This window comes from Arthrobacter globiformis (genome assembly GCF_046536215.2).
Lineage (GTDB): Bacteria > Actinomycetota > Actinomycetes > Actinomycetales > Micrococcaceae > Arthrobacter > Arthrobacter globiformis_E.
The window spans coordinates 3,199,516-3,255,569 of the sequence record NZ_CM143421.1 but is presented as its reverse complement, the minus strand read 5'-3'; the positions used below and the strand labels follow the sequence as shown (position 1 = coordinate 3,255,569).

Here is a 56,054-nt window from a genome sequence, read left to right as displayed (position 1 = left end):
CCACCGCTTCCGCAAGGGCCTGATCCTCTTCACGTACCTGCACCTGGCCGCCGAGCCCGAACTGACCCGGGAGCTCATCAACTCCGGCGTCACCGCCATTGCCTACGAGACCGTGCAGGAAGGCCGCACCCTGCCCCTGCTCGCCCCCATGTCCGAGGTGGCCGGCCGGCTGTCCGTCCAGGTCGGTGCCACGTCCCTGATGGCGCCCGCCGGCGGCAAGGGCGTGCTCCTCGGCGGCGTCCCGGGCGTCCGCCCCGCGAAGGTCGTGGTCCTCGGCGCCGGCGTCGCGGGCACCAACGCCGCCGCCATGGCCCTGGGCCTCGGCGCCGACGTCACCATCCTGGACATCAACATCAACCGGCTGCGCGAACTCGACGCCCAGTACCAGGGCCGGCTCAAGACCGTGGCGTCCAACAAGTACGAGATCGAAAAGTCCGTGGTGGACGCCGACCTCGTGATCGGCTCCGTCCTGATCCCCGGCGCCAAGGCCCCCAAGCTGGTGACCAACGAGCTCGTGGCCCGGATGAAGCCCGGTTCGGTGCTCGTGGACATCGCCGTGGACCAGGGCGGCTGCTTCGAGGACACCCACCCCACCACGCACCAGGAACCCACGTACAAGGTCCACAACACGATCTTCTACTGCGTGGCCAACATGCCCGGCGCCGTTCCGAACACCTCCACCTACGCGCTGACCAACGTCACGCTCCGCTACGGCGTTGCCCTGGCGAACCTCGGCGTCAAGGCAGCCTTCGAGAAGGACCCGGCCCTCGCCGCCGGCCTGAACATCGCCGCCGGCCACGTGGCGCACCACTCCGTCTCCGAGGCACACGACCTCCCCCTCGTGGCGGACTGGCACGAGCTGGTCTCCGCGTAAGTTTCATCGTCGATTGCTCCGTAACCGCCCTTCTGGACCCCCAAAACGGCAGTTACGGAGCAGTCGATTGGTGTTTAAAGCGCCCGCGCCTGCTCGATCAGTTTGAGGACCTCGACGGGGCCGGCCGGGTCTACCGGGACGGGAAGGGCCGAGGCGGTGCCGCCGTCGGAAATCTTGGCCGCGAGGATCCGGTAGAACTCCGGGTAGTTCCCGCGCTCGGTGGGCAGCCGGTCAAGGTGCCCGTCGCGGCCCAGCTGCCCGGCCCATTCGGGGGCCTCCACACCGTACTCGGCATCCAGCGGGCTCCCGCCGGCCACGATGTAGGGCTCCTGCGGGTCCACGCCGTGCTTGGTGTAGGCGCCACCGGAGCCTAGGACCCGGTAGCGCGGGCCCTGCTGGGCGCAGAGCATGTTCATCCAGTGGTGGCTGAGCATTCCGCTCTCGTGCCGCAGCACCACGAAGCAGTCGTCATCCGTCTTTTCGCCCGGCCGGCGGGCCAGAAGCTCGGCATGAACCACTTCGCCCGGGCCGAAGAGCTGCAGCGCCTGGTCCAGGAGGTGGGTGCCGAGGTCGAACAGGACGCCGCCGCCATCGGCCGCCGTCGCCTCCGCCTTCCAGGCCTTGGAAACTTCGGGCGACCACCGTTCAAAGCGTGACTCGAACCGCGTCACCTCACCCAGCACCCCGCCGTCGAGCAGTGCCTTGACTGTGAGGTAGTCCCCGTCCCAGCGCCGGTTCTGGAAAACTGTCAGGACCCGCCCCAGCCGCTCTGCGAGCGCGATCAGCTCCTGCCCCTGCGCACTCGTCACGGCGAACGGCTTGTCGACGACGACGTCGAGCCCGGCCTCCAGCGCGGCCTTCGCCAGCGGATAGTGTGTGGCCGGCGGAGTCCCCAGCACCACAAGGTCAAGGTCACTGGCCAGCGCAAGGACGGCGTCGCCGTCGGGCACTGTTTTCACGCCGGGGTATTGCCCAACGGCGGCCGCCTGCCGGGCGGGGTCGGAGGTGGCGATCACGTCCAGCGAGTAGCTGGGATCCGCCGCGATGAGCGGCGCATGGAAAACCCGGCCGGACAGGCCGAAGCCCACCACGGCGGTACGGATGGGAGTGGAGGAATCGGTGCTCATGGTGCCACGCTACCCCCGGCGCCGCCGCCCGCCACACCTCCGACGACGCGGGTGACCAGCTCGCGCCACGATTCCTCCAGCCGCTCCGGCGAAACGTGCTGCACGCGGACGGCATGCAGCAGCCGTTCGGGGTCGAGGGTTGCGCTGAGGGACATGGCCATCAGCCACGGGTCCGCGTCGAAGCCCGCCGAACGCAGCAGGTGCTCAATGTGCCGGTGCCACAGCACGGCCGCGGGGGCCTCGAACCTGTTGTGCAGGGATGCCTGGGCGGCCCTGGCGAGCTCACCGTATTCCAGGACGTAACGGATGCGTTCGGCACCGAAGGCGATCAGCCGTTCCCTCGACGGCGCACCGGGCCCAAGCGGCGGCGGCCCGAACATGAAGCGGCCCTGGAAGTCGGCCTCGGCGTCGCTGAGCAGGGTCATCATGAGCCCGGCGCGGCTGCCGAACCGGCGGAACACGGTCCCCTTGCCGACGCCCGCGCGCTCCGCCAGCTTGTCCATGGTCACGCCGTCGGCTCCGCATTCCTCCACGAGCTGCCGGGCAGCGCACAGGAGCAGCTCACGGTTCCGGGCGGCATCGCTGCGTTCCGCACCGGGGCCGGCAGGGGGCCCGGACGGTGACCCCGGGCCGGGCGATGACCCGGAGCGGATTGGGATGAGGCTCACACCAAGCATTCTAGACCCGGGAATAATATCCGGACCGTAGTCCGTTTAGTCTGGATGAAGGCAGCACACGCCTCAACAACCACTCGCCGCGGAGCATTCCGCGGCAAGACCCAAGGAGTTCACATGTCCAAGAGCACCGTACTCGCCCTGGTGGGAAGCCTGCGCGCCGACTCCCACAACCGCAAGCTTGCCGAAGCCATCCAGCTGAACGCCCCCGAAGGCGTCGAGATCGTGATCCACGAGAGCCTGGGCAACATCCCGTTCTACAACGAGGACATCGACGTCGAAGGCCAGGTCCCCGCGGCCGCGACCGCCCTCCGCGAGGCAGCCGGCCAGGCTGACGCCCTGCTGCTGGTCACCCCGGAGCACAACGGCACCATGCCCGCCTCGCTGAAGAACGCCATCGACTGGCTGTCCCGCCCGTTCGGCGCCGGCGCCCTCGCCGGGAAGCCCACCGCCGTCGTCGGCACCGCCTTTGGCCAGTTCGGCGGCGTCTGGGCCCAGGACGAGGCCCGTAAGGCAGTCGGCATCGCCGGCGCCCGCGTCCTGGAGGACGCCAAGCTCGCCGTCCCCGGCTCCATGGTCCGATTCGCCGAAACCCACCCGAAGGACGACGCCGAGGTCGTTGAGCAGATCAAGGAGCTCTTCGTCGCACTGTCCGCCGTCGAGCCCGCCGGCGCAGCCGCCTAAGCGTTCCTCCCCCTTCGCTCGCCCCCGGCCCTCCAGCGGCCGGGGGCGTGCGCTGTTTCCGGGCTCTGCGCGCCTGGCTCTGCGCACTGGCCTCCGGCCAGGCCCGGCCGCAACCAATCCGTGACTGAGCTGCGGCCAAACTGACACCCGGGCACCGTTCCACGGCCCGCCGGCCCGCCGTAACGTTGATGTACGGGACGTGCCGGGGCAGGGAGAGCGGTGCAGTCATGAAGTCGAGCTGGGGAGCCAGACCGCTGACGACGGCGGTCGCCGCGTTCTGCCTGACGCTCCCCTTGTGGCTCGCCTCCTGCGCTCCCATCCAAAATGCGTACGACGCCGGGCCCGCCCCCGCGGCGGCACCGGAACCCCGCCCGGCGCCTCCCGTGAGCCCGCCCGAGGAAGCCGGCGCGCCCACCGCCTCCGGATCCGACGGATCCGGGCCGGGCTTCTCCACCCAGGGTGGCGCAGGCACCGGCACCCCCGGCACGGGAACAGCAGGCGGGCTCTCCGGGCCCGCTCCTGCCACCGGTCCGGCGCTTCCGTCCGCAGGCGCCAACCCCGCCGGCACCTCCGCCGGCACCTCCGCCGCCGGCGGCCTCGGCACCGGCGTCGCGGGTCCGGACACCCAGGCACAGCTGCCGGGCGGAACCGTCCAGCAGCCCGCGCCAGCCTCGGGAGCCGCGGCCGGCCCGGCTTCAGCCGCCCCAACGCCGGGCTCCACTTCCCCTGGCGGGCCGGGCGCAGGCACAGGCACAGGCACAGGCGGAGCCTCCGGCGCCGCCAGCGCCGGCACTGCGGTTTACTATGTGGCGATCGACGACGGCGGCAGGTCCGGCGTGCGCTTCGGCTGCAACGACAGCCTGGTGGCCGTGCACAATACCGACTCGACCATTACTGAGCCGCTGCATGCCGCCATGAGCAGGCTGCTGTCAGGTCCGGGCGCACCGCCTGCGAGCGGTCTCTACAACGCGCTGTCCGCTTCTTCACTGCAGTACGTGTCCGGTTACCTGGACGGCACCACCGTGGTGGTGAACCTGACCGGGGCGGTCCAGCCCGGCGGCGTCTGCGATCTTCCGCGGATCGAAGCGCAGCTCACCCACACGGCCGTCACGGCCGTGGGTGCCGTCCGGGCGGAAATCTACGTCAGCGGGGTGCCGCTGGCCGACGTTCTAGGCCTCCACTAGCGCTGATCAATACCGGGCGCCGGTTCCCTTGGGCCGACCTCCGGAGAGCCCGTCTCCGGAGAACCTGCCTCACCGGAACAAGGCGTCCATCTCAGCGTGGCTCGGCGAACCCGCAAGTTCCGACCAGTTCCCGTCACCCAGGATTTCGGCGGCCACGCGGGACACCGTTGCGTACGCCGCCTTCGCCGCATTGCCGCCGATGCTGACCCGCCGCACACCGGCGTCGTGCAGTTCGCCCACCGACGCCGATCCGACGCCCGCCAGCGCGTTCAGCGGCGCCGCTATCCGCCTGCTCAGCTCATGCAGGATGTGGAGATCCGTCACGCCTGGCACGAAAATTCCGTCAGCCCCCGCCGCGAGATAGCCCTCGGCCCGTGCCAGTGTCTCCTCGAAGGCGGCGTCCCCGAACTGCCCGGAAAGGTACGTGTCCGTCCGGGCATTGATGAAGAGGTGCACCCCGGCCTCTGCCGCGATACTGCGGACCAGACCGATCCTGCGGGCCTGCTCCTCCACGGCCGTGAGAGTCGCACCGCCCGAGTCCTCGATGTTCACGCCCACGGCGCCGGCCGCCAGCACTGCCGTGACGGTCTCCCGGAGCAGGCCGTCGTCGAAAGTGCCGTCCGCGCCCGCATACCCGGCCTCAATATCCGCCGTGACCGGAATGCTGGTGGCGGCGGTGATCCTGCGGAGCGCGTCAAAGGCCAGGCCGGGCGGCACGTGGCTGCCGTCCGGAAAGCCGAGGCTCCACGAGATGGCCGAACTCGAGGTGGCAATCGCCCGCGCCCCGGCCTTCTCCACCAGCCGGGCCGACGCGGCATCCCACACGTTCACGAGCACCAGCGGAACAGGACCGCCCGCGTGCATCTGGCGAAAGGCGTCCGCCTGCGCATCTTGGGAGTCCGCAGGTCGGGACGGTGCGGGCTGGGACTCCGCCGACTGGGACGGTGCGGGCGTAGGCTCGAGTGACGTCATGGCTCCATTCCATGCCTTGCCCTGCCGAAGGTAAAGGCGTCCGCGGTCACCAGTTGATAATCGCCCGCAGAATTTAGTCAACAGCTGTTGCCTAATCAGCAACCAATGGCTGTACTCTGGGATTGTGACCCACGAAACACTCGACGCCGCAGCAGCCGTCCTCCCCGCCGAAGCCATCGATGCCATCGAGCGGGCCGCGACCTCGGCCCACCGCCACGACGAGCTCTACTCCGAGCGCGCCGCGAACATCAAGCAGTCGGCGGTCCGGGACGTTTTCGACATCTCCATGCGGCCGGGGCTGGTCTCGCTGGCCGGCGGCAGCCCCTACCTGCAGTCGCTGCCCATGGAAAAACTCGCCCAGACGGCTGCGCGGATCATCGCCGAGGACGGCCTCACCGCGCTCCAGTACGGCGGGGGCCAGGGCACCGAGGAACTGCGGACGCAGATCTGCGAAGTCATGGCCGCCGAAGGCATCCTGGACGCCCGGCCGGAGAACGTGGTGATCACCGCCGGCTCGCAGTCCGCCCAGGATGTGGCCACCAAGGTGTTCTGCGACCCCGGCGACGTGGTCCTCGTGGAGGAACCGACTTACGTGGGTGCACTCAACACGTTCGAGGCCTACCAGGTCCAGGTGGAGGCTGTTCCCATGGACGACCACGGGCTGGTGCCTGACCTTCTCGAGGCCAGGATCGCGGCGCTCCAGACTGCCGGGAAAAACGTCAAGTTCCTCTACACCATCCCGAACTTCAACAACCCGTCGGGCATCACCCTGGCGCAGGACCGGCGGCAGCAGATCGTGGACATCTGCCGCCGCGCCAACATCCTGGTACTGGAGGACAACCCGTACGGCCTGCTGCGGTTCGACGGGGAACCGCTGGCGCCGCTGCGTGCCGGCAACCCGGACGACGTCATCTACATGGGCTCGTTCTCAAAGATCTTCGCCCCGGGCCTGCGGATTGGCTGGGCCCTGGTTCCCGCCCACCTGCAGCGACGCTACTACCTCGCCTCCGAGGCGGTGACGCTCTGCCCGCCCACGCTGAACCAGATGCTCGTCTCGGCCTATCTTCGGGACTACGACTGGAAGGGCCAGATCGAGACGTACCGCGGGCTGTATGCCGAGCGCTGCCACGCGATGCTGGCGGCACTGGAGAAGCACATGCCCGAGGGACTCAGCTGGACCCGGCCGCAGGGCGGATTCTTCGTCTGGGTGACGCTGCCGGAGGGCGTGGACACGTATCCCCTGCTGCACAAGGCGATTGATGCCGGCGTCGTCTTCATTCCCGGCGCGGCCTTCACCCACTCGGACGCCCCGTCGAACAGACTCCGCCTGGCGTTCAGCGCCGTTCCGCCGGAGGCCATCGCCGAGGGCGTGCGGCGCCTGGCGCCGGTACTGCAGGAAGCCATAGACTCGCTGGACTGAGCTGCGGCCGCGAACGGAACAGGCCACGAACGAAACGTCAGGTTAGTCGCGACATTCAAAGGAGATCAGGCCATGGCCGGAACGATTGTTGTTGGTGTGGACGGAAGCGGTACCGCCCGCAAGGCAGCGGAGGTGGCACGGGATTTGGCTGCCGCGCTCGGCGCCAGGCTCCACGTCGTGTCCGCGTTCGATACCGACCGGACCGAAGTCTTCGGCAGCGGCAGCGACCGGTGGATCGTGTCGTCCGCCGACGACGCTGAAAAGGTGGCCCGGGACGTGGCCTCTGCCCTGGCGGGCGGCGACTTCCAGATCACCTATTCCTCCGCGCGCGGCAAGCCGGCCGAAGCCCTGGTCAGGGAGGCGGAGCGCCTGGACGCGAGCATGATCGTGGTGGGAAACCGCCGCATGCAGGGCCTCGGGCGTGTGCTGGGCAGTGTGGCGAACAGCGTGGCCCACAGTGCTTCCTGCGACGTCTACATCGCGAATACGTACGGCGCCGACTGACCGCAGTTGGCCTGACTTGACGCGGATCACCCGGGCTGGTGGGCAGTCTCACCCCGTTTTCCGGCAATCCCGCATGCCCTGAAAGATAAAATTGGAGTTGCCCCCGATGGTGCGGACAAACCCAAATCTACCTTTCAGGGGAACACTGTGCTTACTCTCCAGCGTCGCCACCTCGTCGGCCACGACATCCTTCTTGCCCGTCACGGCAACCACATCAGCGCCATGCGCGTGGACCGCTCCGCCGGCCGCGTGATCGCCCTCCTCGACGACGGCTCCGTGGACAGCGCCCCGAACCTGATCTCCCCCGACCTCCAGCTGCCGGACACGCTGAAGAGCGTTATCCGCGAAGACTGGAAGTTCCTCACGCTCGTGAGCTCCGGCATCGCCGCCGTCTGCGGTGTCATGCTGGCCGCCGCCGTGAGCATGGCAGGCATGTCCGGCGATCCGGCCATGGCCCAGCTGCTGGCCAACTCCTACGCCGCCTACTAGGCCAGCCTTCGGCGCCAGCCCTGTTACCTGACTCCGCCGTCAGCCGATCCGGGCCAGCACCTCGCGCAGCAGCCACCACAGGCCGGCGGTGACCCCGCCCCCCACCAGGGCGCCCGCAACAACCTGCGCCACAGTATGGGCGCGCAGCACCACCCTTGACCAGCCGACTGCGGGAATCAGCAGCAGCAGCGGAAGCCACTGGACACCCAGGATCAGCACCGAGATGACGGTCGTCAGTGCGATGGCCCCGGCGTGGCCACTGATCTTCCAGAACAGGCTGATGGCGGCCAGCACCACCACGCCGCCTACTATCGCGAGCACCACCACAATGACGCTGTACGGTGCCCTGATGGCCAGGAGCACTCCCAGCCCCGCGAGCAGCGACACCACCGTCATCGCAAGCACCGGCGCGCGCTGCTTGCGGTCGCTGACGTGGTGGTCTGTCACCTTGCCCAGCCGGACCAGAAGGACGACGGCGGCCAGCGGCAGCACGCACACAAACAGCACCGCCACGGCACCGAACCAGACGGTGCCCGGAAAGCCGGGTTCCATCGCCGGGCTGAGAAGCAGCAGCAGCGCCACGGTGATGGGCGGCTGAAGGGCCTCGGTAATGACCCGGGCCACGCGGTTCTTCACGCGGATGCTGGCGATCCCGCGATCCTCACCCATGGGAACCCCGTCCCTGCCTGTCCGGTCCATCCCCCCTTTCCCCGGAGGGTACCCCTCCGGGGCCCGTCAGTCGAGCAGCAGGTCAGTCGAGCAGCAGGGCGGGCTCTTCGAGGATGGCAGCGACGTCGGCCATGAAGCGGGCGGAAAGGTCGCCGTCCACGACGCGGTGGTCGAAGGATCCGCCGAGCGTGGTGATCCAGCGCGGAATGACCTCGCCGTCCAGGACCCACGGCTTTTGCTTGATGGTGCCGAACGCCACGATGGCCACTTCACCCGGGTTGATGATGGGCGTTCCGGTGTCGATGCCGAGGGCGCCGATGTTGGTGACGGTCAGCGTGCCGCCCTGCATCTGCGCCGGCTGGGTCTTGCCGGCCCGTGCGGTGGTGGCGAGCTCGTTGAGGGCCAGCGCCAGTTCCTTGAGGGACAGGTCCTGGGCGTTCTTGATGTTCGGAACCATCAGCCCGCGCGGTGTGGCCGCTGCGATGCCCAGGTTCATGAAGTGCTTGATGTGGATTTCGGCGGAGTCGCTGCCATCCGGGTTGTCCACCCAGGTGGCGTTGACGCTCGGGTTCCGCGCCGCGGCCCAGATGACGGCCTTCGCCAGGATCAGCAGCGGGGAGACCTTGATGCCCTCAAAGTCACGCGAAGCCTTGAGCCGCTTGACGAACTCCATGGTGCGGCTGGCATCCACGTCCACGAAGATGCTCACGTGCGGCGCAGAGAACGCCGACTCCACCATGGCCTTCGCGGTGGCCTTCCGGACGCCCTTGACCGGGATGCGCTCGACCCGCTGCTCCTGCGGACGGCCGGACGTGCCCCAGAAGGTGTCCGCCTTGTCCAGTTCGGCATCGCGCTGCGCCTGGTAGCTGACCAGGTCCTCCCGCGTCACCTCGCCGCGCGCGCCGGTGGCCACGACGTCGGCCAGGTCGATGCCCAGGTCGCGGGCGATCTTGCGCACCGGCGGCTTGGCCAGGACCCTGTTCATGAGCCCGGAAATGGCGCCGCCAATGGTCGGCTTGTCGGACTCGAGTGCAGGAGTCCACTCGGGCCGCCTCGCCGGGACAGGTCCGGCCACCGGCTCTGCGCCGGCAGGAACGTCCAGGAGAACGTCCTCCGCGGAGTGGGGCTGGACAGGCTCGACCTCCGGTGCACCGTGGACCGCATCTGCCGGTATCGCCGGCCGCGTCAGGCGCGGGCGCCGCTTCACGGCGTCGGCCTTCGGACCCGAACCCACCAGCGGACCGGCGGCAAGGCCGCCGGCGGCGGAGCCGGTGTCTGTCGCGAGCCTTCCGTACATCGGCGCGGGCGCGTCGGCAGGTGTGGGGTCGCCGTGCATGCTGTCAGAGACGCTGATGATGGCCGTCCCGACGTCGACCGTCGCCCCTTCCGGGACCAGTAGCTCGGTGACGGTACCGGCGAACGGCGACGGGAGCTCCACGAGGGACTTGGCCGTCTCGATCTCGCACAGGACGTCGTTGATGGCCACCTCGTCCCCGGGCTTGACCTTCCACGAAACGATCTCTGCCTCGGTCAGGCCCTCACCGACGTCGGGGAGGTTGAACTTGTTAAGCGTCATGGGATCCTCGGGTTCGAAAGCTCGGGCGCTCCGGGAGGTGCGGAGGCGGTGGGCGAAAGAGTCGGCTGGCACTGCTGCGCCACGGCGTCAGTACGCGAAGGTGCGGTCCAGCGCCTCAAGGATGCGGTCGATGTCCGGCAGGTAGTCCTCTTCGATCTTGGCCACGGGGTACGGCATGTGGAAGCCCCCGACCCGGATGACCGGCGCCTCCAGCGACAGGAAGGCGCGTTCGCTGATCCGGGCGGCGATTTCGCCGCCGATGCCGCCGAAGGTGGGTGCCTCGTGCGCCACGACCAGCCGGCCCGTTTTCTTGACGGAGGCCTCGATGGCATCGAAATCGATCGGCGAAATGGAGCGCAGGTCGATCACTTCGATGCTGCGGCCGTCCTCGGCCGCGGCGTTGGCGGCGGCGAGGGCCACGGGGACGAGCGGGCCGTAGACCACCACCGTGGCGTCGGTTCCCTCCCGGACCACGTGGGCCTTGAACGGGTCTTCAGCGGCGCCCGCCGATTCGGTGTCCACCTCGCCCTTGAGCCAGTAGCGCCGCTTCGGTTCGAAGACGATCACCGGGTCCTGGCAGTTCACGGCCTGCTGGATCATCCAGTAGGCGTCATGGGGGTTGGACGGGGTGATGATGCGCAGGCCGGGGGTGTGCGCGAACAGCGCCTCCGGCGATTCCGAGTGGTGCTCGATGGAGCCGATGCCGCCACCGTAGGGGATGCGGATGACCACGGGCACGGTGAGGTTGCCGTTGCTGCGCGAGTGGATTTTGGCCAGCTGGGTGGTGATCTGGTTGAAGCCGGGGAAGACGAAGCCGTCGAACTGGATTTCGGCAACGGGCAGGTAGCCTCGCAGCGCCAGACCGATCGCCGTGCCGATGATGCCGGATTCTGCCAGCGGGGTGTCCACCACGCGGTCGGCGCCGAATTCGCCGATCAGGCCGTCGGTGACGCGGTAGACGCCGCCGAGCGGGCCGATGTCCTCTCCCATGAGGAGGGACTTGGGGTTGTTGCTGAGCGTGGCGCGCAGGCCTTCGTTGATGGCCTTGGCAATGGTCATGGTGGTCATCAGCGGCCTGCCCCTTCTCCCTCGTCCTCGCCGGCAAAGCCCGCGCTGTACTCTTCGAACCACTCCAGTTCCTCGGCCACGAGCGGATGCGCCTCGACGTAGGTGTTGGCGAAGGCGGTCCTGATGTCCGGGGCGTCCGACGCGTAGGTGGACTTGCGGATGTAGGCGGCGAGTTCGTCGCCCTCGGCGGCAACCTTGGCGAAGAACGCGTCGTCGGCCATGCCCTCCGCGCGCAGGTACTTCTCCAGCCGGTCCAGCGGGTCCTTTTCGCGCCACAGAGCCTCTTCCGAGGACTCGCGGTACTTCGTGGGATCATCGGCCGTGGTGTGGGCACCAACACGGTAGGTGAAGGCCTCAATCAGGACCGGGCCGTTGCCCTGGCGTGCGTGCTCCAGCGCCCATTCGGTGACGGCGTGGACAGCGATGACGTCGTTGCCGTCCACGCGGATGCCCGGGAAGCCGTAGCCCTTGGCGCGGTTGGACAGCGGAATGCGGGTCTGCACGGCGGTGGGCACGGAGATGGCCCAGTGGTTGTTCTGGCAGAAGAAGACCACCGGGGCGTTGTACGAGGAGGCGAAGACCATGGACTCGTGGACGTCACCCTCGGAGCTGGCACCGTCGCCGAAGTAGACCATGACGGCGGCCTTCGGCTCGGCCGAACCTTCCACGCCCTGGGCGCCTTCAAGCCGCTGCGCTTCGGCGAGCTTCTGGTCGCGCTGGATGCCCATGGCATATCCGACGGCGTGCGGCGTCTGCGCAGCCAGCACCAGCGTGTACAGGTGGAAGTTGGTGTCCTTGGGGTTCCAGCCGCCGTTGGAGACGCCGCGGAACTGCTTCAGCAGTTCGGCCAGGTCCACGTTGCGGGTCAGGGCAACGCCGTGCTCGCGGTAGGTGGGGAAGATGTAGTCCTGCGGCTGGCTGGCCCGCCCGGATCCGATCTGGGCGGCTTCCTGGCCGGTCAGCGGAACCCACAGCGCCAGCTGGCCCTGCCGCTGCAGGGCCGTGGCTTCCTGGTCAAAGCGGCGGATGGAAGCCATGTCCGCGTAAAAACCCCGGAGCTTTTCGGCGTCTAGACGCGCGGCGTACTCGGAGAACACGGAGTCCGTTCCGAGCGTGCCATCGGGGCCCAGAAGCTGGACCATCTCGGTCGGAGGCACGCCCAGGGCAGCCTCGGCCTGCGCCTCGAGCTGGTCGTCCAGTTCCGTTCCATCGAACTCGGTGGAGGGCAGATGTGTTGCGCCCATACCGTCTCCTTGCCTGCCGCATCCGGATGCGTTGCAATGTCGCTGGGATATATGCCTCGTCGGGAATGCATTCCCGCCGAGGCATATATATTTGGCTTACTGTTCCTTACTTTATCCGGCGTAGGTAGAGCCGGCTGTTTGTTAAGCGCTAGGAACGGCGTGGCGGTTTTGTGTAGACCGCACAGAGTTCCAGGAATCGCGTATTCGCTTCCACTTCGCCGATGCTCACCCGGACGCCTTCGTTTCCGAAGGCCCGCACAGACAGCGCCCGTTCCCCGGCGAGCTGGGCAAACTCCGCGCTGTTCTCGCCCAGATCGAGCCAGACAAAGTTCCCCTGGGCCTCCGGAACGAACCAGCCGAGGTCCCGCAGGCCGGCCGTCACGCGGTCCCGCTCGTCCACGAGGCTTTGTACCCTTTCTACAACCTGGTCAAAATTCTGCAGCGACACCACGGCGGCCTGTTCGGCGATCTGGGAGACCGCGAACGGGGTGGCGGCGACGCGCAGGTGCTGGGTGAGCTGGGGCTGGGAAACGCTGTAGCCGACACGGAGGCCGGCAAGGCCGTGCGCTTTGGAAAACGTCCTGAGCACCACCACATTGGGGTACTTGCGGTACATCCGGATGCCGTCCACGGCGTCTTCAGCCCGGACGAACTCCTGGTAGGCCTCGTCGATGACCACCACAACGTCCGAGGGGACGGCCTGGATGAAGCGCTCGGTTTCCTCGGCGGTCAGAATCGGGCCCGTGGGATTGTTGGGAGTGCACAGCAGGATCACCCGGGTCCGCGCGGTCACGGCTGCGGCCATGGCGTCGAGGTCATGGCGCCCGTCGGCCGTCACGGGGATCCGTACGCTCTCTGCCCCGGCCAGCCCGACACAGATGGGGTATGCCTCGAAGGACCGCCACGCGTAGATGACTTCGTCAGGCTTGCCGTCGTCGTTCTGGCCGGCGAACGTGCTCAGCAGCTGGGTGAGGGCGCCCAGGCTGCCGGCACCGGTGACGATGTCCTCGGCCGGCACGTCGAGGAACCCGGCGAGCGCGGTGCGCAGCTTGGTGCTGAGCGGGTCGGGGTAGCGGTTGAAGTCTGTCTGGGCGGCAATGGCCTCCACCACGGCCGGGATGGGCGGCAGCGGGTTCTCATTGGACGACAGTTTGTAGCTGGCAAGGCCGTCGACGGCGACGGGCGGCTTGCCTGCAGCGTAGCGGGGCAGCCGGTCAACCACCGGTCGGGGCCTCAGGCCCCCCGCCATAGTCTCTGATGAAGTCATGCCACCTAGCCTATGCCCCTGACTGCCGGCCTGACCTTGCGGTGTGAAAGCATGGGCGCATGCGGTCTTTCATCATGCGCGTGATCATTAACGGGCTGGCGCTGTGGATTGCCAGCTGGCTTCTGCCCGGCCTGGACATCTCCACCACAGCCACCACGGAAGCAGTCGCCAAGACCGGAGTGAACCAGGGAACCGACGCCGCCGGCATTGTCCTGGCGTACCTGTTCATCGGGCTGATATTCGGCCTGGTCAACGCGTTTGTGCGGCCGGTGGTCAGCTTCCTCTCCCTGCCCATCACCATCCTGACGCTGGGGCTCTTCACGGTGGTCATCAACGCCGCGATGCTCTACCTCACCTCCTGGATCAGCAGCTACACGCCGGTGCACTTCACGATCGACTCGTTCTTCTGGACGGCCGTGCTGGCTGCCATCATCATCACCATCATTTCGCTGGTGGCAGACCGGCTCCCCGGCGCCCGCCACCGCTGACCCGGCCAGCGCTGCCGACACCCCCGCCGGCTGGCGGCCCGCCACTGCTTGCGCCATCTGGTCCGCTGCCGATGACGGGAAAGATGATCCTGCCCGGTCCGGGCAGTGGCGGCTGGACGGCAGGCATGGGCGGCTTTGGCGCCCGGACCAGCTGGAATCGGGTGGCCCTGGCCGTTCCTCCTGCACCCACGACGCCGGCAAGCACGCCGGTGGACGCCACCAGCGAAGAATCAGGGCTCGCGGCGACAGCCCGCGCCCCGGCCTCGTAGTTGGTGAGCCGGTGGCCAGGTCCGAGGCCGGCATCCTCACCGGGCGGCGTCCTGACCACGCCGTTCAGCGTTACCGTGACCCGGTCCCTGGTGTCCGGGTTGGGAAGGCCTTCGCTGCCCGGAACCCAGTCCTGCCGGTGCTCCAGATGCAGGCTGCTGACGCCTGGCGCCGGGTTTATCGCCCCCACCGGCGATCCCGCCGTCAGCACGTACTTGAGGTTGTACTCGGCCAGGAAGGCCTTGTCCCGGCTCAGGTTCATCGCATGGATGCCGCCCTGGCTGTAGCCGACGGCCACCACCTGGTCCCCAGCCTCTGCCCCTGCCTCGTGAAGCGCCGCCCGGATGGCCCCGGCCGTGTACTCGGACCCGTATCCGAACGCTTCGCCGATTCCGGCCTCATCGAAGGGGTTGGGACCGCCGGTGTTGCCGGGCTGGGTTCCGGGAATGATCACGATGAACGCGTCCCGGCCCCCGGTGGTTGTCTGGATGACCTCGATCTGGCCCGGGCCGGCTTCCTCCACTTCGCCTGCCCGCGCAAGAAGGCCTGCAGGGGACGCATCCAGGTCGATGTCGGCGGAATCCTCTTTGAGTGCCCTGACCGGCCGCGGCCTGAGTTCCGGCAGAACGCGGTCCAGGAGCATCCGCGCAAGCGTGGGGACACTCGACCCCGCCATGCCGGACGCGAGCGCCATCTTCACCGCGGCGTCCATGGGGCTCAGCCGTACTCCCAGGAGGGCTGCCAGGGCGGTGCCGGCTGCGACGCGGTCGCTCGACACGATCGCCTCGGTGCTGGCCGTGTTGGGGCGCCAGTCCCCGGCCAGGGCAAGGTCGATGAACTGCCGCACCGCCAACCACGGGGAGTCCAAATGGAGCTGGGTCATGAGGCTGTTCGCCATCTCGGCGGCGCTGTACTCGAGCTGGCAGGCACGCACGCCGCCGGCCAGGCGCTCCAGTTCATCCCGCACGGCCGCCACGGAGCGCCGCCCCTCCCAGACGGCCGCCAGGGCCCCGGCGCCGCTGGCGGGATCGTCCCGCTGGTAGCTTCCCAGCGATTCCCAGACCCTGTAGATGCCCAGCTCCACGGCCGCCAAATCCCCGGCGAGCGTCTCCAGCTCCCGCGCCCCCATGTCCAGTTCCTCAAGCTGGAACGAGATACCGCCCACTCCGCCGCGCACGGAAAGGACCCCGTTGGACGCCGGTTCAGCCGGACGGAGCTGCCCGCCGGTGCCACCCGGGGCGGCCTCGGCCATCAGTAGCCCCCGGAGGCAGGGAGGGCCGCCCCAGCGACGTTGACGGAGTGCCGCCGCAGCGCGAGGGCGGCGGCAAGCACTCCTTCCCGGGCCCCGGCGAGGGCAATGGCGTGCCCCCGAAGGCGGGACCGGTAGGCCTGGCCGGCGGGCGACTGCCAGTCCATGAGCTGGAGCTGCGAAAGCCTGGCCTGTACGGCATCGACCTGTTCCGCGCAGGCCTCCATCCGCCCGGCCAGCAGCTGGACTTCAAAGCCGCGCGACGAACATGCCGCGGCGTCAGCCGCCGTGATGCCGGCGCTCATCACCGTGATGCTGGCGCTCATCCGGATACCCCCATCCCTGTGGCCCGGCGCTCCGGCGCCCGGCCCTTCCTCGCTTCCTGACCACGACGCTAGGGCGCCGTCCGCCCCCGACGGAACGGCCGGCGTCGTCCATGTGGACAAGTGCATGCGGGGCGGGGCTGTGGAGGAGAAGTCACACCGACTCCCGCGCTTCGGCGGGCACAGAACTTCATGAAAGAATCAGGTCATGCCTGAAACTGCCGCCACAGCTGACACCCGTACGCCCTCCGGACGCCTCGCCCTCGCCGCGTCAGGGGAACAAATCGCGCTCGGCCCGCTGGACGGCCGCTACAAGTCCGCCGTCGCTCCCCTCGTTGACTACCTGTCCGAGGCAGCCCTCAACCGCGACCGCGTCGCCGTCGAGGTGGAGTGGCTCATCCACCTGACCGGGGACAACGTCCTCCCCGGCGCCGGCCCGCTGACCGAGGACCAGCAGGAGCAGCTGCGCGCCATCGTCACCGAATTCGATGCCGCCTCCGTCACCGAGCTGGCCGAAATCGAAGCCGTCACGGTCCACGACGTGAAGGCCGTGGAGTACTACATCGGCCGCCGCCTGCCCGCCATCGGCATCGAAAACCTGACCGCCATGGTGCACTTCGGCTGCACCTCCGAGGACATCAACAACCTGTCCTACGCCCTCGGCGTGAAGGGCGCTGTGGAGGACGTGTGGCTGCCTGCCGCCCGCGCCCTAGTGGCCCAGATCAGCAAGATGGCCGAGGACAACCGCGCCGTTCCGATGCTGTCCCGCACGCACGGCCAGCCCGCCACGCCCACCACCCTGGGCAAGGAACTCGCCGTCATCGCGCACCGCCTGAACCGTCAGCTGGAACGCGTCGCCAGGACCGAATACCTCGGCAAGATCAACGGCGCCACCGGCACGTACGCCGCGCACGTGGCCTCCGTCCCCGGCGCCGACTGGCAGCAGGTCGCGAAGTCGTTCGTGGAGAAGCTGGGCCTCACGTGGAACCCGCTGACCACCCAGATCGAAAGTCACGACTGGCAGGCGGAGCTGTATGCCGACGTCGCCCGCTTCAACCGGATCCTGCACAACGTCTGCACGGACATCTGGAGCTACATCTCGATCGGCTACTTCGCGCAGATCCCCGTGGCAGGCGCCACCGGCTCCTCCACGATGCCGCACAAGGTCAACCCGATCCGCTTCGAAAACGCCGAGGCCAACCTGGAGATCTCCTCCGGCCTCCTGGACGTGCTGGGCTCCACCCTGGTCACCTCCCGCTGGCAGCGCGACCTTACGGACTCCTCCAGCCAGCGCAACATTGGCGTCGCGTTCGGCCACTCGCTGCTGGCCATCTCCAATGTGGCCAAGGGCCTGGAACGGCTCGACGTTGCAGAGAGCGTGCTCGCCGAAGACCTCGACACAAACTGGGAAGTCCTCGGGGAAGCCATTCAGATGGTGATGCGCGCGGAGGCGATTGCCGGCGTCGAAGGCATGGAGAACCCATACGAGCGGCTCAAGGACCTCACCCGGGGCCAGCGCGTGGACGCCGCCCGGATGCAGGAGTTCGTCCAGGGCCTGGGCCTCTCAGCAGAGGCAGAGGCGCGGCTGCTCGCTCTGACCCCGGGCAAGTACACCGGCATCGCGGACCAGCTGGTGGACCACCTCAAATAAGTACGACGGCGGTGCCGGGCTTCGCTGCCCGGCACCGCCGCCGTTTCCGGCGGCTTCCGCAAGAAGAAGCCGGACCCGCCAAGGCGGCCCGCGCCGCCTACCTTTCCCACTGATGACAAGGAACGCGACACCATGAGGCTGCTGCTCATCCGCCACGGCGAAACTCCCGGGAACGTGCTGGGGCAGCTGGACACCGCGCACCCGGGCCCCGGTCTCACCGAGCTGGGCGAGCGCCAGGCGGAGGCCCTGCCGCGGGCCCTGGTGAACGAGCCGATCAGTGCCCTCTACGCCTCCACCCTGGTCCGGACCCAGATCACGGCCAAGCCGCTGAGCCGGGAGCTCGGCCTTGACGTGAAGATCCTCGATGGCATCCACGAGATCGAGGCGGGTGCGCTGGAAAAGCTGACGGACCATGAGTCCCACCGGCGCTACATGAGCACCGTCTTCGCCTGGACGGACGGCGATTTTGACCGCCGGATGCCCGCCGGGCCGAACGGCCACGAGTTCTTCGAGCGCTATGACGCGGCCATCGCCAAGGTGGCCGCGGAAGCCGCCGGTGCCGGTGCCGTGGCCGTCGTGAGCCACGGCGCCGCCATCCGCGTCTGGGCGGGCCACCGCGCGGACAACATCGACATGGAATTCGCCGCCCGGCATGTGCTCGCCAACACCGGCATCGTGGCGCTGGAAGGCGATCCCGACGCCGGCTGGAACCTGATCCACTGGGACGCCAGCCCCGTCGGTGGGCTCGCCCTTGCCGACCCCACCGCCGAGGACCCGATGGGAAAGACCACAGGCTAGACCCGCCGCCGTCCACATACCCTTGTCCACATAGCGGAGCCACGTACTGGACGGGCGCCCGAGGACGCGGCCATCATGAAAGCAGGCGTCGGGACAGGACCGGCAACCGCGACTTGCGGCGGTGTCCCGCACGGTGGAGGCGCACTGCCATGGCACAAGAAACGGTGCCGCGGGGCGGGGACCGGGGGGACGGCCCCTACCTGCCCGGCGAATCGTTCCTGACTGACTACTACGAGCACGTGTCCGGGGAGGACATCGGGGATTACAGCCTCGACATCCTCCGGGAGCGGGCGATGTACCACCTGTCCGTGGCCGCGGAGCGCGCCCCGGGGCAGGCCGCCGTCGGGGTTTTCAGCGACCTCGACGCAACAATCGTGGCCGTCGTCGCGGACGACATGCCGTTTCTGGTCCACTCGGTCACGGCGGAACTGACGCGCGAGGACGCGGCGATCCGGCTGCTGGTGCACCCCACGTTCGAGGTTCTGCGGGACTCCCGGACCCATCAGCTCCTGGACCTGCGGCACGGACCGTCGAGGTCGGGACTGGCTGTTCCCGGGACGGCTAACCAGTCGCCGCCGGACGCCGGAGCCTCGGATGACTGGACGGGCAGCGACTCCCTGGTGGCAACTGAGACGTGGGTGGCGGTGGAGATTGACAGGCTCCCGGACTCCTCCGGGCAATCCGGGCGATCCAGCGCCGATGAGCTCACCGCCAACCTGTACCGGGTGCTGGACGATGTCCGGGCAACCGCGGCGGACGCGGCCGCCATCCAGGAGGCGGTGACCGCTGCCATTGTCTCCGTTGATACTTTCCCCGCGTCCTCCGCTCCGCCGCCGGACCAGGTCCGCGACCTGCTGCGGTGGCTGGACGACGGCAACTTCACGTTCCTGGGATACGAGGACCGCCCGGGCCATGTGGAACACGCAAGCCACGCGCTGGGGCTGCTGCGCCGCCACCTTGCGGGTGACGGCGGCCGGATAGACAATAGCGAACAGCCATACGACGGCGGCGGACAGGTTTTCACGCTCACCACGTGTGACCTGCACTCGAGCGTGCTGCGGGCCTCCTACCTGGACGAGCTGCGGCTCCCGATTTTCAGTGCCGCGGGAGAAGTCAGCGGTGAGCGGCGCTTCGTGGGCCTCTTCACGCCGGGCGCTTCAAGCCAGTCGGTCCGCCGGATTCCGGTGATCCGCGACAAGCTGGCAGCGGTGCTGGGGCATCTCGAATCCGCGCCGCGGTCACAGCGGAGCAGGGACGTGCTGGCGGTCCTGGAATCATTTCCCCGCGACGAGCTGTTCTCGATCGGCGTCGATGATCTGACCAGGCTGGCTGCCGACATCCTTGACCTGCAGCAGCGTCGCCGGACCCGGCTGTTTCTGCGCCCGGACAGCCCCGGACGCTTTGTCCACGGCCTGGTGTTCCTGCCGCGGCGGCGCTACAACACTGCAGTCCGGCTCAGGATCGAACACGAACTCCGCCAGACCTTCCGGCCGCAGGACATGGAGTTCGAGGTGCGGCTGGGGGATTCCCCCATGGCAAGGGTTTTCTTCCGGATCCTGCTCGCCCCCGGCGCCGCACCGGATGTCGATGCCGCTGGTCTGGAACAGCGGGTGCTGCGGGCCACGCGCTCCTGGGCTGAGGGGCTCGACGAAGCACTCAGGGACCGTTTCCCCGGTCCCGAGGCATCCACACTCTCGGCACTGTGGTCAGCTGCCTTTCCGCCGAGCTACCGCGCAGAATACGGCGCGGACCAGGCCATCCGGGACATCAGCAGGTTCGAGGAGTTTGACCTGGACGGCGGCGGTGGACGGGACCCGGACGATCCGGCCCTGACGGTCCATCCCCCTTCCGGGCCTGACGGCGCCTCACCCGCTGCTGCCCCGGCCTCCCGGATCCGGCTCTATCTCACCCGGCCCCGCAGCCTCACGACCTTCCTGCCGTTCTTCCACAATCTCGGCATCGAGGTGCTGGACCAGCGGCCGTTCGGCCTGCGCCGCGATGGCCGCGACTTGCACCTGTACGACCTCGGCGTGACGTATCCCGACGACGTCGACCCCGCCCAAGTGGGTGGCCTGCTGGCGGATTGCTTTTCGGCGGCGATGAGGGGGGACATCGAGTCCGACAGTTTTGATGCCCTGGTGATCCGTGAGTCGGTGCCCTGGCGGCAGGTTGTCATCCTGCGCAGCTACGCCAAGTACCTGCAGCAACTGGGCACCACCTATTCCTATGGGTTCATCGCGGAAACACTGCTGGCCAACGTCCGGGCCACCCGCGCCCTGCTGGAGCTGTTCGCCGCCAAGTTCGATCCGGACCTGACCAGCGCCGACAGGCTCCGCAGCACCGCCTCGTCACGTCAGGAACTTCTGGCCGCCATCGATGACATCCCCGTGCTCGAAGCCGACCGGCTGCTGCGCACGTTCATGAACCTCGTGGAAGCCACCCTGCGCACCAACTACTACCAGGGCAAGCCGCATCTGAGCATCAAGCTCAACCCGGCGGCCATCCACAGTTCGCCGCTGCCACGGCCAAAATACGAGGTCTGGGTGTACTCGCCCCGTGTGGAGGGCGTCCATCTCCGTTTCGGGGCACTGGCGCGAGGCGGGCTGCGCTGGTCGGACCGGCGCGAGGATTTCCGAACCGAGATCCTCGGCCTGGTGAAGGCGCAGGTGGTCAAGAATTCGGTCATTGTGCCGACAGGCGCCAAAGGCGGTTTCTATCCCAAACGGCTGCCGGATCCGGCGGCTGACCGGGCAGCCTGGCTCGCCGAGGGCCAGGAGTGCTACCGGATCTTCATCCGCGGCCTGCTGGACCTGACCGACAACCTGGTCCAGTCCGCCGTCGGAACGACCGGTGACGACGGCCGGGGGACAGTTGTCCCGCCCGAACGCGTGGTCCGCCATGACGCCGACGATTATTACCTTGTGGTGGCTGCCGACAAGGGCACCGCTTCCTTCTCGGACACGGCAAACCTGCTCGCCGGTGAATACGGATTCTGGCTGGGTGACGCCTTCGCCTCGGGTGGTTCGGTGGGCTACGACCACAAGCAGATGGGCATCACCGCGCGCGGGGCGTGGGAGTCGGTGAAGGAGCATTTCAGGGAGCTGGGGCTGGATACCCAGAACGAGGATTTCACTGTGGCGGGCATCGGCGACATGAGCGGCGACGTCTTCGGGAACGGCATGCTGCTCTCCCCCCACATCCGCCTGGTGGCGGCCTTCGACCACCGGCACATCTTCCTGGACCCCGACCCGGACGGGGCGGTCTCGTTCCTCGAGCGCTGGCGGCTCTTCGGACTGCCCCGGTCGTCCTGGGCCGACTACGACGCTGCATTCATCAGCGAGGGCGGCGGCGTCTACTCCCGCCACGCCAAGTCGATCATCGTGGCGGAGCCGGTCCGGCGCGTCCTGGGGCTGGAGCGCGGCACCACCGAACTGGCACCGCAGGAACTCCTCCAGGCCATCCTCCGGGCGCCGGTGGACCTCCTGTACAACGGCGGTATCGGCACCTACGTCAAAGCCAGGACGGAGGCAAACGCCGACGTCGGCGACAAGGCCAACGATCCCATCAGGATCAACGGCTCCGAGCTGCGGGCCAGGGTGGTGGCCGAAGGCGGGAACCTGGGGTTGACCCAGCGCGGCCGCATCGAGGCAGCGCTGGCTGGAGTCCTGCTCAATACGGACGCGATCGACAACTCAGCCGGGGTGGACTGCTCCGATCATGAAGTCAACATCAAGATCTTCCTTGACCGGGTGATTGCCGCCGGCCGGATGGACCCCGCTGAACGGACCGGCTTCCTGCATTCCCTCACGGATGAGGTGGCCCGGCTGGTCCTCAAGAACAACACGGACCAGAACGTGCTGCTCCTCAACGACCGGCACCTGGTGTCCAACTGGAGCCCCGGTTTCGAGCGGGCCATGGACTGGCTGGAGACCGCCGCGGACCTCGACCGCAGCATCGAAGCGCTGCCCGGCACCGAAGAACTGCACGACCGGCTCCGTACCGGCCATGGGCTGACCGCCCCGGAACTGTCCGTCCTTGCCGCCTACGCCAAGATCGAACTGGCCGCCGACCTCGTCGCCAGCGACCTCGCCGACGACCCCTGGTTCCACGGCGTGCTCCGGAACTATTTCCCGCGCCGGCTGTCCGAGCGCTTCGCCGCCGAGCTGGAGACCCACCCGCTGCGCCGGGAGATCATCTGCACCGTGGTGGCCAACGACATGATCAACCTGGGCGGCATCACCTTCGCCTTCCGCGCCATCGAGGAAACGACCGCCACCCCGGCTGCCGTCGCCAAGGCCTTCGTGGTGGCGCGTGAGGTGTACGACCTGCCGTGGATCGTGGACCGGATCGCCGCCCTGCCGCCCGGGTTCCCCACCGAGCATGCTGCCGAGGTCGCGCTGCACATGCGCCGGATACTCGACCGGGCCACCCGCTGGTACGTGACCCACGAGCACCGGGACCGGCCCGTCACAGCGTCGCTGGCCCGGATCATGCCGACGCTGGAGCTGCTCCGGACCCGCACCGTGGACTACCTCCGCGGCTCGGACCTGGACCGCGTGCAGGACCGCCTCGCCCACTGGGACCAGGTGGGGCTGCCGCATGAGCTGGGGCAGCGGGCTGCGGACCTGCTGGAGAGCTTCGGGCTGCTGGACATCTCGCTGGTGTCGGAACAGATCCGGGAACCCGTCACCACGATCGCCGACCTGTACTACACCGTGTTCCAGCGCATCGGCGCCGCCAGCCTGCTGCTGCGCATCACGGACCTGCCACGTCAGAACCGGTGGGAGGCCCTCGCCCGGGCAGCCCTGCGTGACGATGTCTATGCGGCCGTGGCGGATATGACGGTCTCGGTCATGCAGCACACTCTCGACGCCGACCCGGCCACCCCCGACCCGATTGGACGCATCGTGGCCTGGGAGCGCGGGCACCAGGAGCAGCTGGCCCGGATCAAGGACACGTTCGCCGAAGTGACCAAGCCCGGGCAGGTCGACATCGCGTCCATCTCGGTCGCCCTGAAGCTCCTGCGGACACTGGTGCGGCCGTAAGAGCGCGGTCATACGGCACGCACGGCGCCAAGTGTTCCCACGGCGCTTACCGGCAGGAAACACCGCGGTAACGGCGCGCTCCTAGCCTTAACTCGCACAACCCTTCGGCGAATCGAGGCACAGATGCAGACCAATCCCAGGCTCAACATCCGGAAAGTCAGCTGGTCTAACCCTGTGGGCGCCGACCTGCGCGCGGCACAGCAGGCCGAACTGGACGCCCGATTCGGATGCGCCGACCATGAGCCGGGACCCAAGCCGTCCGAAGTGGACACGGCCGTGTTCCTCGTGGCCTACGACAAGGGGTCGGGCCAGCCGGTGGGCTGCGGCGGCCTGCGGCTTCTCGACTCCGAGACGGCGGAGATCAAGCGCCTCTACGTTCTCCCCTACACGCGGGGCTCCGGCGTGGCCAGCTCCATCCTGGCCGCCCTCGAGGCCGAGGCCTTTGCCCAGGGGATCACCCGGATCACGGCGGAGGCCGGCTCGGCGCAGACTGACGGCCGCAACTTCTACGCGAACTCCGGCTTCGATCCGGTTCCCAACTTCGGTCCCTACATAGGCGTCGAGCACTCCTACTGCTTCGCCAAGCTGATCAATTGCCACAGCGCAGCGCACACAGCCATGGCCTGAGCGGGCGCAGCGACGGCGGCCGTCACACTCCGGTGGGGCGGGCCGCCGTCGGCTAGTCTCGCGCTATGGAAACCAAAGACATTACGTTCCGCACCCGCAAGTGGGTGCGGCCCGAGGACCTCAACGCCAACGGCACGCTGTTTGGAGGCAGCCTGCTGAAGTGGATCGACGAGGAAGCCGCGATCTACGCGATCCTCCAGCTGGGCAACGGCCGCGCGGTCACCAAGTACATCTCCGAGATCAACTTCGTCAGCTCTGCGGTCCAGGGCGACCTGATCGAGATGGGCCTGACCGCCACGCGCTTCGGCCGCACGTCGCTGACCATGCGCGCCGAGGTCCGCAACATGATCACCCGGCAGAGCATCCTCACGATCGAAGAGATCGTGTTCGTGAACCTCAGCTCCACCGGCAAGCCGGAACCCCACGGCTACACGGAGATCACGTACGACCGCGACCGCATCCCCACACACCACCTCACCGAAACGCTGCAGCAGGACTAGCGCGTGCCGCCAGAGCTACCGGGAGGCCAGCCGCAGCAATCCGTCGCGCAGCGGCTGTGACCGTTCGGCGAGGGCCACGCCCGCCACGGCCGAGGAGGCCAGCCGCAGCAGCTGGGTCTTGAGCGCGCGCTGCCGGTTGTAGGCCTTCAGTGCGTCTTCCGGCGGACGGGCGTTGAGGAGTTCGGCCAGCGTGACGGCGTCCACGAGCGCCTCGCATGCACCCCGGCCAAGGTTGGGTGTCATCCCGTGCGCCGCGTCGCCCGTCAGGACGGCCCCCGGCCGCACAAAGCTGCCGAGGTTCGGCGTGGTCCAGATCCGCTGCGCCAGTGTGGCTTCCGGCGTGGCCTGCTCCAGCACCGTCCGGACGGCCGGCGCACGTGCGCCGAAGCGCTCCCTGGCCTGCCGCAGTGCTTCCGCTGCATCGACACCTGCCGGGCCCAGGCTGGAGCGGAACGAGGCATACCAGTACGTCCTCCCGCCGGACGCGGGCGTGATGCCGAACAGCTGTCCGCGTCCCCAGTATTCCCCGCCGGCGTCCGCCTGGACGGGCACGGGCAGGACGCCGCGCAGCGCCACGTAAGGCGTCAGCCTGGCCTGCGACCTCGCGCCCCAGAAGAAGCGGCGGACCACGCTGTGGACGCCGTCGGCACCCACCAGCAGGCCTGACGCCAGCGGTCCGGTAGCGGGAATCCCGTCCACCCTGCCCTCGACGCGGCGTACGGAGGCGGGCACGGCGCCGTCGAGGATCCGGATGAGGTCAGCCCGTGAGACGGCCAGGACCCCGCGCACCTCGGGGGCCACCAGCGCTGTGCCCGCCGCGTCGCGCAGGGCCATTCCGCGGAAGGCCGTGCCCGCCTCCCTGATCTGCGGCAGCACCCCCAGCACCGCCAGGGCCGCCTGCGCCTCCGGCCACATGGCCAGCGACGTCTCCACCGCCGGTACGCCGGGCCGCTGCTCGTGGACGGTCACGTCGAAGCGTTCCGGGTCCAGGCCCGCCCCGAGCGCAAGGCCGGCAATGCCGCCGCCGATGATGCTTATGGCTTCCATGGACCCGATCTTAAGCCCGACGGCGGGACGCCGGCTGGGCGGGCTGGGAGGCTTAGGCGGACGGCCAGCCGGTGTAGGCCTCGGCAAGGTATGCCTGGCCGTGGCGCGAGGACACCACCGAGTTCAGCTCGCCCAGCTGGCGTGCCCGGGCGAAGTCGCCGGCATCGGCAGGGGTGTGCAGCATCGTGGTCATCCAGTAGGAGAACTGCTGGGCCTTCCACACCCGGTCGAGGGCGCGGTCGCTGTAGGAATCCAGCAGCGCCGCGGAGCCGCTGTTGTAGTAGCTGTCGAGCCCCTCGAACAGCACCTTCACGTCGTGGATCGCCAGATTCAGGCCCTTGGCACCCGTCGGCGGCACGGTGTGCGCGGCGTCGCCGGCCAGGAAGAGCTTGCCGTGCCGCATGGGCGTGTGCACGAAGCTGCGGAACGGCAGGACCATCTTGTCGATGACCGGACCCTCCTTCAGCTCGAAGCCGTTGCCGTTGACCCGGCTGCGGAACTCCGCCCAGATCCGCTCATCGTTCCAGTCGGCCACATTTTCCTTGGGGTCGCACTGGAAATACATCCGCTGCACGGTTTCGGTGCGCTGGCTGATGAGGGCAAAGCCGTTCTCGGAGTTGGCGTAGATCAGCTCGTCGGAACTGCGCGGCGCCTCGGTGAGGATGCCGAACCACGCGAAGGGGTACTCGTGGAAGTACCACTTGCGATTCGCCTCGGGAATCTGGAAACGGCAGTGGCTGCGCGAGCCGTCGGCACCGGCGATGAAGTCGGCCTGCAGCTCGTACTCCACGCCGTCGGCGTCAGTGAACCGGACCTTGGGCTTGTCCTCGATGTCGTGGATGGTGGTATCGGTAACGCTGTAACGCACGTCGCCGCCGTCGGACTCCCGCCGCGCGGCGAGGTCCATGAAGACGTCGGTCTGCGGGTAGAGCCAGACGGACTCCCCCACGAGTTCCTTGAAGTCGATGCGGTGGCTTTCACCGTTGAACCGCAGCTCGATGCCGTCGTGCCGGTCGCCTTTGCGCAGCACGCGGTCGGACACGCCGCCGTCGACGAGCATGTTCACGGTGCCGTGCTCCAGGATGCCGGCGCGGACCGTCTCGGAGATTTCCTTGCGGCTGCGGATTTCGATCACGGTGGATTCGATGCCGGCCTTGGCCAGCAGGTGGGACAGCATGAGTCCCGCGGGGCCGGCGCCCAGGATGGCCACCTGGGTGGTGATGATCTGTCGTGCCATGGTGTTCCTCGCTCCGTTGCGTGGCCCGGAAGTCCGGGCGAAGGTGGTTGCTGGCTAACAGTGTGCGCCGGGAAGTGTGGGCGGCGTTACATCAATTCCGCTGAATGGAATGTGTTAAGAGCCGGGAAACCTAGCCGGTACCCTCACTGAGCCGCCGCGCGATGCCGCGCGCCGCCGTCTGTAGAGCCGGGACCAGTGCCTGCATGCGCATCTCCCGGAGGGGAACCACGACGCCGATCGCCGCCACCGCGCGCTTCTGGCCGTCCAGCACGGGAACAGCAATGCCCCAGGTATCGGGATCGATCACGCCCGCCAGTTCGGCGAAGCCCTGGTTCGCGGCCTCCGCCAGCAGGGCGCGCACTTCGTCCTGCCCCACCTTTCCGGCAGGATCCGCGAACTGGTCCAGGTACTCGGTCTGGACGGTCTTTGGCTGGTGGGCCATCAGGGCCAGCCCTGCCGACGACACGTGCACCGCCATCCGGCCGGCGATCTGGGCCCGGTTGGCCACGGACCCCCGGCGGGACAGCCGCTCAACGAACAGCGCTTCCCAGCCATCGAGCACCGCGAGGTTCACGTTCTGGTTCAGCACATGCTGGATGTCCTCCATGAAGGGCATGGCTGCCTGGCGCAGGGCCAGCGTGGGCGAATTGCGGTTCACCAGCTCCCAGAGCCGCAGGCCCAGCTGCACCGAGCCGCCCGGGCCCGTTTCCAGGAGTCCGTGTGTGGCCAGCTGCCGCACCAGGCGATGGGTGGTGGTGAGGGGAAGGTCCGCGCGTTCCGCCAGTTCGGACAGCTGCAGGACGGTGACGCCGGCCGGGAACGCCGCGATGACGCGGACCACGCGGTCCACCACCGAATCCCCCGACACTGAATTGGCCACCGCATCCCGCTTCCATTGAATGGTTGGAGTTGTCCCAGATTACACCCGGCACCGTATGCCTCCAGGACCGAAACCGGCCTTCCCCCGCATAACCGGCCCGGGGCGGCACCCGGCCGGGAGGCCGCCGTCGAACGCTCATCAGCCAGCCTCTGGCGCGAACGGCGGCGGCGGGTAACCTAGGGACAGTAAGTTCACTTACCATCCTTGGAGGCTGACCCCATGACGGACCGGATCGCAGATATCTGGGGCGAACGGACACCCCACGGAAGCGGACAGGCATGGCCCGAGCGCGTGGATCAGGTCCTGGCCGAGGGGCTGACCGACGGCGACGTGGACAGCTGGGTGCAGTCGGCGTGCGTCCTGTGCAGCAACGGGTGCGGGTGCGACATCGCCGTCAAGGACGGGAAAATGGTGGGCATCCGCGGCCGCGCGGTTGACAGGGTGAACCGCGGGCGGCTCGGACCCAAGGGCCTCTATGGCAGCTGGCAGGGCGAGGAGCACCGCGACCGCCTGACCCGTCCAATGATCAGGGTTGCCGGCGAACTGGTCGAGACGGACTGGGACACCGCGATGGGCCGCATCGTGGAGCGCAGCAAGGAGCTCCTGGCCAGCAAGGGCCCGCTGAGCCACGGCTTCTACACCAGCGGGCAGCTGTTCCTGGAGGAGTACTACGCGCTGGGCATGCTCGGCAAGGCAGGCATCGGCACGCCGCACATGGACGGCAACACGCGCCTGTGCACCGCCACCGCCGCGGCCGCGCTGAAGGAATCCTTCGGCGCCGACGGGCAGCCCGGCAGTTACACGGACGTCGATGAGTGCAGCGCCGTTTTCCTTTACGGCCACAACATGGCGGAGACGCAGACGGTGCTGTGGTCGCGCGTGCTGGACCGGCTGGACGGGCCGAACCCGCCGAAGCTTGTGTGCGTTGACCCGCGCGACACCGAGGCGGCCCGCCGGGCCGAGGTGCACCTGGCGGTCCATCCGGGCACCAACCTGGCGCTGATGAACGGCCTGGTCCGCGAGCTCTTCGTCAACGGCTGGATCGACGAGGCGTACATCGGGCAGCACACGGCCAATGTGGACCAGCTGCGCAGCGTGGTGGAACCCTGGACTCCGGAGAAGGTGGCTGAAACCTGCGGCGTGGACGCCGCCGATGTGCGCCGGGCAGCGGAAATCTTCGGCACCGAAGACAGGGTGCTTTCCACGGTCCTGCAGGGCTTCTACCAGTCCGCCCACGCGACGGCGTCCGCGTGCCAGGTCAACAACCTGCACCTCCTGCGCGGCATGCTGGGCAGGCCCGGCTGCGGGCTGCTGCAGATGAACGGCCAGCCCACCGCCCAGAACAACAGGGAATGCGGGGCCGACGGCGACCTGCCGGGCTTCCGTAACTGGGAGAACCCGCAGCACGTGGCGGACCTGTCCCGGCTGTGGAACGTGGATCCCGGCATCATCCCGGACTGGGCCCCGCCGACGCACGCCCTGCAGATCTTCCGGTACGTCGAGCAGGGCTCCATCGAACTGCTCTGGATCTCCGCCACGAACCCGGCCGTGTCCATGCCCCAGCTCGAACGCATCCGGCACATCCTGGACAAGGACAGCCTGTTCCTGGTGGTGCAGGACATCTACCTCACCGAGACCGCGCAGTATGCCGACGTCGTCCTCCCCTGCGCCGCGTGGGGTGAGAAGACCGGCACCTTCACCAATGTCGACCGGACCGTCCATCTGTCCGAGAAGGCCGTCGATCCGCCGGGCGAGGCACGGAGCGACCTGGACGTCTTCCTCGACTACGCCCGCCGGATGGGGTTCACGGACAAGGACGGGCGGCCGCTGCTGGACTGGTCGGGTCCCGAGGACGGCTTCGAGGCCTGGAAGGAATGCTCGCGCGGCCGCCCCTGCGACTACACCGGCCTCAGCTACGGCAAGCTCCGCGGCGGCAGCGGCATCCAATGGCCCTGCACCGAGGAGAAGCCTGGCGGCACCGAACGGCTGTACACCGACGGAGAATTCCCCACCGCGCCGGAGTACTGCGAGTCCTTCGGGCACGACCTCCTCACCGGTGCCACCACCGGCGAAACGCAGTACAAGGCGACCGTGCAGCCCGGGAAGGCCTGGCTCAAGGCCCTCGACTACACACCGCCGCACGAGGAGCCGGACGCCGAGTACCCGCTGCGGTACACCACCGGCCGGACGGCGTACCACTTCCACACCCGGACCAAGACCGGCCGCAGCCGCCGCCTCAACGCCGCGGCGCCCGAGCCGTGGATCGAGATGTCCGTCGAGGACGCCGCGCGCGCCGGGTGCCAGGAGGGGGACATCGCCCGGGTGACGTCCCGCCGCGGCAGCCTCGAGGTTCCGGTGCGGGTCGGCGACATCCGGCCGGGCACCGTCTTCGCGCCGTTCCACTACGGCTATTGGGACACGTCCGACGGCGGTGCTGGCACCGGCAGCGGGAGCGGGGATCCCGCCGTCGTGCTTAAGCCCGACGGCGGCAGGCACCGGGCCGCGAACGAACTCACCATCACCGAGTGGGACCCGGTGTCCAAGCAGCCGCTGTTCAAGAACGCCGCCGTCCGGGTGGAGAAGCTGCGCAGCGGCGACGGCCCGTCAAAGGCCCCGGACACCACCGCATCCCGCCGCGCCACAGGAGGCCAGCGATGAAACTCCCTGTCTACATCGGTCTGCTGGACGAGGCGGAGGCCACGCTCGCGTCGTCGTTCCGGGTGGTGGCGGACGGCCACGGCGACGAACCTGACGTGCACTTCATCCTGCAGACGTTCGCCAAGAAGTGTGACGCCCACCGGGACGCGCTGAAGCCGGTGATCGACCGCTACGGCGAGGACGTCGAGGGCGAGGAGGAGCACCGGCTGACCGCCAACGGCGTGAAGGAGGTCCGCTCCGGACCGCTGGCGCTGATGCTGGATCTGCAGGACCTGTACGTGCTGGTCAACCACATCGACGTCACCTGGATGATGGTGGGGCAGGCCGCCAAGGGTGACCGGGACAAGGAACTCCAGGGCATCGTGAAGCAGTGTGAGGGTGACTCGGAACTGGAGATCCGGTGGCTGCAGACGAGGATGAAGCAGGCCGCGCCGCAGGCGCTCCTGGTCGCGGAGTAGCCCGTCGCCGGGTAGCCCTTACCGCGCCGCTACCCCCGCCGAAGTCCGCCGCGAAAGCCGGGACCACACGGCGGGGGCCAGCACCACGGCAATTCCGACGGCAGCGCCGATCACCGTCTCCACGATCCGGTCCCGGAGCAGGATGCCGGGCGCGGCCGGGGAGACGAGCAGGGTGGAGGTCAGCGCCAGCGGCGTCACGAAAACCTGGGCCAGCACGTAGTTCCGGGCGATGAAGAGCTCGGCACCGAACTGGCAGATGGCGATCACCAGGACCGTCTGCCACGGCACCGGCTGCAGCAGCAGGATCCCCGCCAGGATAATGAGGCCCAGCACGGTGCCGATGATCCTCTGGACGCCGCGGGCGATGCGGTGCCGCGTGGTGCGTCCCACCAGCGGAACCACCGCCGCTACCATGGCCCAGTAGTTGTGCCCGAAGCCGAGCAGCTGGCCCACAAGGGTGGCGAGGGTGCCCGCGAGCCCTGCGGCCACGAGGTAGCCCACCGCCTCGAGCCCGGCCGCGCGTTTCTCCTCGGCCGTCAGCCGGACGGGCGGAGGCATCTCCCACGGCGTCCGGTGGCTTCGCAGCACGCGGGAGGACAGGCCGACGGCCAGGCAGAAAAGGGTGGTCAGGACGGACACCAGCAGGCACTGCCACAGCGGCGGCTGGCTGGGAATGGACGCGATCGCGGCGAACGCGAAGATGTGGAACAGCGAGCCGGCCGGCCGGTGCCGCCACCGGGCAATCACCCATGAACAGCCGCCCGCCACCGCGGTGGTGGCCAGCACCTGCAGCCAGGTGCTCGCCTCCGGGGACATGCCGCCGGCGTGCACCACGCGGGCGGTCAGCGTGGCCAGCAGGATCACCAGGAGCATGAGCGCTCCGGCCCGGACCTGGATGAAGAACCGCTTGCGGTGCAGTTCGCCGCGGCCGTAGATGCCGGTGAACGCGCCGAAGGAGGCGAAGATCGCCAGGTCCAGGCGGCCCAGCAGGACCAGGGTGATCAGCGGCACGAACACGCCCACGGCGCAGCGCATGGCAACGTGATGATCCTTGTTTGCCGGGGCAAGGGTGAACATCTCGGCCAGCAGCTTCACGGGGAATCGCGCCTTTCGTTGCAGTCTGGAACTGACGACGGCGGCACTGGCGTCCGCTTCCCAGTTTAAGGCGGGCGGCCCCCGCGTTTCCCGTAGAGGCCGCCTGCTGCGCTGTTGCGTTCGTCTCTACCTGGTGGCGTTGGTGCGTGCGTCCACGGTCACCACTTCGAAGGTCTTGGCGTTCGGCACGCCAAACTTGGCGTTCACGGCGGCGAGGGTGTCGTCAAAGAGGGCGGCCGTCGTCGGGATGTTGAAGTGCGGGCTGGTGATGACCTCCCGCAGCTTTGCCGTCGACTCGTGGAAGTTCACGCGGAGCCGGCTGATCTGGTTGGACATGTTCTGCACGGCCCAGACGGTGTCGCCCTTGACCAGGACGCCGTCCACATTCGGGACCTTCACGCCGGTGATCTCGGTGCTGGCGCCGGTGCGCGGGCTGACCGTGTACAGCGCCGCATTGCCCGAGTGGGCGACGACCAGGCGGCGGGCGTCGCGGGAGTAGGCGATGCCGTTGAGGTTGAACTGCTTGCTGGTGTCCGCAGCCGGGCCCTTCAGGGCCAGCGTGCGCACGGAGCCGAGGTCGCCGTCGTCGTCCACGGGAATGAAGTACAGCTCAGCCTGCCGCGAATTGGTGAACCAGGCGCCGTGGTCGGTGAGCGCCACGTCGTTGATGAAGGCTTCCTTGTTGGTCAGCTGGTAGGTCCTGACCGTCTTGCCCGTGTCGGTGTCGTACACATAGGCCTGGCCCGTGGGTCCGCCGGCCACGAACAGCAGATCATTGTGCCGGTCCGCCTTCATGCCCACGGCCACCCTGCCGTCGGGAGCATCGATGAACCTGGTTGCCGTGTCCTTGCGGATGTCGCCGCGGTAGATGTCCCCGGTGACCAGGTCGCCGGCGAAGAATTTGGTGCTGCCGGCCGCCGCGATGCCTTCGGCGCCCTTGGCCCCGTCCAGCAGGATGACCGGGGCAACGTCATCGGACCGGGCCTCTCCGGCCGAGGCGACGGGTGCGGGGACCAGGAGCGCGGCGAGGGCGAGGAGCCCTACGGCGGCACGGCGGCATGAACGACCTGAACTGATGCTGATGGGCATGACGGTGCTCTCCACGAGTCGGTTTTTCCGTGCGAGCAGGCCGTTGTACGGGAGCTCCGCACGCTGGTCCCTTCAGTGTAGGGACCGGACCGGAGGCTGGCCATAGCCCGTCAGCACCCCCGCAAGCACCCCCGAGTTTTTGTCCAGATAATGGCCGCAAAAGCCCCATCAGAGGCCATTATCTGGACAAAAACTCCATGCATCCGGGAAGGTTTCGCTGGATCGGAACGCGGGGGCAATCATCCCGTAACAGCCGCGGGGCAGGCTGGCACCATGAAGCCCCACGCTCCGAAACCCCTCCTGCGGAACCGCCACGCCCCGAACACCGCGGCCGAACTGAGCTGCGAGGTCTGCGGCCAGATGCCCGAGCCCACCAAGACACGCCTCACGGTGGCCAACGTCGCCGTCATGCTTCCCATCGAACTGCTGGTGCATGCGCTGGTGGTGCAGACGCACCTGCCCTACCTGGCCAAGGTGCTGGTGCTGACGCTGACGGCCACCGTCCTGGTGATCTGGGTGGCCGAGCCGTCCGCCGCGCGCATCCTGCGGCGGTGGCTCCACGCGCCCGCGCTGCGTCACCGCCGGCGCCTTGGCACGGCGCCGGCACTGTGGCGGGCCCGGATTGTGCTCCGCGACGAGCCCGGCTCCCTGAAGCGGATCACCAGGTCCCTGGCGCTGCTGGACACCAACATCCTGGGCATCCACGTCCATCCGGTCCGGGGCGGGGTGATGGATGAATTCGTGCTCTCCGCCCCGGGCGGGGTCGGCGAGCGCCAGCTGCTGGAGGCCCTGATGGACGGGGGCGGCCGGAGCGCGCAGGTCTGGCCAACAACAGCCCTGGCCATGGCTGACGGACAGACCAAGGCACTGAGCCTGGCTGCCCGGATCGCCGCCACTCCCGCGGAGCTCCCGCTGGCCGTGGCGGAGCTGCTGTCCGCCCGGATCCTCGAAGCCGGCAGCGAGTCAGCCCGCGCCTGCGCTGAAACGAACGACGCCGGCACCCTCCTGAGAATCCCGACCGCCTGGCACGGACCCATCACCTTCGTCCGTCCCGGCGAGCCGTTCACGCCGGCCGAATCGGCCCGCGCCCACCGGCTCGCGGAGCTCGCCGAAATCCTGGCTCACCGGGAGGCCGGGCTTATTTCCGGACCGGGCGGGTCCCCAGGAGCATGTTCAGCCCCCTGCCGATGAGGGTGGTCATGACCACCGCCGCAGCAACCGACGCCAGCTGCGGCGGGGTGGTGAGGATGCCGAGGCTGATGATCAGCGTGGTCGCCCCTGCCGGCGGATGCGGCATGCCGGTCCACGTCAGCACCAGGGTGGTCAGCGCCACCGACAGGGCCCCGCTGATGACATGCAGCGCCGTCAGTCCGCCCACGGGAGCCGAGGGCTGGTCCTGCAGGCCAAAGGCGTAGAGGCACAGGGCTCCGGCCAGCAGCCCCACCCCGTGGCCCGCGAGAGCGTTGACGGGCCTCGAAGCCTCCTGCTCGGGGGACTCGAAGAACAGCATCACCGTGGGGCCGAGGCTGGGGAAAAGCCACGGAAGGTGGAGAAGAACGCCGACGACACCACAAAGTCCCAGGACGACGATCACCAGGGCAGCTGCGTACACACCGGCCCCGAGCCCGTGCCATTGGCTTTTCATTCGCTCGAGCAAGGAAGCCTGTGCCATCGCCGATCCTCCCGAATCCGTCAGCGTCGAGTCACTTAACGCCAGTCCCTCAACGCCCTGCCGGCGTTGTTGTGACCCGTACCCCGCCAGGCCCGGACTTACCCCCTCAGGACCGTGGCGTCAGAACCCGGAGGGGTGGCGGGGCGTGTAGCTCTCTTCGAGGCGCCGGATTTCCGGTTCGGTGAGTTCAAGCTCGACGGCGGCAGCGGCGTCGTCGATATGGCGTTCCTTCGTCGCGCCAACGATGGGTGCGGTGACCGCGGACTTGCCCGCGCTCCAGGCCAGGGCGATCTGCGCCATCGGCACGCCGCGTTCGTCCGCTACGGCGGCGACCGCGTCGACGATCGCCTTGTTCGCCTCCTCGTCCTGCTTGTACAGCCCCTTGCCGAACTCGTCCGTGTCCTTCCGCGTCCCGGATCCCGCGGCGCCCCACGGCCGGGTCAGGTTGCCGCGTGCCAGCGGGCTCCAGGGGATGACGCCCACGCCGGTCGCCTGGCAGAACGGGTGCATTTCACGTTCCTCCTCCCGCTCCAGGAGGTTGTACTGGTCCTGCATGGACACGAACCTGGTCCAGCCGTTCAGCTCCGCCACATGCTGCATTTGTGCAAACTGCCAGGCCCACATGCTTGACGCGCCGATGTAGCGGGCCTTGCCGGCCTTCACGACGTCATGCAGGGCTTCCATCGTCTCCTCGACGGGAGTTACCGGGTCATGGCGGTGGATCTGGTACAGGTCCACGTAGTCGGTGCCAAGCCGGGTGAGGGACGCGTCGATCTCGTGCATGATCGCCGCCCGGCTGAGGCCGGCCCCGTTGCGGGCCTGCCGCATCCGGCCGTGGACCTTGGTGGCGATCTGGATCTCTTCCCGGGGCGCCAGTTCCTTGAGCAGGGTGCCGGTGATCTCCTCGCTCGAGCCGGCCGAGTACACATTGGCGGTGTCGAAGGTGGTGATCCCGGCCTCGTAGGCGCGCCGCACGAACGGCCTGGCTTCGTCGAGGCCCACGCTCCACCCGTGCGAGCCCTTTCCCGGGTCCCCGTAGCTCATCATGCCCAGGACAACGGCACTGATTTCCAGGCCGGAGTTTCCAAGTCGGACCGTCTTCATGCGGTGCTTCCTTTCGTGTCAGCAGTTCCCAGCCTGCAGTCACAATTCGTTTTTTCGCGGGCCACGGCCATCTTCACCGAAAACCCTTGACAGTGTCCCACGCCACTCCTTACCTTGAATTTGGGATCCCAAAACGGGATCCCAAATGACAGGACCCCACCGCCGGCCCAAACCAACTCCGCCGGCCCGGGATTCCTGCCAAACCGCGGCCGCACCGCCCCACTACATCCCCCCATCCCCTGTCCGCACCCTTCCCGCAAAGGAGAAGCTGTGTCTCTCCCAGATACTGAAGCAGTGACAACCCAGGCCCAATCCCCCGAGTCCCGCGGCACCAAGCCCGGCAAGGACGGCGTGCAACGGCGCACCAATGTCCGCTGGAAGCTGTTCCTGCTGCTGCTCATCCTGGTTGCCGTCAACTACATCGACCGCGGCTCCATTTCGGTGGCGCTGCCCATCATCCAAAAGGAGTTCAACCTCGCCCCGGAGCTCGTGGGCCTGCTGCTCTCCGCATTCTTCTGGACCTACGCCCTGATGCAGATCCCGGTCGGCCTGCTGATCGACAAGTTCGGTCCGCGCAAGGTCATGACCGCATCCTGCGTTGGCTGGGGCGCGGCAACCGCCGCCTCCGGCATGGCCGGCGGCTTCCTCAGCATGTTCATCGCCCGACTGGGCATCGGCGTCACCGAGGCCGGCGTGATGCCGGCTGGCGGCAAGCTGAACGCCATCTGGATGCACAAGTCTGAGCGCGGCCGCGGCGCAACCATCCTGGATGCAGGGGCTCCCCTGGGCGCCGGCCTGGGCGGCATCCTCATCGCCGGCCTCATCGCCTCCACCGGCAGCTGGCGGACATCCTTCGTCATCGCCGGCGCCGCCACCGTCCTCATGGGCCTGGCCGTCTGGTGGTACGTCCGCGACAATCCCCGCCAGCACCGCGGCGTCAACGCCGCCGAGGCCGACTACATCGAGGCCTCGCATGCAGCGGAGGACGCCGAAGCCCAAAAGGAAGGCAGCAAGGGCAAGCGCGCACTGCTCCCCTACCTGAAGTTCCGCTCGTTCTGGGCCATGTGCTTCGGCTGGCTGGGCTTCAACGGCGTGTTCTACGGCCTGCTCACCTGGGGCCCGCTGTACTTGGCCCAGGCCAAAGGCTTCGACCTGAAGACCATCGGCTGGTCCACCTTCGTGATCTTCGGCGCCGGCTTCGTCGGCGAGATCCTGGGCGGCACCATCGCCGACAAATGGCGCGCCTCCGGCGCCTCCGCCAACCGCGTCATGCGCACGCTGCTGGGCATCTCCAGCGTCGTGGTGGTGGGCGGCCTCATCGGGGTAACCGTCGTCGCTGACCCGACCACCGCCGTCGTCCTTCTCTCCGTGGTGATGTTCTTCCTCCGCTGGGTGGGCCTGTTCTGGAGCATCCCGGCCATCTTGGGCGGCCGCACCAACGCCGGCGTCCTCGGCGGGGCCATGAACTTCAGCGGCAACATCTCCGGCTTCGTCACCCCGATCGCCGTGGGCCTGATCGTCGGCGCCACCGGCTCCTACACCTGGGCGCTGCTCTACTTCGTGGGATCCGCGATCATCATGGGAGCCTCCGTGCTCACCCTGAACTACAACAAGCGCCTGCCTGTCTAAGCTGGGCAGCAAGCCTCGCTTCCCGCCCGCCGGGAACGCAAAGTCACCCAGAATCCGAATGGAGCACCATGCTTACCGCAGAAGAGACCCAGGACAAGGAACGCCCCCTCCGCGAGGCCGTCCGGGACACGCTCCGCACACGGATCTTCGAGGGGCATTACGTTCCCGGCACCCGGCTGGTGGAACGCGACCTCGCCGCGGAGTTCAATGTTTCCCGGCTTCCCGTCCGGGAGGCGCTGAGGATGCTCCGCCAGGAAGGGCTCATCAGCGACCGCGGGGCGCGGGGCGCGGAAGTCAGCACGCTCAGCGCCAAGGACGTCGAGGACCTCTTCGACGTCCGGCAGTCCCTGGAGGTGCTGGCCTGCCGGCTCGCCGCCATCCGCGCCACGGGCGAGGACCTCGGCCGGCTAAAAGGCCTGCTGGACGAGGCCGACGGCTGCCTCGCCAGGGGTGCCGTGATCGAGGCGCACCGGGCCAACAGCGAATTCCACGACGCCATCACCGGCATCGCCGACAATAACTTTCTCAAATCCGCGCTGGAACCCCTGCAGGGACGCATGCATTGGCTATTCCGCCACGTCAGCGACCTGCCGGAACTGATCCAGGAACACCGCGACCTGTACGACGCCATCGCCAGCGGCGACCCCGACCGCGCCGCCGCCCAGTCGGCCTCTCACATCGGCAAGTACCGCGAACAGTTCCCGGAGGACTTCCAAAAGACGGAACCAACCCTGCACCGGAAGAAAAAATGAAGCTTCTCGTCATCAACCCGAACATCAGCGAGGACGTCACCGCGCTGATCGAGTCCGAGGCCCGGCGTTCCGCCTCCCCCGGCACCAGCCTCGTGGTCCGCACGGCCGGCCACGGTGTGGAGTACATAGAAACCCGTTTTGAGTCACTCATCGCGGCGGGCGCCGTCGCCGAGATCATCGCCGAACATACGGCGGGCGCCGGCGCCGCTACCGCTGATCCCGACGGCGCACAGATCGACGGCGTCGTGGTGGCCGCCTTCGGGGACCCGGGAATGCCGGCCCTGAAGGAACTGGCCGACGTGCCCGTCATCGGCATCACCGAGGCCGCCCTGTGCGCCGCGGCGCTGCAGGGACACCGTTTCTCCATCATTGCCATCTCGGACCGGATCCGCCCCTGGTATCTGGACTGCGTGGAGCGGTTCGGCCTCGGCGGGCGGCTGGCCTCGATCCGTTCCATCAACGAGACCCTGAACGCCATCGGCTCGGTACAGCAGGACTTCAAGGAAACCCTGCTGGCACTCAGCCGGCAGGCGGTCGCGGAGGACGGGGCCGACGTCGTGATCCTCGCCGGAGCGCCCCTGGCTGGACTGGCCCGCGAGCTCCGGGGCCAGATCCCCGTTCCCGTGGTGGACGGCATCTCAGCCGGCATCCGGATGGCCGAGGCCGTGGTGGGCCTCCAGTCCGGCCCGCACCGTGCCGGGGCGTTCGCACCGCCACCGGTCAAGGCGCGCAAGGGCTTGTCGGAAAATCTCGACGCCGCCCTGACCGCCGCCCAGACGGCGTCGAACGCCGCGGCGCCCAGCTAACCCCGACGCCCAGCTAACGCCGGCGCCGCCACACAACAATCCCCAGCAATCTTCGCTTCCCAGTCAGGAGGACAACGATGTCCCGCATCCCCGAACTCGTCATCGCCAACGGCACCGTAGTCAACAGTTTTGGCCGCCGGTCCGCCCACATCGTGGTGGTGGACGGCAAGATCAGCCAGCTGGTCGACGCCACAGAACCCGCGCCCGACGCCGAACGCACCATCGACGCCGCCGGCCTGCTGGTGATCCCCGGCGGCGTGGACGGGCACTGCCACGTGGCGCAGGTGACCGGCCGGTTCCGCACCCTGGACGATTACCGGACCACCTCCACGGCTGCCCTGTGGGGCGGCACCACCACCATCATCGACTTCGGTATCCCCCGCGACGCCCGCGAAACCCCGCTGGCGGCCGTGCTCAACAAGAAGGAACTGGCCCGGGAGTCCCGGTGCGACGTGGCACTGCACGGGTCCGTGATCAGCTGGGACGAGACCGTGCCCTGGCAGCTGGAACAGCTCGCCGCCGAGGGTGTCCGCTCCGTGAAGATGTACACCACCAACCGCGGTACCACCATGGCGGACGGCGACACCATCCTGAAGGTGATGCGCGAAATGGTCCGGCTGGACGGGCTCACCTACATCCACGCCGAGCACGATCCGATCATCGCCGACTGCACCCAGCAGCACGCCGACGACGGCAGGATCGGCATCGAGCACCTGCACCGCACGCGCCCCGAGCTTGCCGAGGAAATCTCGGTCAAGGAAACCCTCGCCATGGCCCAGTACACGAAGGCCCCGGTGTATTTTGTCCACCAGTCCACGCCGGGAGCGGTCGACCTGGTCACCGAGGCCCGGGAACGCGGCCAGGAAGCCTACTCGGAAACGTGCCCGCACTACCTCACGCTCGATGACACCGTTTACGGCTCATCTTTCCCGGAGTGGTACGCCTGCTGCCCGCCGATGCGCAGCCCGGAGACGGTCGCGGCGCTCAAGGAACGTCTGGCCGCCGGCGCCATCCACACCGTCTCCTCGGACCATTCCTGCTACGACCTGACCCAGAAGCGGGAACGCACCGACGACGTCCGGGCCATGCCGCACGGCCTCCCCGGCGTGGAGACGCGCATGCCCGTCACGTTCACGGCAATGGCCGAAACCGGCAGCAGTGTGGAGGACTTCGTGGAGGTCTTCTCCGCCGGACCGGCGCGCATCAACGCGCTGCCCGGCAAGGGCTCCATCGCCGAGGGCTTCGACGCCGACCTGGTGCTCTTCGACCCCGCGGAACAGCGGACCGTGGACGGCGGCGCGCTGCACATGGGCACCGACTTCTCGCCCTTCGACGGCCGCACGCTGGCGGGCTGGCCCGCCGTCGTGGTTTCCGGAGGCCGCGTGGTGCTGGACCGGGAGGGCTTCCACGATCCGGGCGCCGTGGGCCGCTTCGTGGCCCGCAACGGGTTCCGGGAACACGTTGCCGCCGCTGCCGTCCCGTCAGCCGCGACCCTCTAGGAGCGATTCATGACCTCACCTCTCCGCCCCACCCGGATCGGCATGATCGTGCCGTCCTCGAACACCTGCCTGGAACCGCAGAGCTACCGCATCCTGGGCGACCGCACCGACGTCACCATCCACTTCACTCGGATCCCGGTCACCCGGATCGCGCTGGATGATTCCTCGGACAGGCAGTTCGACCCCGCCGTCATGCGCGAGGCCGCAAGGCTGCTGGCGACGGCGGACGTGGACGTGATCGCCTGGAACGGCACCTCAGGCTCGTGGCTGGGATCCCCGCACGACCGCGACCTCGTCCTGGAAATCACCGACGCCACCGGCATCCCCGCCACGACATCCACGCTCGCGTACCTCGAGGCGTTCCGGTCCTTTGGTACCGAGCGGATCGGCCTGTTCACGCCCTACACGGAGGACGTCAACGAGGCCATCATCAGGTCCTATGAGCGGGACGGCATCAAAACCGTCAGCCACCGCTGCCTGGGCCTGAGCGACAACGAGTCCTTCGGCCGGGTCACCGACGATGAGATGCGGCCGGGCTCCCTGGAGCTCGCGGCCGACGCCCCGGATGCGCTGATCTACCTCTGCACCAACCTGTACGGGGCCAACATCGCGGCCGAAATCGAGGCGGGCACAGGGGTTCCCGTGCTGGACTCGGTGGCCGTGACGCTGTGGCACTGCCTGAAACTTGCCGGCTCCCCCTTGCTCGCACCAAGGTGGGGCAGGCTCCTCGGGGACTGACGCACCTGTCCATAACCGGCCAGGCGCACCCCAAGCCCGGGGCGCCCTATTGTTCGGAACGGACCATGCCCGGATCGGGTCTACATCCGGACTTTGAGCGCCCCGGGCTCCACCCAGATGGACAGGTGCTTGACGGCACCCACGTGGTCGCCGTCGAGCTGGAACTCCTCCTCGTGCTCCAGGGTCACCTCGATTTTCTTGCCCTGGAAGTACTCGGCGGATTCCTTCTTGTTCTTCCTGCGGCCGAAGATCCCGGCCGCAACGCCCAGCCAGCCGAAGTGCCCGCGGGGCGCCAGGATCAGCAGGTCCACGATCCCGTCGTCGATCTTCGCCTCGGGAAAAATCTCGATGCCGCCCATGATCCGGCCGCAGTTCCCGGCCATGACACTGCGGATCCGCCGCTTGACCGGTTGCTTGTCGTCCACCTGAATGGTGGCCCTGACCGGTTTGCCCGGCAGCTTGCGGATCCCGGCCTCGACGTACGCCAGCCAGCCCATGCGATCCTTCAGCGCGTCCACCGTGTCCGCCATGATCGCGGCGTCGTAGCCCACGCCGGCCATCACCAGGAAGACGTTCTCGTCGTCGGACCCGTCAAAGGTGGTCCTGGCGACGTCAACCGTGCGGTCCGTGCCGTTCAGGATGTCGTAGGCGGCGGATACGGGGTCGGTGATGTCCACGCCCATGTTGCGGGCCAGCAGGTTGCCGGTCCCGAGCGGGACCATGCCCATCGGCGTATTGGTTCCGGCCAGCGCCTCAGCCACGCACCGCACCGTACCGTCGCCGCCGGCGGCAATAACGACGTCGACCCCCGCCTCCAGCGCCTCGCGCGCCTGGCCGACCCCCGGGTCTTCAACAGTGGTTTCCAGCCACAGCGGCTCGGCCCAGCCCTGCGTTTCGCACAGCCGGACCAGCGATGCGCGGAGGTCGGCGCCAACAGCCTTGGCGGGGTTGACCACCACGGCGGCCCGTGGCGGCGAGGAAGCATTCTGGGCTGTCATGGTGTCCTTCGGCTGCTGCGGGCGGGCCCGAAAGCCCCGGAACTCAAATCGTAACCGCGTTCCGGGGATATGGGCACGAACCTCGGCTGGTCGACGCGCAGCCCCTCATCATTCCGTCTGGAGCCGGCCGGCGCTGCGGCGGTCCAGGACCGATGCCGCGGCAACGGCCAGGATGAGGGCGGCGGCAAGGAACAGGGGAACCTGCGGCTCCCCGGTAATCACGACGCCGGCCGCGGCCGTTCCGGCGGACCCGGCGGCGATCTTGAGGGCACCAACCCAAACAAACACCTGCCCCCGGAGCTGGGGCGGAGCAAACTCGCTGCGGGCGGCAAGGGTCGCCGCGAAGAAGAACGAGTTCATGACCCCGGCGGCCGCGTATGCCGCCACGGCAGGCGCAAAGGAACCGGACGACGCGGCGACGGCGAGCGCCGCGGCCACCAATCCGGCGAGGCGCGTGACCAGCCGGTCCGCGTCGCCTCGCAGCGGACGGCACATCACTCCGGCCGAACCTGCCAGCCCGCCCAGCCCGTAGGCGGCCGTCAGCACACCGGCGGCGGCCGGCTGTACGTGGAACATGGCCGTGGAGGCGACGGCCGCGATGGGAAGCGCGGCCACTGAGAACGCCACCGTCACGGTCAGGTACAGCATCCGCCGAAGACGGCCCGTGACAGCCATAAGCCGCAGCGTCTGGGCCGGCCGCGGAACCTCGGCTGCGGCCGCTGCCGGAGGAGCGTAGGGCAGCAATCGGACGACGGCGGCAGCCGCGAAGGTGCCCGCCGCCAGGATGAGCGCGGCTACAGTGGGACCGGCCCAGGCCGAGACAGCTGCCACGGCGCTCGGGCCGATCGTCCCGCCAATTCCGTACGTGGCCACATCCCAGCCCTGGGCGCGGCGCTGGCTGACCCGGTCCGGACCGGCGATCGCGGGAAGGCGGCTGCTGATGCCGCCGGTCAGCAGGGGGCCGACCAGTCCCGAAGCCACCAGCAGAACGCCGGTCACTGCCGGCCACGTCACCGGATACAGCAGCACTGACGCCGCCAGCGTGGCGCCATGGATGGTGCACGCGCACGCGATCAGGACGCGGCCGTCACGGCAGGAATCCAGACTCCGAGCCACCAGCGGCCCCAGCAGGTGCGGGGCGGTGATGCAGGCGCCGAGCAAACCGGCAAGCCAGCCCGGCGCCCCGCTGGCGGTGACCAGAAGGACAATGGCCACGACGGCCCCGCCGTCCGCGGTGCGCGCCAGCGTCGCGGCCGCCACATAGCGGGCCAAGCCTCCGCCGGGCCGGGCACGTTCCGGTGCCGGCTGTCGCGGTGCTTCGTGCTCCGCGCGCGTGTCTTGCTCCGCCGTGCCGCGGTCCGGGCTGCCCATCCGGCCCACCTGCTCAGGCGCCCAGGCCGCTGAGCCGCAGGGCTTCCTCGGTCCTGGTGCGGTCCTTACCGGCCAGGCTTTTCAGCGGACGGGGCAGGCACGGCGCCTCCACGAAGCCAAGCACTTCGGCCATCGTGGCAGCGACGCGCAGGCTCCCGTACTCGCGGAAGAGCGCCCACACGGGCTCCAGCGCTGCAGAGGCTTCCAGCGCCAGCTCGCCCTGGCCGGGCTGGGCCGTCTGGCTGGCTCGGGAGGCCTGGGCGAGGTCAACGATCATCCTGGCGGTCTTCGGAAACAGGCCTCCGACGACCGAATACCAAACGTCGCACCCTGCGACCAGTGCCTCCGCCGCGGCCCAGTCGCCGCTGATGCCCAGGGAAAAATCCCGGGGAACTGCTGCCCGGAGCCGGGCAATGCGGTCGGCGGCCTGGCCCGGCGCAGGGGGCGGAAACTTGATCGACGCAATGCCCGGAAGTTCGGCGATGCGTCCGTGGAGTTCATCGGTGAAGGTGAACCCGGTGGTGGCAGGGTTGTCGTAGACGGCGATCGGCAGGTCTGATGCAGACGAGACCTCGCGGTAGAGCCCGTAAACCTCATCCTCGGTCAGCCGCTGGTACGACACCGGCGCCAGCAGCAGGCCGGATGCGCCCGCACTGTGGGCATCTTCGACGCACGCCAGCACGTCACGGGTGCGCATCGCACCGACACCGGCCACCACGGGGGTTCCCTGGGCAGCGTCGACGGCGGCCTCCACCACTTTGAGGCGTTCCTCCCGCAGCAGGTAGGTGTAGATGCCGGTCGAACCAAGCACGCCGATTGAGTCGGCGCCGGCGTCGACGCACCGCCCGACCAGGCGAACCAGTGCGGCGTCGTCGACGTTGTCCCCGGCGAGCGGAGTCAGGGGAAATGCACACAGACCGTTAAACACGACGGTCTCCTCTCTCAATCGAGTTTGGATCCTCCCCTCATGCTCACAGCCGGATTGGTCCTAGCATAGATCCAAGAATCCACGATCCAGGAGGACCAAGATCGAAGCCGAACTGCCGCTGGTCCTTGACCACCGGAGCCGCGTTCCACTGGCCGCCCAGCTGGTCGGCCGGCTGCGGGCCGCCATCCTGGACGGCACTCTGAGGCCGGAGCACACCCTCCCGGCGTCGCGGCGCCTTGCCGCCGGACTGGGCGTCTCCCGCGGAGTGGTGGTCCGCGCCTATGAGCAGCTCGCGGGTGAAGGATATTTGGAGAGCCGCGGCTCGGGCGGCACCCGCGTGGCGGTACGCTCCGACGGCCGGGGCATGGCGTCGGCAGGCGCCCAGGCGGCATCCGCCATGGCGCAAACCGCAACGATCGACCTCACGCCGGGACGGCCGTCCGGCGCCCCGTTCCGTGACCGCGACTGGCGGGCCGCCTGGCGCAAGGCCGTAGCCGAGCCGGTGGAGGTTGAGCTTCCGGCAGCCCTGGGTACCCCCGCGCTTCGCACCGCCGTAGCCGATCACCTCGCCGCGTCCCGCGGACTCTCGGTGAGTGCCGACGACGTCGTCATCACGGCGGGCACCAGCGACGCCCTGCAGCTGATCGTCGCAGCACTCCGCGGCCCGACGGCCCCGCCCCGGGTGCTGATGGAGGATCCCGGGTATCCCACGGCCAGGCGCGTGCTTTCGGCGGCGGGAGCCGCGGTGCAAACCCTTCCGGTTGCCGACGACGGGCTGGAAGCGGCCCAGCTTGCAGCCCTTGCTTTCCGCCCCGAGGCCATCCTGGTGACACCCAGCCACCAGTACCCACTGGGCGGCCGGATGCCGGTGAAAGAAAGGCTGGCCCTGCTGGCCTGGGCCGAAGCCAACCGGGTGCTCATCCTCGAGGACGACTACGACAGCGAATTCAGGCACCGCAGGATGCCCCTTCCCGCCCTTGCCTCGCTGCCTTCGTCCGCCGAAGTCGTCCTGGTGGGCACCTTCTCAAAATCGCTGAGCCCGTGGCTTCGCTGCGGCTACTTGGTGGTTCGCGGCACCTCCGGGCAGCGGCTCAAGGACGCCCGGCATGACCTCGGCACCCCCGTTCCCGGCGTCATGCAGTCTGCCTTGGCCAACTACATCTCCGGCGGCGGCCTCGCACGGCACATCGCCCGGGCACGCCGCCAGTACGCCCACCGCCGTGAACTGTTGCTCGACCGCCTGGGAGGACGGGAAGACGTTCAGTTAGCGGCTCTGGATGGCGGGCTGCACGCCGTGATCCGGCTTCGGCCGAACATCCCTGCCGAGCGCCTGGCGGAGGAGGCACTCGGGCTGGGAGTCCGGGTGGTGACACTGGCAAGCTACTTTGCAGAGCGGACGCCGGAGAACGGCCTGGTCATCGGGTACGGCGCCCCGACTGATCTGGAGCTTGGCCGCGCGCTGGACATCATCGCCGGGCTGCTCGACCGAATGGCCGGCAGGTCGGCGTAGTAACGCTACCCAGAGCGTCAGGCTCCGGTCGCGAGGACGGCGGCCAGGGTGAGCATGAGCAGGGCGACCCCGCCGTCGAGGATCCGCCACGACGCCGGCCGCGCGAAAAAGCCGCTGAGCCCGCGCGCCCCGTAGCCGATGAGGGGAAACCAGAGGGCGCTTCCGGCTGCAGCCCCCGCCCCGAAGAGCCACTTGCCCGAATCACCATGGGTGTTGGCCAGCGAGCCCAGCAGCACCAGCGTGTCGAGGTAAACGTGGGGGTTGAGCCACGTGATGGCGGCGGCGGTGAGCACGGCAGACCAGACGGTTCCGCCGCCCGGGGAATCTGCCGCCTTGAGCACCCCGGGCCGCAACGCCCGGCGCGCGGCGAAAACCCCGTACGCCAGGAGGAACGCGACACCGAACCACCGCACTACAGCGAGGAGGACGGGCGCTCCCTGGATGAGCGTGCCGATCCCCGCGACGCCGGCCAGGATCAGGACCGCGTCACTGGCGAGGCAGACCACGACAACAGGAAGGACGGCCTCGCGCTTGAGGCCCTGCCGCAGGACAAATGCGTTCTGGGCTCCGATGGCGACGATGAGGCTGAGGCCGGCTCCGAGCCCGGTCAGAAAGGGAAGCATTCTTCGAAGGTACGGCCGGCAAATATGAAAAGCAATTCACTTTTTCTGCAGTTCCATTAGAATATCTTCATGGAACTGGACCAGCTCAGGGCGCTTGCCGCCGTCGTCGACCACGAGACCTTCGACGCAGCGGCGGGGGAACTCCGGCTCACACCCTCAGCCGTGAGCCAGCGGATCAAGGCACTCGAGCGCTCCGTGGGCAGCGTTCTGGTGCGGCGCCTCAAGCCGGTGCGGCCGACGCCGGCTGGTGAGCAGCTCCTCCGTTCCGCGCGGCAGCTCCTGCTCCTCGCCGACGAGGCGGTCCTCGCCCTGCGCGGCCCGGAGCCCGCGGAGGGGGACGACGGCGGGCAGCACAGTGCCGAGCGGCTGCGGGTCCCCATCGTGGCCAACGCGGACTCGATCGCGACGTGGCTTCCGCCGGCCTACCGGGAGATTGCGCTCGGCGGCCGCGTGGCCCTTGAGCTCTTGCGGGACGACGAGCACGCCACGGCCGACCTGCTGCGGTCCGGCGACGCCGTCGGGGCGATCACCGCGGATCCCCGGCCCGTGCAGGGCTGCACCATCCGGCCGCTGGGCACGATGGTGTACCGGGCCAAGGCGTCGCGCGAGTTTGTGGCGCGCTGGTTCCCCGACGGACCCACCCCGGAGGCCCTCGCCGCGGCCCCCGTCATGCAGTACGACCGGAAGGACACGCACCAGCTGGCCGTCCTTGCACGCATCGCACCGGACGCCACTCCGCCGCAGCACTTCATCCCCGATTCGGTCCAGTACGTCGAGTCGGTCCAGGCCGGCCTGGGCTGGGGCATGGTGCCGGACCAGCAGGACGCGGAGGGCTCCCTCGTGGAGCTCGATCCGGCGTGGAGCGAGGACCTGCGGCTCTACTGGCAGGTGTGGACGCTGGACTCGCCGGGCCTCGCGGAGGTGACGGACGCCGTCGTCCGCGCCGCCAAAGTGCTGCCGCCGCACCGGAACCCGGCACCGCACCAAAAGTAGGCCAAATGCAGCAGCGGCGGGTGCCGATGCACCCGCCGCTGCTGTCTGAAGTGTCGCGCCCTAGGCGTTCACCCGGACGTAGGTGGAGCCGGTGAGCCAGGAAGCCGGGTGCACGATGGTTTCGTTGACGCCGTTCATCCCGCTGCTGATGGCCTGTCCGCCGCCGATGTACACGCCGACGTGTCCGCCGCTGACCATCAGGTCCCCGGGCTGCGGGGACGAAACGGGCGTGCCGTACTGGTAGAACTGCGCGGGCGCGAGGTCGCCGACGGACTTGCCGACGGACCGCAGGGCCTGTTCCACCAGGACGGTGCAGTCCTGGGTGGCACCGAGCTGCGCCCGGGCGGAAGCCACAATGGCTGCGCCCACGCCGCTGGCCGGGGCCGTCGATGCTGCCGGGGTAATCGACGCAGAGGCGTTGTAGATGCCCATGCCGGTGGGTTCGGGAACAGCCGGGGCTGCCGGAACGGCCGGTGCCGCGGGAACGTCAGGAACAGCGGGCGCTGCCGGAGCGGCAGGTGCTGCGGGCGCTGGCGCCGCGTCAGGCCCCGGGATCAGGATCTGGTCGCCGGGGTAAATGACTGAAGCCAGGGTCAGGCCGTTCTCTGCGAGAAGTGCATCGAGGCTGACGCCGTGGCGTGCCGCGATGGCGCCGAGGGTATCGCCGGGCACAACGGTGTGCGACGCACCGGCCACAGCAGATCCGGCATCTGCCGGGGCGGGCACGACCGGGGCGGCCTGGGCGGGCGCAGCGAGCGCCTGGCCGGCGACGGACTGCACCGCAGCCCCGGCGGGGGCCGTGGCGGACTGGGCAGCGCCGGCCGGAACCTCGGGCGCGTAGGCACCTGCATGGGCAGGCGCCCCGGCGCCGAACAGGAGACCGGAGGCGACGGCGGCGGCGGCCGCCGGCTTGGCGACCGAGGCGGCATTGGACTTGAGCGAATACTGCAGGCCCTGCACGGCGATGGACGTCGTCGGGGTGGCGCGGTGGCGCGCGGGCGTGGACTTACGTGACATGGTGATGTGCCTCTCCCATGCCTGCGGGGTTAGCTGTCGGGTTCGGGTGGGAGTCACCCGGTCCTGCCCGCTGCTGGGCGGTGCGTCTGGACTTAACCCCAAGGCCTTGACGCGCAAGGCCGGTACTAACGTGGTTCCCCCGTCCCTGCCAGTGTCATAGCGAACGGATCCCGGTCAGCGGCAGGGCTCGGCATTCTGCCCGGGAATGCCCTGAGCGGAACCAGGGCACCGGCCGAGGCTATCGCACCTCCACACCAAAAGTCACATTTCGGTAACGGCCGCCGTCGGGAAGAAGGTTAGGAAACCAACACCCTACAGGGCCTTCACCGCACCCAGCACCTTCGTCAGTGACTCCTTCGCATCGCCGAACAGCAGCGTGGTCTGCGGCTCGAACATGAGATCGTTCTCGATCCCGGCGAATCCGGGCCGCATGGACCGCTTGAGGAACACCACCTGGCGCGCATCCGCCACCTCCAGGATCGGCATGCCGTAGATCGGCGAGCCCGCAGTGGTTTTGGCGGCCGGGTTTACGACGTCGTTCGCGCCTACCACCAGGGCGACGTCGGCGGTGCGGAACTCGGAGTTGATCTCGCCCATTTCCTTGAGCGATTCGTAGGGCACGTTGGCCTCGGCGAGGAGCACGTTCATGTGCCCGGGCATGCGGCCCGCCACGGGATGGATGGCGAAGTCCACCCGGATTCCGCGGGTCTCGAGCGCCTGCGCCAGTTCTGCCGCCGTGTGCTGCCCCTGCGCCACGGCCAGCCCGTAGCCGGGAACGATGATGACGCGCTGCGCGTAGCCCAGCAGCACCGCCACGTCCTCCGGGCTGGACGAGCGGACCGGACGGTCGCTCACGGTGGTGGAGCCCGCCGTCGAACCTCCCCGGAACGCGCCGAACAGGATGCCGGCCACGCTGCGGCCCATGGCCGCAGCCATCGCGCGGGTGAGGATGGTGCCCGACGCGCCCACCAGCGTGCCGGCCACCACCAGGAGCACGTTCCCCAGCACCAGCCCGGATGCGGCAACCGCCAGGCCGGTGAACGCGTTGAGCAGGGAGATGACAATCGGCACGTCGGCGCCGCCCACCGGCAGCACCAGCAGCACGCCTGCCACCAGGCCCAGCAGCAGGAGGAGCAGCGCCAGGACGAGCGAGCCTCCCGTCACCACGGCGACGGCGGCACCAACCGCGGCGAGCAGCACCGCCCCCATGAGCACCGGCAGCCCGGGGAACACCACGGGACGGGTGGTCATGAGCTCCTGCAGCTTCGCGAATGTCACGGCCGAGCCGGCGAAGGACACTGCCCCGACCAGCAGGGTGAAGACGACGGCGACGCGCACCCAGGCATCCTCCGCATGCGGCAGTTCCAGCAGCGCCACGAGCGCGGCGGCGCCGCCGCCCACCCCGTTGAACAGGGCAACGAGCTGCGGCATCTGGGTCATCTTGACGCGCCTGGCCACAGGGGCGGCCACCCCGGAACCGACGACGATGGCGCCGAGGATCAGGGGGACGTTGTCCAGCCGCGTAGAGAAAAAGACGGTGACGACGGCGACCAGCGCTCCGAAGGCGCCGATGAGGTTGCCGCGGCGGGCGGTGCGCGGGGAATTCAGGCCCTTCAGGGCCAGGATGAAGAAGACGGCTGCCGCGAGGTAGAGCAGGGCGGTGACATTGGGGTCGAGGAGGGTCACCGGTTGGCCTCCGTGCTCTCCCTGGTTTCACCCTGAGTCTCGTTCGGGGCGGGTTTGGCCGGTTTGTCCGGCCTGCGGCCGCGGAACATCTCGAGCATGCGGTCGGTCACCACGAAGCCACCCACGAGGTTCGCCGTGGCAAGAACGACGGCGAGCAGCGCCACCGCGAGGACCCAGGGGTGCGTCGCCTGGCCGGCGACGATGATGGCGCCCACCAGGATGATCCCGTGGATCGCGTTCGCGCCGGACATCAGGGGCGTGTGCAGCGTGCTGGAAACCTTGGACACCACTTCGAAGCCGACAAACACCGCAAGCACGGTGATGGTCAGCAGGCTGATGCCGTCCATCAGATCACCCCTTCGTTCTCCGACGCCTTCACTGGGTCATCCGCCAATTCGTCTGCGAGGTCGTCGTCCGTCTCTCCGGCGAGCGCCGCGAGCGCCTCCGCCGTCGGCGGATGCCGCACCACGCCGTCGTGCGTCAGGCAGGCACCTGCGATCACGTCGTCGTCGAAGTCCGGGACGACCGTCCCGTCCCTGGTCATCAGGGCCAGCAGGTTGGCCACGTTTTTGGCATACAGCCGCGAGGCGTCCGTGGGCATGGCGGACGGCGCGTCCTTGAGTCCGACGACGGCGACGGTCCCCTTGCCGTCGGCGGTGGGGACGTGGATGTCCCGGCCGGGGACGGAGCCCTCGACGTTGCCGCCGGACTCCGCGGCGAGGTCGACGACGACCGATCCCGGGCGCATGCCCTGCACCATGTCGCGGGTCACCAGGAGCGGCGCGTGCCTGCCGGGGACGGCCGCGGTGGTGATCAATACGTCGGCATCGGCGACGTGCGGTGCCAGCAACTGGCGCTGCAGGGCACCGCGGTCGGCGCTGAGTTCGCGGGCGTACCCGCCGGCTGCCTCGGCCGTCTCCAGGTCCAGTTTGATGAAGGTGCCGCCCATGGACGTGACCTCCTCGGCTGAGGACGGCCGGATGTCGTTGGCGGAGACGCGCGCGCCGAGCCGCTTCGCCGTGCCGATCGCCTGCAGCCCGGCGACGCCGACCCCGAGCACCAGCACCTTCGCGGGCGGAACGGTTCCGGCGGCGGTCATGTAGAGCGGGAAGAACCGCGGCAGGCGGATGGCGGCTTCCAGGACACAACGGTAGCCGGCCACGAGGGCCTGCGAGGAGAGGGCATCCATGGACTGGGCCCGGGAGATGCGCGGCACGAGTTCCAGCGCGAAGGACGTGACCCCGCGTTCGGCGAGCGCCCTCACGGTGGCGAGTTCGGACGACGGCGACGCCAGGCCAACGGTGACGGCACCGCGTTTCAGGGCTGCCGCCGTCGGAAGTTCCAGCGGACGGACGTGGGCGAGGATATCCAGCCCCGCGGGATCGAGGTCGGCAACGATCTGGGCGCCTGCCTGGCGGTATTCCTCGTCGGCATGCCCGGCGGAAACGCCCGCCCGGGATTCCACCAGCACCTCCAGGCCCAGTCCGGCCAGCTGCTTGACCGTTTCCGGCGTCGCAGCGACCCGCCGTTCGCCTTCCCGGCGCTCCCGCGCTATGCCCAGCTTCACCCGCCACGTCCTTCCAACGGGTGCAGCGGCGCCTGCTGCCGGAGTCCCGGAAACTCCCGGGTTCCCGGACCTTGGGGCCCGGACGGACGGAGCGGCGCTGCTGCACGTAGTTGGCTAGAGTCTATGGCCCAAGGGCGCGCGGCGGGAGGGTGACGGGCCGCTTAGTCGTTGTTGATCCCGGCGGCCCCGAGTTCGCCGCGGACCAGCCGGCGCACCACCAATGTCACCGCCCGCTGGAGAAGTCCGACGAGATTCGCTCGGCGGTGGCCACGATTTCCTTCCGCACGGATTCAAGGTACGCCTCGCGGTCCGGCTTGGCGGCCACGGACTGTGCCTGCAGGGAAACGTTGACGGCTGCCACGACTTTGCGGCCGTGGTAAACGGGCGCGGCCACGGACATCAGCCCCAGTTCGAGCTCCTGGTCCAGGAGGCACCAGCCTTGGGCGCGGACCTTGTCGAGGACTGCCAACAGGTCCTTCACCGTGCCGACCGCGCGCGGGGTGAGCGGCTTGATCTCCGCCGCGGCCAGGTAATCCTTCAACTGCTCCGGCGGGAGCCCGGCGAGCAGCACCCTGCCCATTGACGTCGCATAGGCGGGGAACCTGGTGCCCACGGTGATGCCGATCGTCATGATCCTGCGGGTGGTGACTCGTGCGATGTAGGCGATGTCGGTCCCGTCCAGCACCGCGGCCGACGTCGACTCCCCCAGCTTCAGCGACAGCTCCTCAAGGTGAGGCTGGGCCAGCTGCGGCAGGGAGAGCCCGGAAAGGTAGGCGTAGCCGAGCTGCAGGACCTGGGCCGTGAGCGCGAAGGTCTTGCCGTCGGTCCGGACGTAGCCGAGCTCCACGAGCGTGTGCAGGAAGCGCCGGGCGGTGGCACGCGTGAGATCCGTTCGGGCAGCCACCTCGGTGAGCGTCATGTCGGCGTGCTCGGTGTCGAACGCGCGGATGACCGCCAGCCCGCGCGCGAGCGACTGCACGTACTGGTCACTGGCCGCCGGGGCCGCCCCATCCTTCGGCGGGCGGGCCGCCCGGGGCGTGGTCCCTGCTGCTGCGTCGGTCATGGTTACCAATCCTAATCGGCGCGAACGGACACTTCCGGCCCCGCCCCCCCACGCGCGAACTGGCAGCTAATGCCCTCAAATCCTGGGTTTGCGGTCATTTGCTGCCAGTTCGCGCTGTGGAAAAAGCGTTACTGCTCGACGGCGGGGGCTGCCGTGAGCGGGACGGGCACCAGTGCCTGGAGTTCTTCGAGGGTGCAGCCGAAGGTCTCGCGGACGCGGACGCCGTCCGGGCCGGTGAGGAAGACGGCCTTGTCGGTGTACACGCGGGTCACGCAGCCCACACCGGTGAGCGGGTAGGTGCAGGCTTCCACGATCTTGGAGGCGCCTTCGCGGGTCAGAAGGGTCATCATCACGAACACGTCCTTGGCGCCGGTGGCGAGGTCCATCGCGCCGCCCACGGCGGGGATCGCGTCGGGTGCCCCGGTGTGCCAGTTGGCGAGGTCACCGGTCGCGGAGACCTGGAACGCGCCGAGGACGCAGATGTCCAGGTGCCCGCCGCGCATGATCGCGAACGAGTCGGCGTGGTGGAAGTAGGACGCGCCCGGGAGTTCGGTGACGGGGATCTTCCCGGCGTTGATGAGGTCCTCATCGATCTGGTCGCCAGTGGCCACCGGGCCCATGCCGAGCATGCCGTTCTCGGTGTGGAGCGTGATGTTCTGCTCGGGCTTGAGGTAGTTCGAGACCAGGGTGGGCTGGCCGATGCCCAGGTTCACGAAGGAACCTGGGGCGATGTCGCGGGCGACGAGCCGGGCGAGGTCGTCGCGGCCCAGCGGGGTTTCGGACGTCCGGATGGACGTTTCTACAAGGCTCATCTCAGGCCACCTGTTCCTTCAAGTCGCTGCCGGCGGCGGTCGGCACGCGGACGATGCTGTTGACGTAAATGCCGGGGGTCACGATGTTTTCCGGGTCCAGCGCACCCGTGGGCACGATCTCGGACACCTGCACGATCGTGTGCTTGGCGGCGGCGGCCATGATCGGGCCGAAGTTCCGGGCAGTCTTGCGGTAGACCAGGTTCCCCACGCCGTCGGCCTTCAACGCCTTGATCAGCGCCACGTCGGCGTGGATCGGGGTCTCGAACACCTGGCCGCGGCCGTCGATGATCCTGGTTTCCTTACCCTCGGCCAGCATGGTGCCGTACCCCGTGGGCGTGAAGAACCCGCCAATCCCGGCACCCGCGGCGCGGATCCGCTCGGCCAGGTTGCCCTGCGGCACGAGCTCGAGTTCGATCTCCCCGGCCTTGTACTTCGCGTCGAAGTGCCAAGAGTCGGACTGCCGCGGGAACGAGCAGATCATCTTCCGGACCCGGCCCTCCTTGATCAGCAGCGCGAGGCCCTGGTCGCCCTGGCCGGCGTTGTTGTTCACCACGGTCAGGTCGGTGGCGCCGGACTCAAGCAGCGCGTCGATCAGTTCGAACGGCTGCCCGGCGTTGCCGAACCCGCCGATCATCACGGTGGAGCCGTCCTTGACGGCTGAGACGGCCTCGCCGACCGTGTCGATGAAGTTCAGCATCGCCTATGCCTTTCCGTTAGCAGAGGAAGTAGCGGTTACGTTTTCCAGCACGACGGCCAGGCCCTGGCCGACGCCGATGCAGATCGCCGCGACACCCCAGCGCTGGCCTGAGGCCTGCAGGGACCGGGCCAGGGTGCCCAGGATCCGGGTCCCGGACGCGCCGAGCGGGTGGCCCATCGCTATCGCGCCGCCGTGGCGGTTCACGATCGTGGGGTCGATGCCCCAGGCATTGATGCACGCCAGGGACTGGGCGGCGAACGCCTCGTTAAGTTCGACGGCGCCCACCTGGTCCCAGCCGATGCCCGCCTTCGCGAGGGCCTTGTTCGCCGCCTCCACCGGGGCGAAGCCGAAGAACTGCGGGTCGTTGCCGTGCGCGCCGCGGCCGGCGATCCGGGCCAGCGGCTCCAGGCCCAGGATCGAGGACGCGTTCTCGGACCCGATCCACGCCGCGGACGCACCATCGGACAGTGGCGAGGCGTTCCCGGCCGTGACCGTGCCACCCTTCGTAGCACCGGACGCGGCGTCTGCAGCCTCGGCACGGAACACAGTCTTCAAGCCGGCCAGCTTCTCCGCCGAAGAACCCGGCCGGATGCTCTCATCACGGACCAGGTCCGTGCCCGGAACCGGGGCCACCAGGTTGTCGTAGAACCCCTCGTCCCACGCCGCGGCCGACAGGTTGTGCGAGTTCGCGGCGAACTCGTCCTGCTGCGCCCGGGTCACCCCGTACTTCTCACGCAACCGCTCGGTGGCCTCGCCCAGGGAGATGGTCCACTCCTTCGGCATCGCCTTGTTCACCAGGCGCCAGCCCAACGTGGTGGACGCCAGGGTCATGTCCCCGGCCGGGTACGGCTTCTCCGTCTTCGGCAGCACCCACGGCGCCCGGCTCATCGACTCCGCACCGCCCACCAGGACCAGGTCGGCGTCGCCGGCGTTGATCTGCCGGGAGGCAATGATCGCCGCGTCCAGCGACGAACCACACAGCCGGTTGACGGTGGTGCCCGGGATCGAAACGGGAAGACCTGCCAGCAGCGTGCCCATCCGGGCGATGTTGCGGTTCTCCTCGCCGGCGCCGTTGGCGTTGCCGAACACCACCTCGTCGATGCGCTCCACGTCCAAGCCGGGAGCCCGGCGCACGGACTCGCCGATCACATGGGCGGCAAGGTCATCCGGCCGAACACCGGCAAGGCCGGAGCCGAACTTCCCGAACGGCGTGCGTACAGCGTCGTAAACAAAAGCCTGGTTCATGAATTCCTCGAATGTTCTGGCCCAACTAGGTAGCACTTCAGGGGGTTCTGAGGGCTGGGAACGCCCTGTGCTGCTACCTAGTTGGGTGGGGTGGGGGTGTTGGTGGGCCCGGGGCTGCGGGTGCGGGGTGCTTAGTGCGGGTTTGCTAGTGCGGGGTGTCCGTTGCGGCGCCGTCCGTGG

General features: G+C 68.7%; 52 protein-coding genes and 1 riboswitch (2 of these 53 only partly in view). Of the genes, 22 read left to right on the top strand and 30 right to left on the bottom strand.

Features of this window, described 5'->3' with window-relative positions:
• A protein-coding gene (ald, locus tag R5O87_RS14665; protein ID WP_410555378.1) for an alanine dehydrogenase crosses the window boundary here: on the top strand, positions 1–874 show its 3' portion. The gene continues 245 nt to the left of window position 1, outside the view; the window shows 874 of its 1,119 coding nt (coding positions 246–1,119); its start codon lies beyond the left edge, outside the window; its stop codon occupies positions 872–874.
• Between the two features lie 74 nt (positions 875–948).
• Here the strand turns inward: ald and R5O87_RS14660 are convergent, their stop codons facing one another.
• Entirely contained in the window at positions 949–2,001 is a 1,053-nt protein-coding gene (locus tag R5O87_RS14660; protein ID WP_410555377.1) for a Gfo/Idh/MocA family protein, read from the bottom strand.
• Entirely contained in the window at positions 1,998–2,669 is a 672-nt protein-coding gene (locus R5O87_RS14655; RefSeq protein WP_410555376.1) for a TetR/AcrR family transcriptional regulator, read from the bottom strand. The genes R5O87_RS14660 and R5O87_RS14655 overlap by 4 nt, the downstream gene beginning before the upstream one ends.
• 123 nt (positions 2,670–2,792) lie before the next feature.
• Here R5O87_RS14655 and R5O87_RS14650 point away from each other — a divergent pair, with 123 nt between their 5' ends.
• Both R5O87_RS14650 and R5O87_RS14645 read left to right on the top strand, forming a co-directional pair.
• Positions 2,793–3,359: an NAD(P)H-dependent oxidoreductase gene (locus R5O87_RS14650; RefSeq protein ID WP_387102659.1), complete on the top strand. Its 567-nt coding sequence runs from the start codon at positions 2,793–2,795 to the stop codon at positions 3,357–3,359.
• 227 nt (positions 3,360–3,586) lie between these two features.
• Positions 3,587–4,543, top strand: coding sequence for a GerMN domain-containing protein (locus R5O87_RS14645; RefSeq protein WP_410555375.1), 957 nt, complete (start codon positions 3,587–3,589; stop codon positions 4,541–4,543).
• 69 nt (positions 4,544–4,612) lie between these two features.
• On the opposite strand, the gene R5O87_RS14640 is transcribed toward R5O87_RS14645, so the two are convergent.
• The gene (locus R5O87_RS14640) at positions 4,613–5,515 is read right to left on the bottom strand and encodes an isocitrate lyase/PEP mutase family protein (protein WP_410555374.1); all 903 of its coding nucleotides are present in this window, start codon (positions 5,513–5,515) and stop codon (positions 4,613–4,615) included.
• A 124-nt stretch (positions 5,516–5,639) separates the two neighbouring features.
• Here R5O87_RS14640 and R5O87_RS14635 point away from each other — a divergent pair, with 124 nt between their 5' ends.
• From R5O87_RS14635 to R5O87_RS14625, 3 genes are all read left to right on the top strand, one after another.
• Positions 5,640–6,935, top strand: a complete 1,296-nt coding sequence (locus tag R5O87_RS14635; RefSeq protein WP_410555373.1) for an aminotransferase-like domain-containing protein — start codon at positions 5,640–5,642, stop codon at positions 6,933–6,935.
• Positions 6,936–7,007: 72 nt separating this feature from the next.
• Complete coding sequence (locus tag R5O87_RS14630) at positions 7,008–7,439, top strand: universal stress protein (RefSeq protein WP_410555372.1); 432 nt, start codon at positions 7,008–7,010, stop codon at positions 7,437–7,439.
• Between the two features lie 147 nt (positions 7,440–7,586).
• Positions 7,587–7,928, top strand: coding sequence for a hypothetical protein (locus R5O87_RS14625; RefSeq protein WP_410555371.1), 342 nt, complete (start codon positions 7,587–7,589; stop codon positions 7,926–7,928).
• Between the two features lie 39 nt (positions 7,929–7,967).
• On the opposite strand, the gene R5O87_RS14620 is transcribed toward R5O87_RS14625, so the two are convergent.
• The 5 genes from R5O87_RS14620 to hisC all read right to left on the bottom strand — a co-directional run bounded on the left by R5O87_RS14620 (position 7,968) and on the right by hisC (position 13,752).
• Positions 7,968–8,597 carry a phosphatase PAP2 family protein gene (locus tag R5O87_RS14620; protein WP_410555370.1) on the bottom strand — a complete coding sequence of 210 codons (630 nt, stop codon included), beginning with the start codon at positions 8,595–8,597 and terminating at the stop codon, positions 7,968–7,970.
• A gap of 82 nt (positions 8,598–8,679) precedes the next feature.
• Entirely contained in the window at positions 8,680–10,173 is a 1,494-nt protein-coding gene (locus R5O87_RS14615) for a dihydrolipoamide acetyltransferase family protein (protein WP_410555369.1), read from the bottom strand.
• 87 nt (positions 10,174–10,260) lie between these two features.
• Positions 10,261–11,241, bottom strand: coding sequence for an alpha-ketoacid dehydrogenase subunit beta (locus tag R5O87_RS14610; protein WP_410555368.1), 981 nt, complete (start codon positions 11,239–11,241; stop codon positions 10,261–10,263).
• Positions 11,241–12,485, bottom strand: a complete 1,245-nt coding sequence (gene pdhA, locus R5O87_RS14605; protein ID WP_410555367.1) for a pyruvate dehydrogenase (acetyl-transferring) E1 component subunit alpha — start codon at positions 12,483–12,485, stop codon at positions 11,241–11,243. The genes R5O87_RS14610 and pdhA overlap by 1 nt, the downstream gene beginning before the upstream one ends.
• A 148-nt stretch (positions 12,486–12,633) precedes the next feature.
• On the bottom strand, positions 12,634–13,752 hold the full coding sequence (gene hisC, locus R5O87_RS14600) for a histidinol-phosphate transaminase (protein ID WP_410555366.1): 1,119 nt from the start codon (positions 13,750–13,752) through the stop codon (positions 12,634–12,636).
• Positions 13,753–13,811: 59 nt separating this feature from the next.
• On the opposite strand from hisC, the gene R5O87_RS14595 reads away from it, so the two are divergent.
• Positions 13,812–14,240 carry a phage holin family protein gene (locus R5O87_RS14595; RefSeq protein ID WP_410555365.1) on the top strand — a complete coding sequence of 143 codons (429 nt, stop codon included), beginning with the start codon at positions 13,812–13,814 and terminating at the stop codon, positions 14,238–14,240.
• Here R5O87_RS14595 and R5O87_RS14590 read toward each other — a convergent pair.
• Both R5O87_RS14590 and R5O87_RS14585 read right to left on the bottom strand, forming a co-directional pair.
• Entirely contained in the window at positions 14,194–15,759 is a 1,566-nt protein-coding gene (locus tag R5O87_RS14590) for an alpha/beta hydrolase family protein (RefSeq protein ID WP_410555364.1), read from the bottom strand. The genes R5O87_RS14595 and R5O87_RS14590 overlap by 47 nt on opposite strands.
• The gene (locus R5O87_RS14585) at positions 15,759–16,082 is read right to left on the bottom strand and encodes a hypothetical protein (protein WP_410555363.1); all 324 of its coding nucleotides are present in this window, start codon (positions 16,080–16,082) and stop codon (positions 15,759–15,761) included. Before R5O87_RS14585 ends, R5O87_RS14590 begins: the two co-directional genes overlap by 1 nt.
• 205 nt (positions 16,083–16,287) lie before the next feature.
• Between R5O87_RS14585 and purB the strand changes: the two genes are divergently transcribed.
• The 5 genes from purB (at position 16,288) to R5O87_RS14560 (ending at position 24,700) form a co-directional block, all read left to right on the top strand.
• Positions 16,288–17,730: an adenylosuccinate lyase gene (purB, locus tag R5O87_RS14580; RefSeq protein WP_410555362.1), complete on the top strand. Its 1,443-nt coding sequence runs from the start codon at positions 16,288–16,290 to the stop codon at positions 17,728–17,730.
• Between the two features lie 132 nt (positions 17,731–17,862).
• Positions 17,863–18,528 (top strand): histidine phosphatase family protein, encoded by a 666-nt coding sequence (locus R5O87_RS14575; protein WP_410555361.1) that lies wholly within the window; start codon positions 17,863–17,865, stop codon positions 18,526–18,528.
• A gap of 149 nt (positions 18,529–18,677) precedes the next feature.
• Positions 18,678–23,573 (top strand): NAD-glutamate dehydrogenase, encoded by a 4,896-nt coding sequence (locus R5O87_RS14570; RefSeq protein ID WP_410555360.1) that lies wholly within the window; start codon positions 18,678–18,680, stop codon positions 23,571–23,573.
• 123 nt (positions 23,574–23,696) lie between these two features.
• Positions 23,697–24,200 carry a GNAT family N-acetyltransferase gene (locus tag R5O87_RS14565; protein ID WP_410555359.1) on the top strand — a complete coding sequence of 168 codons (504 nt, stop codon included), beginning with the start codon at positions 23,697–23,699 and terminating at the stop codon, positions 24,198–24,200.
• Positions 24,201–24,265: 65 nt separating this feature from the next.
• The gene (locus R5O87_RS14560) at positions 24,266–24,700 is read left to right on the top strand and encodes an acyl-CoA thioesterase (RefSeq protein ID WP_214852015.1); all 435 of its coding nucleotides are present in this window, start codon (positions 24,266–24,268) and stop codon (positions 24,698–24,700) included.
• Positions 24,701–24,715: 15 nt separating this feature from the next.
• On the opposite strand, the gene R5O87_RS14555 is transcribed toward R5O87_RS14560, so the two are convergent.
• The 3 genes from R5O87_RS14555 to R5O87_RS14545 all read right to left on the bottom strand — a co-directional run bounded on the left by R5O87_RS14555 (position 24,716) and on the right by R5O87_RS14545 (position 27,864).
• Entirely contained in the window at positions 24,716–25,747 is a 1,032-nt protein-coding gene (locus tag R5O87_RS14555; protein ID WP_410555358.1) for an FAD-dependent monooxygenase, read from the bottom strand.
• Between the two features lie 52 nt (positions 25,748–25,799).
• Positions 25,800–26,984 carry a 4-hydroxybenzoate 3-monooxygenase gene (locus R5O87_RS14550; protein ID WP_410555357.1) on the bottom strand — a complete coding sequence of 395 codons (1,185 nt, stop codon included), beginning with the start codon at positions 26,982–26,984 and terminating at the stop codon, positions 25,800–25,802.
• Between the two features lie 130 nt (positions 26,985–27,114).
• Positions 27,115–27,864, bottom strand: a complete 750-nt coding sequence (locus R5O87_RS14545; RefSeq protein ID WP_410555356.1) for an IclR family transcriptional regulator — start codon at positions 27,862–27,864, stop codon at positions 27,115–27,117.
• 219 nt (positions 27,865–28,083) lie between these two features.
• Here R5O87_RS14545 and R5O87_RS14540 point away from each other — a divergent pair, with 219 nt between their 5' ends.
• Positions 28,084–30,522, top strand: coding sequence for a molybdopterin oxidoreductase family protein (locus tag R5O87_RS14540; protein ID WP_410555355.1), 2,439 nt, complete (start codon positions 28,084–28,086; stop codon positions 30,520–30,522).
• On the top strand, positions 30,519–30,980 hold the full coding sequence (locus R5O87_RS14535) for a hypothetical protein (RefSeq protein ID WP_410555354.1): 462 nt from the start codon (positions 30,519–30,521) through the stop codon (positions 30,978–30,980). The genes R5O87_RS14540 and R5O87_RS14535 overlap by 4 nt, the downstream gene beginning before the upstream one ends.
• Before the next feature lie 18 nt (positions 30,981–30,998).
• On the opposite strand, the gene R5O87_RS14530 is transcribed toward R5O87_RS14535, so the two are convergent.
• Both R5O87_RS14530 and R5O87_RS14525 read right to left on the bottom strand, forming a co-directional pair.
• The gene (locus R5O87_RS14530; RefSeq protein ID WP_410555353.1) at positions 30,999–32,075 is read right to left on the bottom strand and encodes an FUSC family protein; all 1,077 of its coding nucleotides are present in this window, start codon (positions 32,073–32,075) and stop codon (positions 30,999–31,001) included.
• Positions 32,076–32,201: 126 nt separating this feature from the next.
• Positions 32,202–33,179 carry an SMP-30/gluconolactonase/LRE family protein gene (locus tag R5O87_RS14525; protein WP_410555352.1) on the bottom strand — a complete coding sequence of 326 codons (978 nt, stop codon included), beginning with the start codon at positions 33,177–33,179 and terminating at the stop codon, positions 32,202–32,204.
• A 258-nt stretch (positions 33,180–33,437) separates the two neighbouring features.
• On the opposite strand from R5O87_RS14525, the gene R5O87_RS14520 reads away from it, so the two are divergent.
• Positions 33,438–34,355: an amino acid-binding protein gene (locus R5O87_RS14520; protein ID WP_410555351.1), complete on the top strand. Its 918-nt coding sequence runs from the start codon at positions 33,438–33,440 to the stop codon at positions 34,353–34,355.
• Here the strand turns inward: R5O87_RS14520 and R5O87_RS14515 are convergent.
• Together R5O87_RS14515 and R5O87_RS14510 are read right to left on the bottom strand one after the other, a co-directional pair.
• Complete coding sequence (locus tag R5O87_RS14515; RefSeq protein WP_410555350.1) at positions 34,303–34,836, bottom strand: HPP family protein; 534 nt, start codon at positions 34,834–34,836, stop codon at positions 34,303–34,305. The two genes, R5O87_RS14520 and R5O87_RS14515, sit on opposite strands and share 53 nt — an antisense overlap.
• Before the next feature lie 120 nt (positions 34,837–34,956).
• Positions 34,957–35,940, bottom strand: a complete 984-nt coding sequence (locus tag R5O87_RS14510) for an aldo/keto reductase (RefSeq protein WP_410555349.1) — start codon at positions 35,938–35,940, stop codon at positions 34,957–34,959.
• A gap of 270 nt (positions 35,941–36,210) precedes the next feature.
• Between R5O87_RS14510 and R5O87_RS14505 the strand changes: the two genes are divergently transcribed.
• The 5 genes from R5O87_RS14505 (at position 36,211) to R5O87_RS14485 (ending at position 41,364) form a co-directional block, all read left to right on the top strand.
• A complete protein-coding gene (locus R5O87_RS14505; RefSeq protein ID WP_410555348.1) occupies positions 36,211–37,569 on the top strand; it encodes an MFS transporter in 1,359 nt (452 codons plus the stop codon).
• 68 nt (positions 37,570–37,637) lie between these two features.
• Positions 37,638–38,321: a GntR family transcriptional regulator gene (locus R5O87_RS14500; RefSeq protein ID WP_410555347.1), complete on the top strand. Its 684-nt coding sequence runs from the start codon at positions 37,638–37,640 to the stop codon at positions 38,319–38,321.
• Positions 38,318–39,127 (top strand): aspartate/glutamate racemase family protein, encoded by an 810-nt coding sequence (locus R5O87_RS14495; RefSeq protein WP_410555346.1) that lies wholly within the window; start codon positions 38,318–38,320, stop codon positions 39,125–39,127. Before R5O87_RS14500 ends, R5O87_RS14495 begins: the two co-directional genes overlap by 4 nt.
• A gap of 77 nt (positions 39,128–39,204) precedes the next feature.
• Positions 39,205–40,626: an amidohydrolase family protein gene (locus R5O87_RS14490; protein WP_410555345.1), complete on the top strand. Its 1,422-nt coding sequence runs from the start codon at positions 39,205–39,207 to the stop codon at positions 40,624–40,626.
• 9 nt (positions 40,627–40,635) lie between these two features.
• A complete protein-coding gene (locus tag R5O87_RS14485) occupies positions 40,636–41,364 on the top strand; it encodes a maleate cis-trans isomerase family protein (RefSeq protein ID WP_410555344.1) in 729 nt (242 codons plus the stop codon).
• Positions 41,365–41,444: 80 nt separating this feature from the next.
• On the opposite strand, the gene R5O87_RS14480 is transcribed toward R5O87_RS14485, so the two are convergent.
• The 3 genes from R5O87_RS14480 to R5O87_RS14470 form a co-directional block, all read right to left on the bottom strand.
• Positions 41,445–42,362: a diacylglycerol/lipid kinase family protein gene (locus R5O87_RS14480; RefSeq protein WP_410555343.1), complete on the bottom strand. Its 918-nt coding sequence runs from the start codon at positions 42,360–42,362 to the stop codon at positions 41,445–41,447.
• 108 nt (positions 42,363–42,470) lie between these two features.
• Positions 42,471–43,733 (bottom strand): MFS transporter, encoded by a 1,263-nt coding sequence (locus tag R5O87_RS14475; RefSeq protein WP_410555342.1) that lies wholly within the window; start codon positions 43,731–43,733, stop codon positions 42,471–42,473.
• A 13-nt stretch (positions 43,734–43,746) separates the two neighbouring features.
• Entirely contained in the window at positions 43,747–44,661 is a 915-nt protein-coding gene (locus tag R5O87_RS14470) for a dihydrodipicolinate synthase family protein (protein WP_410555341.1), read from the bottom strand.
• Positions 44,662–44,761: 100 nt separating this feature from the next.
• Here R5O87_RS14470 and pdxR point away from each other — a divergent pair, with 100 nt between their 5' ends.
• Positions 44,762–46,171, top strand: coding sequence for a MocR-like pyridoxine biosynthesis transcription factor PdxR (gene pdxR / locus R5O87_RS14465; protein ID WP_410555423.1), 1,410 nt, complete (start codon positions 44,762–44,764; stop codon positions 46,169–46,171).
• Positions 46,172–46,188: 17 nt separating this feature from the next.
• On the opposite strand, the gene R5O87_RS14460 is transcribed toward pdxR, so the two are convergent.
• Complete coding sequence (locus R5O87_RS14460) at positions 46,189–46,794, bottom strand: LysE/ArgO family amino acid transporter (RefSeq protein WP_410555340.1); 606 nt, start codon at positions 46,792–46,794, stop codon at positions 46,189–46,191.
• A 69-nt stretch (positions 46,795–46,863) separates the two neighbouring features.
• Here R5O87_RS14460 and R5O87_RS14455 point away from each other — a divergent pair, with 69 nt between their 5' ends.
• Positions 46,864–47,787 (top strand): LysR family transcriptional regulator ArgP, encoded by a 924-nt coding sequence (locus R5O87_RS14455; RefSeq protein ID WP_410555339.1) that lies wholly within the window; start codon positions 46,864–46,866, stop codon positions 47,785–47,787.
• A 60-nt stretch (positions 47,788–47,847) separates the two neighbouring features.
• On the opposite strand, the gene R5O87_RS14450 is transcribed toward R5O87_RS14455, so the two are convergent.
• The 9 genes from R5O87_RS14450 to pcaC form a co-directional block, all read right to left on the bottom strand.
• The gene (locus R5O87_RS14450; RefSeq protein ID WP_410555338.1) at positions 47,848–48,804 is read right to left on the bottom strand and encodes a C40 family peptidase; all 957 of its coding nucleotides are present in this window, start codon (positions 48,802–48,804) and stop codon (positions 47,848–47,850) included.
• 3 nt (positions 48,805–48,807) lie between these two features.
• A riboswitch (cyclic di-AMP (ydaO/yuaA leader) is annotated at positions 48,808–48,976 on the bottom strand.
• A gap of 140 nt (positions 48,977–49,116) precedes the next feature.
• Entirely contained in the window at positions 49,117–50,490 is a 1,374-nt protein-coding gene (locus tag R5O87_RS14445; RefSeq protein WP_410555337.1) for an NAD(P)(+) transhydrogenase (Re/Si-specific) subunit beta, read from the bottom strand.
• Complete coding sequence (locus tag R5O87_RS14440) at positions 50,487–50,837, bottom strand: NAD(P) transhydrogenase subunit alpha part 2 (RefSeq protein ID WP_410555336.1); 351 nt, start codon at positions 50,835–50,837, stop codon at positions 50,487–50,489. The genes R5O87_RS14445 and R5O87_RS14440 overlap by 4 nt, the downstream gene beginning before the upstream one ends.
• On the bottom strand, positions 50,837–52,057 hold the full coding sequence (locus R5O87_RS14435; protein WP_410555335.1) for a Re/Si-specific NAD(P)(+) transhydrogenase subunit alpha: 1,221 nt from the start codon (positions 52,055–52,057) through the stop codon (positions 50,837–50,839). Before R5O87_RS14435 ends, R5O87_RS14440 begins: the two co-directional genes overlap by 1 nt.
• A gap of 223 nt (positions 52,058–52,280) precedes the next feature.
• Positions 52,281–53,120 (bottom strand): IclR family transcriptional regulator domain-containing protein, encoded by an 840-nt coding sequence (locus R5O87_RS14430; RefSeq protein WP_410555334.1) that lies wholly within the window; start codon positions 53,118–53,120, stop codon positions 52,281–52,283.
• Between the two features lie 128 nt (positions 53,121–53,248).
• Positions 53,249–53,932, bottom strand: coding sequence for a 3-oxoacid CoA-transferase subunit B (locus R5O87_RS14425; protein ID WP_410555333.1), 684 nt, complete (start codon positions 53,930–53,932; stop codon positions 53,249–53,251).
• A 1-nt stretch (position 53,933) separates the two neighbouring features.
• Entirely contained in the window at positions 53,934–54,629 is a 696-nt protein-coding gene (locus R5O87_RS14420) for a 3-oxoacid CoA-transferase subunit A (protein ID WP_410555332.1), read from the bottom strand.
• Positions 54,630–54,632: 3 nt separating this feature from the next.
• On the bottom strand, positions 54,633–55,874 hold the full coding sequence (locus R5O87_RS14415) for a thiolase family protein (RefSeq protein ID WP_410555331.1): 1,242 nt from the start codon (positions 55,872–55,874) through the stop codon (positions 54,633–54,635).
• Between the two features lie 145 nt (positions 55,875–56,019).
• On the bottom strand, positions 56,020–56,054 hold the 3' portion of the coding sequence (gene pcaC / locus R5O87_RS14410; protein WP_410558516.1) for a 4-carboxymuconolactone decarboxylase. It continues 466 nt past the right edge of the window; 35 of the gene's 501 nt are visible here — the last part of the coding sequence; its start codon lies off the right edge, out of view; its stop codon occupies positions 56,020–56,022.

What these genes read in the sequence shown, in the direction of transcription:
- R5O87_RS14610 (WP_410555368.1), bottom strand. Translation starts at nt 11,241, where the DNA reads ATGACCACCATGACCATTGCCAAGGCCATCAACGAAGGCCTGCGCGCC.
- R5O87_RS14515 (WP_410555350.1), bottom strand. Translation starts at nt 34,836, where the DNA reads ATGGCACAGGCTTCCTTGCTCGAGCGAATGAAAAGCCAATGGCACGGG.
- R5O87_RS14500 (WP_410555347.1), top strand. Translation starts at nt 37,638, where the DNA reads ATGCTTACCGCAGAAGAGACCCAGGACAAGGAACGCCCCCTCCGCGAG.
- pdhA (WP_410555367.1), bottom strand. Translation starts at nt 12,485, where the DNA reads ATGGGCGCAACACATCTGCCCTCCACCGAGTTCGATGGAACGGAACTG.
- R5O87_RS14450 (WP_410555338.1), bottom strand. Translation starts at nt 48,804, where the DNA reads ATGTCACGTAAGTCCACGCCCGCGCGCCACCGCGCCACCCCGACGACG.
- R5O87_RS14440 (WP_410555336.1), bottom strand. Translation starts at nt 50,837, where the DNA reads ATGGACGGCATCAGCCTGCTGACCATCACCGTGCTTGCGGTGTTTGTC.
- R5O87_RS14575 (WP_410555361.1), top strand. Translation starts at nt 17,863, where the DNA reads ATGAGGCTGCTGCTCATCCGCCACGGCGAAACTCCCGGGAACGTGCTG.
- R5O87_RS14495 (WP_410555346.1), top strand. Translation starts at nt 38,318, where the DNA reads ATGAAGCTTCTCGTCATCAACCCGAACATCAGCGAGGACGTCACCGCG.
- R5O87_RS14420 (WP_410555332.1), bottom strand. Translation starts at nt 54,629, where the DNA reads ATGCTGAACTTCATCGACACGGTCGGCGAGGCCGTCTCAGCCGTCAAG.
- R5O87_RS14480 (WP_410555343.1), bottom strand. Translation starts at nt 42,362, where the DNA reads ATGACAGCCCAGAATGCTTCCTCGCCGCCACGGGCCGCCGTGGTGGTC.
- R5O87_RS14560 (WP_214852015.1), top strand. Translation starts at nt 24,266, where the DNA reads ATGGAAACCAAAGACATTACGTTCCGCACCCGCAAGTGGGTGCGGCCC.
- hisC (WP_410555366.1), bottom strand. Translation starts at nt 13,752, where the DNA reads ATGACTTCATCAGAGACTATGGCGGGGGGCCTGAGGCCCCGACCGGTG.
- R5O87_RS14595 (WP_410555365.1), top strand. Translation starts at nt 13,812, where the DNA reads ATGCGGTCTTTCATCATGCGCGTGATCATTAACGGGCTGGCGCTGTGG.
- R5O87_RS14615 (WP_410555369.1), bottom strand. Translation starts at nt 10,173, where the DNA reads ATGACGCTTAACAAGTTCAACCTCCCCGACGTCGGTGAGGGCCTGACC.
- R5O87_RS14620 (WP_410555370.1), bottom strand. Translation starts at nt 8,597, where the DNA reads ATGGGTGAGGATCGCGGGATCGCCAGCATCCGCGTGAAGAACCGCGTG.
- R5O87_RS14535 (WP_410555354.1), top strand. Translation starts at nt 30,519, where the DNA reads ATGAAACTCCCTGTCTACATCGGTCTGCTGGACGAGGCGGAGGCCACG.
- R5O87_RS14645 (WP_410555375.1), top strand. Translation starts at nt 3,587, where the DNA reads ATGAAGTCGAGCTGGGGAGCCAGACCGCTGACGACGGCGGTCGCCGCG.
- purB (WP_410555362.1), top strand. Translation starts at nt 16,288, where the DNA reads ATGCCTGAAACTGCCGCCACAGCTGACACCCGTACGCCCTCCGGACGC.
- R5O87_RS14430 (WP_410555334.1), bottom strand. Translation starts at nt 53,120, where the DNA reads ATGACCGACGCAGCAGCAGGGACCACGCCCCGGGCGGCCCGCCCGCCG.
- R5O87_RS14550 (WP_410555357.1), bottom strand. Translation starts at nt 26,984, where the DNA reads ATGGCACGACAGATCATCACCACCCAGGTGGCCATCCTGGGCGCCGGC.
- R5O87_RS14485 (WP_410555344.1), top strand. Translation starts at nt 40,636, where the DNA reads ATGACCTCACCTCTCCGCCCCACCCGGATCGGCATGATCGTGCCGTCC.
- R5O87_RS14590 (WP_410555364.1), bottom strand. Translation starts at nt 15,759, where the DNA reads ATGGCCGAGGCCGCCCCGGGTGGCACCGGCGGGCAGCTCCGTCCGGCT.
- R5O87_RS14565 (WP_410555359.1), top strand. Translation starts at nt 23,697, where the DNA reads ATGCAGACCAATCCCAGGCTCAACATCCGGAAAGTCAGCTGGTCTAAC.
- R5O87_RS14540 (WP_410555355.1), top strand. Translation starts at nt 28,084, where the DNA reads ATGACGGACCGGATCGCAGATATCTGGGGCGAACGGACACCCCACGGA.
- R5O87_RS14630 (WP_410555372.1), top strand. Translation starts at nt 7,008, where the DNA reads ATGGCCGGAACGATTGTTGTTGGTGTGGACGGAAGCGGTACCGCCCGC.
- R5O87_RS14570 (WP_410555360.1), top strand. Translation starts at nt 18,678, where the DNA reads ATGGCACAAGAAACGGTGCCGCGGGGCGGGGACCGGGGGGACGGCCCC.
- R5O87_RS14460 (WP_410555340.1), bottom strand. Translation starts at nt 46,794, where the DNA reads ATGCTTCCCTTTCTGACCGGGCTCGGAGCCGGCCTCAGCCTCATCGTC.
- R5O87_RS14475 (WP_410555342.1), bottom strand. Translation starts at nt 43,733, where the DNA reads ATGGGCAGCCCGGACCGCGGCACGGCGGAGCAAGACACGCGCGCGGAG.
- R5O87_RS14555 (WP_410555358.1), bottom strand. Translation starts at nt 25,747, where the DNA reads ATGGAAGCCATAAGCATCATCGGCGGCGGCATTGCCGGCCTTGCGCTC.
- R5O87_RS14660 (WP_410555377.1), bottom strand. Translation starts at nt 2,001, where the DNA reads ATGAGCACCGATTCCTCCACTCCCATCCGTACCGCCGTGGTGGGCTTC.
- R5O87_RS14585 (WP_410555363.1), bottom strand. Translation starts at nt 16,082, where the DNA reads ATGAGCGCCAGCATCACGGTGATGAGCGCCGGCATCACGGCGGCTGAC.
- R5O87_RS14425 (WP_410555333.1), bottom strand. Translation starts at nt 53,932, where the DNA reads ATGAGCCTTGTAGAAACGTCCATCCGGACGTCCGAAACCCCGCTGGGC.
- R5O87_RS14490 (WP_410555345.1), top strand. Translation starts at nt 39,205, where the DNA reads ATGTCCCGCATCCCCGAACTCGTCATCGCCAACGGCACCGTAGTCAAC.
- R5O87_RS14455 (WP_410555339.1), top strand. Translation starts at nt 46,864, where the DNA reads ATGGAACTGGACCAGCTCAGGGCGCTTGCCGCCGTCGTCGACCACGAG.
- R5O87_RS14415 (WP_410555331.1), bottom strand. Translation starts at nt 55,874, where the DNA reads ATGAACCAGGCTTTTGTTTACGACGCTGTACGCACGCCGTTCGGGAAG.
- R5O87_RS14640 (WP_410555374.1), bottom strand. Translation starts at nt 5,515, where the DNA reads ATGACGTCACTCGAGCCTACGCCCGCACCGTCCCAGTCGGCGGAGTCC.
- R5O87_RS14510 (WP_410555349.1), bottom strand. Translation starts at nt 35,940, where the DNA reads ATGAAGACGGTCCGACTTGGAAACTCCGGCCTGGAAATCAGTGCCGTT.
- R5O87_RS14520 (WP_410555351.1), top strand. Translation starts at nt 33,438, where the DNA reads ATGAAGCCCCACGCTCCGAAACCCCTCCTGCGGAACCGCCACGCCCCG.
- R5O87_RS14650 (WP_387102659.1), top strand. Translation starts at nt 2,793, where the DNA reads ATGTCCAAGAGCACCGTACTCGCCCTGGTGGGAAGCCTGCGCGCCGAC.